The sequence below is a fragment of the Mucilaginibacter straminoryzae genome (assembly GCF_022953055.1).
Classification (GTDB): domain Bacteria; phylum Bacteroidota; class Bacteroidia; order Sphingobacteriales; family Sphingobacteriaceae; genus Mucilaginibacter; species Mucilaginibacter straminoryzae.
The window spans coordinates 172,143-229,813 of sequence record NZ_JALJEJ010000005.1 but is presented as its reverse complement, the minus strand read 5'-3'; the positions used below and the strand labels follow the sequence as shown (position 1 = coordinate 229,813).

The window sequence follows — 57,671 nt, the reverse complement described above, 5'->3', positions numbered from 1 at the left end:
TGCGTTCGATCAATCCATCACCTTATTTATTCTACTTCGATTATGGCGACTTCCGTATTTTCGGTTCTTCGCCAGAGGCGCAGATCACCATTAAAAATCGTGTAGCCAGTATTTATCCTATTGCCGGTACTTTTAAACGAACTGGTGATGATGAGAAAGACGCCGCATTGGCACGCAGCCTGGAGAACGACCCGAAAGAATCCGCAGAGCACGTGATGCTGGTGGACCTGGCCCGCAACGACCTGAGCCGACACTGCACCAATGTGGAAGTTAACGCATTTAAGCAGGTGCAATATTACTCGCACCTGATTCACCTGGTATCGCATGTGAGCGGCAAACTCCGGCCGGATGTTTCTTCGTTCAAAATCGTGGCAGATACATTCCCGGCGGGTACACTCAGTGGCGCACCAAAATACCGCGCCATGGAGATCATCGACGAAAATGAAAACCTGAAACGCAGCTTCTACAGCGGGGCCATTGGTTATTTAGGTTTTAACGGAGATTTTAACCATGCCATCATGATCCGTTCTTTTCTGAGCAAGAATAACACCCTGCATTACCAGGCAGGTGCAGGTATTGTAGCCGATTCTGTACCAGAAAGCGAATTAAATGAAGTGAATAACAAAATAGCTGCGCTAAGAAGAGCGTTGGAATTAGCAGAGGAGTTATAAACCTCTCCCTAACCCTCTCCTGAAGGAGAGGGGGCTTAAAGGATGTGCGATTCTTTCCCTTTTGGAAGGAGGGTTGGAATGGGTATTAATTTTGACCCTTCCCTAAGGAGGGAATTAAAAATTTATTAAAATGGAAACTACAGATATTAAAGCAGCAAGCAATCCCCCTTCAGGGGGCAAGGGGGTAAAGATTTTAATCATAGATAATTACGATTCTTTCACCTACAACCTGGTGCATTTGGTTAACGAGTTGGGCCTGGAATGCGAGGTTTGGCGTAACGACCAGTTTAAGCTGGAAGATGTCGCCGGGTTCGATAAGATCATCCTTTCGCCAGGGCCGGGCATCCCGTCTGAGGCAGGCCTGTTGCTGGATGTAATTAAACAATATGCGGCTGAAAAAAGTATTTTTGGCGTGTGCCTTGGTCAGCAGGCTATTGCAGAGGCTTTCGGCGGAAAACTGCATAATTTAAGTCGCCCGATGCACGGCATTGCGACGCCGGTAAAGGTAACAGATGGTAAAGAGCTGCTCTTTACAGATCTTCCTGAGCAGATTAACGTGGGCCGCTACCACTCGTGGGTGGTAAGTAATGAGGGCCTGCCCGAGGAACTGGTAGTAACGGCGATCGACGAAAAAGACCAATCGATCATGGCCTTGCGCCACCGCGAATACGATGTCCGTGGCGTGCAGTTTCACCCGGAATCTGTATTAACGGAATACGGCAAAGAGATGCTGAGCAACTGGCTGAAGAATTAAAACCTGTAATACGTCATTGCGATCCGCCCCTGGCGGAGAAGCAATCTCGTAGTATAAGCTTACGTACAGATTCTTCACTTCGTTCAGAATGACAAAAACAAGAGCACATGACCATACTTGATAAAATAGTTGAACAGAAAAAAACCGAGGTTGAGGCCGGCAAAGCGCGGTTCTCTTATACCTTTCTGGAAGAGTCGGAATATTTTACCCGGCAGCCGCATTCTTTAAAGGAATTTTTACTGAATCCGGAACGTACCGGTATTATCGCAGAATTTAAACGGAAATCACCTTCTAAAGGTATCATCAATGATCAGGTAAGTGTAGAAGAAGTAACCAAAGCGTACAATGCTTCCGGTGCATCGGCTATTTCTGTACTTACCGACCGTAATTTCTTTATGGGCCGCAAGCTGGACCTCACCCGTGCCCGTAATGCGAATACCGATGTTCCCTTGCTGAGGAAAGATTTTATTATTGACGAATACCAGATCATAGAAGCGAAAGCAGTAGGTGCAGATATCATCCTGCTCATCGCCGCCATCTTGACGCCGGAACAGATCAAGGCATTTTCCGCATTGGCAAAAAGCATTGGTTTAAGTGTTTTACTGGAAGTACACAACCTGGAAGAACTGCAGCGCAGTATGGACCCTAACGTGGAGGTGATCGGTGTAAATAACCGTAACCTGGCCGATTTTACAGTATCTGTAGAGACTTCGTTTGCGCTGGCAGAACATATCCCTTCTGATTTCTTAAAGATCTCTGAGAGCGCCATCAGCAATACCAACGTGATTAAAAAGCTGAGAAGTGCAGGCTTTAACGGCTTCCTGATCGGGGAGAACTTTATGCGGCAGGAAGACCCGGGCAAGGCAATGGCAGAATTTGTTGCCGAACTGCGCGGGAATTAAATTTCCTATAAAGGGAAACTGAACTTACCCATTAGCACGGCCGGATTACTGCTAATAGCAAGCGGTTCTCCGGCTATGGCTTCATTCCCCAATAGCGCAAAAAGAATGGCCTCTTTTGCATCTGGATTAATGCCGATGGCCTCGGTGTCTTGTATTTGAACAGTTGGCAGGTGTTCGCTCAGATGCTGCATCACCACCGGGTTTCGCGCGCCGCCACCGCTTACGAAAACTTGATCGACTTTATTTTGAAGACTTTCCCTTAGAAAATCCACTATGACTTTTGCTGTAAATGCAGTAAGGGTCGCCACAAGGTCTTCTGGTGCGATTGCTATAGTGGCCGAATTTCTTTGCGCTTCGGCTACATAGGCTAAGCTGAATAATTCAGGTCCGGTGGTTTTGGGTAAGGCTTCTTCAAAAAACGGGTGATCCATCAGCGCCTGCAACAGCTCGCTGTTTACCTTGCCACTGGATGCAATCAATGCATCTTCATCGTAGGGTTTATTGAAATACTTCCTGCAAGCAGCATCAATGAGCGTATTTCCCGGGCCAATGTCTGTACAGATCACCTGTCCACCGTCACCCGGTAGATAAGTAATGTTGGCAATGCCGCCAATGTTTAATAACAACCTGTTTTCACCCGTTTTACTTCCCAGGATTACATCGCCGTACAGGGCCAGCGGCGCGCCTTCGCCACCCGCAGCTATTTGTTTTTGCCTGAAATCGCTGATGGTTAAAATACCGGTCTTCACTGCAATATGGTCTCCATCGCCAATTTGCAAAGTTGCATCGGGGTAGCCGGGTAACTGATGTAACCTTCGCGGAGCGTGATAGATGGTCTGCCCGTGGCTGGCAATAAAATCTACCTTTTCAACTTGAACACGCCATTGCTTTAACGCGGATAGGATCATTTCTGCATGTAAACTGCCAATCTTCGCATTCAGCAAGCAGAGCTTCTGCAAATCTACTTGCTTCTGTGCAAATACGCTCAGTACGTCCTGTTTAAAATCCTGCTCGTATGCAATGGTGGTGAAATGGAGCAACTCGAAAGTGGTGTTCAACCCCGTCCCGTTAAAACGGCAAAGGGCGATATCCAAACCATCGAGCGAGGTGCCCGACATTAGTCCGATACCCAAGCGGCTTTCTTTTTCCGCCATATTAAACAGCTGTTGCAGGTTCCTGTTCATCGGGCCAAATTATCACTTATCGCTAAAGGCACAAACATTTTCGTTCGAATTAGTTTTGATAGCATCATTCTATTTGCCTAACTTCCGCTTCGAACAAAACACCATACCCTTCCTGATATGACATCTGCAATTCCAGCCAAACAACGGCTGTTATCCTTAGATTTTTTTCGAGGCTTTACCGTAGCCTCCATGATCCTGGTGAATGATCCCGGCGATTGGGGACATATTTACGAACCGCTTGAACATGCCAAGTGGAACGGCTGTACCTTTACCGATCTTATTTTTCCATCATTCCTGTTCATGGTGGGTATTTCCATTGTGTATGCAATGGAAAGTAAAAAGACAGATCCGGCTAATCATAGTAAAATTATCTGGCATGCCTTAAGGCGTATGGTTACCCTGATCCTGATCTCGTGGGGCATTCAGTTCTTCTACCATCCTTCGCTGGAACATATCCACACGCTGCGCTTTCCGGGCGTATTACAGCGCATAGCCGTGGTATATTTTATCTGTACCATTCTTTATCTTAAAACCAGCGCCAACACCCGTAAATGGATCTTCGCACTAGCCCTGATTGGCTATTGGGTACTGATGTGCTTTGTTCCCGTTCCGGATGGTCACCCAGCTAATTTAGAGCCTGAAACCAATTTTGGGGCATGGGTAGACCGCGCTGTTTTCGGTACCAACCACTTATGGAGCCAGTCTAAAACCTGGGATCCGGAAGGTTTACTTGGCACTATACCTGCTTTGGGCACCTGCCTGTTCGGTATTTTCATCGGCACTTTAATTAAAAAGACAGATACAGATAACCAGACCAAAACAGCCTGGCTATTTACTTATGGGGTAATTGCCATTATTTTAGGACTAGTTTGGGGACTGTTCTTCCCCATCAATAAATCACTTTGGACCAGCTCTTACGTGCTTTACGCGGGCGGTATTTCTACCCTCGGCCTTACGCTTTCTTACTGGTTTATGGATGTGCAGGGCTACAAAAAAGGGGTATGGCCTTTCCTGGTGTTTGGTATGAATGCCATTACCGGGTTTATCCTGGCAGGGCTGGTACCGGGTATCATTAACCTGTTTAAGGTAAACTACCAGGGTAAAGAAATGGGGGCTGCGGGATACTTTTATAAAACGGCGATACAACCTTTCTTTTCGCCCAATACGGCATCCGTAATAGATGCGTTTTTATGGGTATTGTTAATCTGGATACTGATGTATCCGCTATATGCTAAAAAGATTATTATCAAAGTATAACTAAAATCTTAAGACTGTTTTTTTAGCATATATTTGGGCATCAAAATCCTAAAGGATAAATCTTATATGATCCCCTACAAAAAACCTTTATTTGCCGCGTTAGCGCTTGTCGCAGCGGCTAATTTTGCCTTTGCACAAACCCCAAAAAAGCCGCAGGTATCGCCAAAAGAAAGGCCGATGCTTGCAGCTCAGATCAAAGGCGAAGCCATTCCTATTGATCCGGCTGTTAAAATTGGCAAACTGCCTAACGGCCTAACCTATTACATCCGCAAAAATGTGGAGCCGAAGAACCGCGCGGTACTTTACCTGGTTAACAAGGCAGGTTCGGTTTTAGAAAGCGACGACCAGCAGGGTCTGGCCCACTTTACCGAGCACATGGCTTTTAACGGTACGCGTGATTTCCCTAAGAACAAGCTGATTGATTATCTGCAGAAATCTGGTGTGAAATTCGGCGCCGACTTGAATGCATATACTTCATTTGATGAAACTGTTTACCAGCTTCCGCTACCTACAGATAGCGCTAAGGTGCTGGAAAAAGGTATTGCTATTTTAGCGAACTGGGCCGGCTACATCACTTTTGATACTGATGAGATTAACAGCGAGCGAGGCGTAATCCTGGAAGAGGACCGCCAGCGCGGGAAAAATGCCCAGCAGCGTTTACAGCAGCAATGGTTGCCCGTGGTGATGAACAATTCGCGCTATTCACAACGCCTGCCTATCGGTAAAACAGAGATCCTGAAAAATTTCAAGCCGGAAACCATTAAAAGTTTCTACCACGATTGGTACCGTCCGGATCTGCAGGCTGTAGTAGCGGTTGGTGATTTCGATCCGGCTAAGATAGAAGAACTGATCAAGCAAGATTTTTCTGCGCTGAAAAACCCGGCCAAAGAACGCCCGCGTACCAAATACAGCGTGCCTTATGCAGCAGGTACCAAAGTAAAAATTGCTACGGATAAGGAATTCCCTTACACCATGGCGCAAATTTTTATCAAACACCCGTCTGTTGATGATAACACCACCAGCGGTTACCTGCGCGATATGCGTACCCAGCTATTTAACCAGATGCTGAATGCGCGGATAAGCGAATTAACGCAAAAGGCAGATCCGCCCTTCCTTTTCGGGCAGGTAAATTATGGCAACTTCATCGGCAAGCAGGATGCACTGACCGAAGTGGCCGTGGCAAAAACTGCCGATCAGCTAAAGCTGGCCATCGATGCCGTATTGGCCGAAACAGAACGCGCCCGTAAATTCGGCTTTACCGAAAGCGAATTTGCCCGCGCTAAGCAAGCCACCATGACCGCCATGGAAAACAGCTACAAAGAGCGCGACAAAACCCGTTCTGATCGTTTTGTGGGCGAATACCAACGCAACTTCCTGGATAACGAACCTATCCCGGGTATTGAATGGGAATATAAATTCTACCAGGACAACCTGGATAAGATCAAGTTATCTGACATAAACGCATTAGCTGGCCAGTTCATCAGTGATCAGAACCGCGATGTGGTTATCCTTGCCCCGGAGAAAGAAAAAAGCAAACTGCCAAGCGAAAGCACCTTGCTGGGCTGGATCAATAGCGCCGGCAAAGGTGTAAGCGCTTATGTAGATAATGTAAGCAAAGAACCCCTGCTGGCCACGCCGCCTACAGGCAGTAAGATCACCGCAGAACAGAAGAATGCCAACCTTGGTACCACTACGCTTACCCTGGCCAACGGGGTGAAGGTAATTTTAAAGCCTACCGACTTTAAGAACGATCAGATCCTGATCCGCGGTTATAGCTTTGGCGGTACTTCCCTTGCACCGGATGCCGATTTCATTTCTGATAACATGGCCGATAACATCGTTTCCAGCAGCGGTATCGGTAAATTCACCCAGATACAGCTGGATAAAATGATGACTGGTAAAAACGTAAGCATCTCGCCGTATATCAACGAAACTACAGAAGGCATCGGCGGCAGTGCTTCGCCGAAGGATTTTGAAACCGCCTTACAGTTAATCTACCTGTACTTTACCCAACCGCGTAAAGATGCAGACATCTGGCAGTCGAACATTACCCAAACCAGGTCTATGCTGGCCAACCGCAGCCTTGATCCGCAGAGCGTTTTTGCAGATACCGTTGCCGCTACCCTGGGTAACCATAACCCACGCCGTATGCCGCTTACCTTAGCGCAGCTAAACAGCGCTAACCTGGATAAGGCTTATGCTTTCTACAAAGACCGTTTTGCTGATGCCAGCGACTTTACCTTTACACTGGTGGGTAGTTTTAGCGTAGACGAGGTTAAACCTTTGTTAGAGAAATACCTGGGCGGCTTGCCTTCAACCGGCCGTAAAGAAAGCTACAAAGACCTGGGTATCCGGGCGCCAAAAGGCCAGATCACCAAAACAGTTTACAAAGGTATCGGCGATAAAAGTATCGTGCAGCTGGTGTTCAGCGGCGATTACGATTATAACGAAGCCAACAACCTGCAGCTTGAAGGTTTGCAGGAAGTGCTGAACATTAAGATGATCGAACGTCTGCGCGAGAAAGAAGGCGGCGTTTACTCGCCATCCATCCGTTCGGCTTACAGCAAAATCCCGGTTGGCCGTTATAACATCACCATCAGCTTTAGCTGCGCACCGGCTAATGTGGATAAGCTGATCAACGCTGCTTTGGACGAGATCAACAAGATCAAACAAAACGGCGCCGAAAAGGACGACATAGAGAAATTTGTTGCCGAAGAAAAACGCCAGGTGGAAGTTCAGCTGAAAGAGAACGGCTTCTGGGCCTCTTATCTTTCAAGCTCTGACGAAACCAAGAGCGATCCGGAACGCATCCTGACCTATATCGACAAGCTGAACCAGGTGACCGTGCCTTCTACCAAAGAGGCTGCCAACAAGTACCTGAGCGGCACCAACCTGATCAAATTGATCCTTTACCCCGAAAAAAACAGCCAGGCTACTAAATAAACCCTGAACGTTTTGAAATAGTGGAAAGAGGCGCAGCAATGTGCCTCTTTTTTGTTTCGCTCAGTTGGTGCTATTGCTGCTGGTTGCGAACTCTCCCCAAACTGCCCAGGGGAGGGACTTTAAAGCCCTTCCGTCGGCTGACGGAGAAGTATCGTCTTCAACTTACTTAACGAAGAAGATTCCCTCGTTGCTATCTGAATGAAACTAAGGCGCCGCCTTGAAAGGTCTTGTCAATGCTGTTAAATAACAAAGGCCCCTGTCGGGGCCCCTATCTTGTTATTTAGTTAAAATATTAGCTCTTCCACTTTTCAGCCATTTTAAGCGCTTTCTGAAATTGCTTTTCCTTTTCTTCATCCCAATATTCATCATCCCTATCGTAATCGCCCATGTCTATATCTTCTTCATCCAAATCGTCCTCAGTTGCAACAGTTGGCGCGCGTTTGACCACTGTCTTTCTTGATCCGCCCGGTAAAGCAAGTTCTAACTCGCCCGAGTTAACAGCTTCTAATTCGCGCTCCCGTTGAACTTTTAATTTATTTATTTTTAACTCGCTAGCCTTGTCATATATAAAATGTGAAAGTATTTTAGGTAATACTCCCCATAATAGAATCACCCTTATAAACCACCAAAAACCTCCTATTCTACTGGTAAAAATATTGTTGTGTTGGAGGACATATTGCGGTGGGTTTGGGTAGAGAAAATAATGAAAATACCAGGCAATGCTAAGTAAACCACCAATTGCTACAGACCACTTATAAATTTTCTTTTTTGAGGGCTTTGCTGAGGAATCAATTATCTTTTCGCCGATGACATTGCCGCTTGCGCCATCCATGCAGACATTATATTCATAATCCTCTGCGTAATGGTTATTGATCATCCAAAAAGGTAAGTAGATTTTGCCGGCAGAAGTAATTTTGTAATCAGCATCTATCGCAATTTCCTTTTCGTCAGGTTTTTCCAATCCGCCTAAAAGCTTTGCCCGAATTCTTCTAATTACATTTCTTTCTCCAAAGGTTTCCCAAGACTGATCGCTTGTCATTAAGAATTCTTTGGCAGATGCCTGCTTTAAAACGGACTTATCTGCAGCAACAACTTCGGTTTCGTTAACAACATGGCCTTCAAGCATGTCTACTACCGGGTGATCAATGTCTCCGCTGGCATTGTAAACCTCGCCGAAGCGTTCGTAGTATTCGTTATAAAAACCTTGTGGTGGTAAGTATTGGGATACATAACTGTTATTGGCTAAACCAACTGTTGTAAAGGGTTCATTGATGGTTCCTTCTGCAATTTTTTTTCTGTCGGCGGGAAGAATTTTCCCAACAATGCTATCGGCTACTTTACTTTTTTGATACGCTGTGTATTTGCCTGTGCATGTGCCTTTAAAGTAATAAACCGGTACATAGCATTGCTCAAAATTACCAAATTCTGTACCGGACAGGATATTTCCAGGAACATAATCGCCTGATACTATCCATTTTAAAATTTCCTTTCTGGCCTTGTATCTATCTATTTTAAATGGGATTAAGCCAGTTTCCTGCTCAATTTCACCCTTTTTATTAAGCGGTTTGTACTCACTGCCGCAATACTCACATTTTTGATTATTGGTATTGGGGTTAAATGCTAGTTCTCCACCACAGTTCGTGCATCTGTTAGCTGTTGCCTTTGCCATACTACTGTTGTTTATATTTGTTCCAAAAGCTTTGCTTTCTTCTGCTCGAATTCAGCTTGTGTAAGTATACCTAAATCAAGCAACCCTTTGAGTTCCTTTAGTTTTTCAATAGCCGATTCGCCGGAAGGGACTGGCTGAGGCTGCACGGTCTGTCCAGACATTGAAGCCATAGCCTGCTGCACCATCTGAGGCATCATAAAACCCATACCGAGTCCCAATCCCGAACTCATGGCCTGCCCACCTGTACCATTAGGGTTTTGAGCAGAATCTTCTATAGACATCGCCATTTTATATTTCATGAACTCATCCATGTTGCCGACAGCCGACATGCGTGATCGCTCGTCAACCATTTTCTGAACTTCGTCTGGAACGGAAATGGAATTTACGTAGAAATCGTGCAATGAAACACCTATCTTTTCGAAATCATCCTTAATAGCTAGCTTTGTTGCTTCACCAATTTCCTGAAAGGATACAGGCATTTCCAGTACCGTTTTTATCGTAGCACCAATAATCGTAGTTAGTTTAGAAACAATAATGTTCTTGAGGTAATCCGCGATATTTTCGTCGCGGTACAAACCCATAGTTCCAACAATTTCATTGACAAACTTCCTGGAATCGGTGATTTGTATAGAACTGATGCCAAAAGAACGCAGCCTAACCATCTTTAATTCGCTATCTCTAAATAATATGGGTTCAGCCGTTCCCCATTTTAGGTTGGTAAAAAGCTTTTTATTAACAAAGTATACCTCTGCCCGGAAAGGTGAATTAGGTCCATATGCAAAGCTGGTTACCCATTTACCAATGCCCGGAATATTCTTTGTTTCCAGTAGATGACGGCCAGTAGTAAAAATATCCACAATTTGCCCATCCCTGAAGAACACTGCCTCCTGGGATTCTCGTACTGTAAGCTGCGCTCCCCATTTAATTTCAGCAGGTCCATTGTCAGGTAATCTTTTTACCATTACGCTGCCCGAGTCGTCCAAAAACTCCAGCACTTCCATTAATGCAGCCATATTGTGATAATTTATAGATGAATTTTAATTTTTTAAACTTACATAAATGTAAAACAAATTAACATACTAAAGAAAATTTTAGAATAGACAGGCATGGGGTTAGGCCTGCGCTTAAAAAAAGAGCATGTTATACAGAAGCCCTTGAAGTATGGTACGAGGGCCTTAAGCATCCATATTGTACCGGACAGAGAAACGGACGGACGGGTTTTTAGAAGCAAGAGCCAGGAACCAAGACTAAAAAAGGTTGTCATTGTGATCCGCGATCCCATTAACCTCCCTGGAGGGGGCGCGTAGATAGTGCGATAGCAGGGGTGGGTCTTTTTTCTCTGATTAACCCCTCCCTAACCCTCGCAAGGGTGGGAGCAGCGTCATTGCGATCCGCCGACAGGCGGAGAAGCAAACCCCAAGCGGCCCTTCTACAGTTTCAGATTGCTTCGGTCTTCCCAATAACTCCCGTACAGATGCTTCCCGAAACTGGTTCGGGACAGGTCACTGCGCTGTGAATAACAAAAGCTTGATCCTTGTCTCTTGATTCTCTACAGGTTCGTTAGAAAATAAATCCGAAATCGAACTGCCATCCTGAGCAAGTCGAAGGACGAAATCAAAAATCGATCAAGCTCTTGTATCATTCCCGTGGTAGATACTCAGGTAGCTTTCGTAGCGCGAAGGTTCTATTTCGCCATTCTCTAAGGCCTCTAATACGGCGCAGCCCGGCTCGTTGATGTGGCGGCAGTTATTAAAGCGGCAGTCGTTCATGCGTTCGCGGATCTCCGGGAAGAAGTGGCCCAGTTCCTGCTGGCCGATGTCGATGATACCCAGTTCACGGATTCCGGGGGTATCAATAATAAAACCGCCTTCTGGCAGCTCAAACATTTCGGCAAAGGTGGTGGTGTGCATCCCCTTATCGCTCCATTCAGAAATTTCATTGGTGCGTAGTTCCAGTTTAGGCAGGATGGCATTCATCAGGCTGGATTTGCCCACGCCGGAATGCCCGGAGAACAAGGTAGTCTTATCTTTCAGCTTGCTTTTAAGTTCGGCTATGTTAGTCCCGTTCAGGGCCGATACCAAATAACAAGGGTAGCCTATGCTTTCATAAATGGCGGTATACTCTTTTAATATCTCTAAGCCTTCGTCGCTAAACAGATCCAGCTTATTAAATACTAAAGCCGCCGGGATATCATAGGCTTCCGCAGTCACCAGGAAACGGTCTATAAAACCCAGCGAGGTACGGGGCGAAGCCAGCGTCACGACCAGAAAAGCCTGATCTAGGTTGGCGGCAATGATCTGTGCCTGTTTAGAAAGGTTGATAGATTTACGGATGATATAATTCTTCCGGTCTTGCAGTTTGGTGATCACGCCGGTCTCCTGGTCGGGTTCCAGTTCAAACTCCACCTGATCGCCAACGGCAATGGGGTTGGTGGTGGTGAGGCCCTTAATCCGGAACTTTCCTTTAATACGGCAATCTACCAGTTCGCCTTGCGGCGTACGTACCTGGTACCAGCTCCCTGTCGATTTTGTGACCAAACCCTGCATCTGTCAAAAGTACAAAAATGGGTTACAGGCGAAAAAATAAAAAGTTTGTGTTGCAGATATAAAAATTAAACCCCTATATTAGGGCCGTCTTAGATAAAGACACCGGCTTAGAAATGATTATTAACAACACCATTATGACAGCGATTATTATTACCACCTGCGATAGACAGGGAGGAAGATAACCGCATGGTGTAAAGACAAACATAAAAAACCAGCAAGCGCCTTCCTCCAGAAACGGGGAAGGCGTTTTTGCTTTTATCACGCTATGAAAGTTTTAAAATTCGGAGGAACCTCTGTCGGATCAGCAGCCAGCATCAGCACACTGGTAAAAATTATTAAGCAGGAAAGCCAGGCGAAAGAAAAGCCGGTGATTGTACTTTCGGCCATGAGCGGTGTAACCAACCTGTTGTCTGAAATGGCAGAGAAAGCCGCCGCAGGCGAAAGTTTTACCCCTCAGCTTGCCGAACTGGAGCTTAGGCACTTCAACACCGTTAAGGAATTACTGGACATCCAGCAGCAGAACCCGGTGTTTACCCGTCTGAAAATTTACTTTAACGAATTGGAAGACCTGCTGCAGGGCGTATTTACCCTGCGCGAACTGACGCCAAAAACCCGCGACCTGATCTTGAGCTACGGCGAACGCTGCTCTACGCTAATGGTAAGCCGTATTGCTATGCAGCACATGCCCGAAGTGCTTTTTACAGATACCACCGAATTAATTAAAACAGATAGCGATTTCGGACAGGCGAAAGTGAACATGAAGCTTTCTGAACTGCTGATCCGCACACTTTATAACGAGAAAAAAGACCACATACTGGTGGCTACCGGTTTTATCGCCAGCAACGACCTGAACCAGGTAACCACTTTGGGCCGCGGCGGAAGCGATTATACTGCTGCTATTTTCGGTTCTGCACTTAATGCGGAAGTAATTGAAATATGGACAGATGTGAATGGCATGATGACTGCCGATCCGCGGATTGTTAAAAAGGCATTCTCGCTGCCAGATCTTACCTATACAGAAGCCATGGAGCTTTCTTACTTCGGCGCAAAGGTGATCTACCCGCCGACGATGATCCCGGCTTTTTTGAAGAAAATCCCGATCGTGATCAAGAATACCTTCCAGCCGGATTTTGAAGGCACCGTGATCAGCGCGGAAACCAAACCATCCACCCAACCTATCAAGGGTATCTCATCCATCAATGAGGTAAGCGTAATCAACCTTATCGGCAGCGGCATGGTAGGAAAGGCAGGCTTCAGCGGCCGTTTGTTCTCGCTGCTGGCCCGCGAGCAGATCAACGTGATCCTGATCACGCAATCCTCGTCAGAGCATAGCATTACGTTTGCGGTGCATCCGGCAGAGGCAGAGAAAGCGAAGAGCCTCATTGAACAGGAATTTGAACTGGAACTTGGCGCACGCAAACTGGAAAAACCGGTAATTGAAAAGAACCTGGCTGTTATGGCCATTGTAGGCGAGAACATGAAGCAAACGCCGGGCATGTCTGGCAAGATATTCCATGCGTTGGGCCGTAATGGTATCAACGTCAGGGCTATCGCTCAAGGATCTTCAGAGTATAATATTTCGGTGATCATCTCGGCACCAGACCTGGCGAAAGCACTAAATGCCGTTCACGAATCGTTCTTTGTGCAGCTGAACAAAACACTGCATGCGTTCTGCCTGGGCACCGGTAACATTGGTAAAACACTGTTCAAGCAATTGAACGAACATAGCCAGTACCTGCGCGAGAACAACCGCATCCAGGTAAAAATTGTAGGCATCAGCAACTCTCGAAAAATGATCTTCGATCCGGAAGGGCTATCACTGGATAACTGGCAGGATAATTTGCTGGAGTATGGCGAAGAAGCTAACCTGGGTCGGTTTGTAGACATCATGAAAAGCATGAACCTGCCGAATTGTGTATTTGTGGATAATACAGCCAGTCCGCTGCCGATCAAATACTACGAAGAAGCCTTTAAGGCGAATATTTCGGTAGTCACCTGTAATAAGATTGGCAACTCTTCTGCTTACAGCCAGTACAAATCATTTAAAAATACGGCCGTACAGCACGGGGTAGATTTCTTCTACGAAACCAATGTGGGTGCAGGTTTACCCATCATCCGTACCCTGCGCGACCTGATCGTAAGCGGCGACCGTGTTCGCCGGATAGAGGCCATACTATCGGGCACTATTTCTTTCATCTTTAATAATTTCAAGGGAGATGCCAGTTTTTACGATGTGGTAAAAATGGCGCAGGAGAAGGGCTATACCGAACCAGACCCACGCGACGACCTTCGCGGTACCGATTTTATGCGCAAGATGCTGATCCTGGCCCGCGACGCCGGTTACCAGATGGAATCTACCGATATTGATATCGAACCGATCCTGCCGAAATCATGTATCGAAGCGCCTACTGTTGATGCGTTCTACGCAGCATTGAAGAAAGAAGAAGCTTATTTTACCAAGCTAAAAGACAAGGCAGAAAAAGAAAACAAGGTACTGCGCTACGTGGGCAAGCTGGATAATGGTAAGGCTTCTATCACCCTGGAAATGGTTGACGACAGCCATCCGTTCTACATGATGTCTGGTGCGGATAACATCATCGCTTTCATCACCGACAGGTACTACGAACGCCCTATGGTAGTAAAAGGCCCTGGCGCAGGTGCCGAAGTAACTGCTGCAGGTGTATTTGCAGATCTGATTAACGTTGGGGCTAACTAACCCCCCAGCCCCCTAAAGGGGGAGTAAAGAAAATTACAAATGGAAAAGCAAATGCAAATGAGCATGCCAGATATAAAAGAAAAAAACACCCCCTCCAGGGGGATGGAGGTTGATACCATCCGCGTATTTGCACCGGCTACAGTCGCAAACGTTGTTTGCGGGTTTGACGTACTGGGTTTTGCCGTGAATGAACCCGGCGACGAGGTGGTAATGCGCCTTAAAAATCGCCCGGGTATCACTATCAGCAAAATTACCGGCGACGATGGCAAACTGCCTTACAACCCGTTCAAAAATACGGTGAGCGTTAGCGTAAAGCACTACCTGGATCATATCGGTCGCAGCGATGTGGGCCTGGATATCGAACTGCATAAAAAAATGCCGATCGGCAGCGGGCTGGGTTCCAGCTCTGCCAGTACGGTTGCCGGTTTGTTCGCTATAAAAAATCTGCTTGGTGATACCAGCGATCCGTCTACCCTGCTGCCTTTTGTAATGAAGGGCGAGGAGATGGCCTGCGGGCATGGCCACGCAGATAACGTTGCCCCGGCATTGATGGGCGGCTTCGTGCTGATCCGCAGTTATCAACCGCTGGAGGTGATCCGCCTGCCGTATCCAAAAGATCTATTTTGTGCCATTGTATTCCCGCAGGTAGACGTACCTACCCGCGAAGCCCGGCAGATCATCCGCAATAAAATCCTGCTGAAAGACGCGGTAACCCAATGGGGAAATATCGCCGGGTTGATCAGCGGTTTATACACGAATGACATTGAGCTGATCGGCCGTAGTATGGAAGATGTGCTGATTGAACCCGTTCGCGCCATGCTAATCCCAGACTTTTATAAACTGCGCGATATCGCCATGAAAAGTGGAGCTGTCAGTTTTGGTATCTCTGGCTCTGGGCCTTCTGTATTTGCATTTGCGAAAGATCCTGAAACGGCTAAACAGATCAATCAGAAAATCCAGGCGCATTTAACCGGTATCGGCATCAACTCGTACCAATACGTATCATCTATCAACGGCGAAGGTCCGCGTGTGTTGGACTGAGTTGAAGATGTGCAGATGAGTAGGTGTGCGGATATGCAGATAAAAAGATAGTTTAAACAATTCGAAATTGAACATTCGAAATCCGAAATTATAATGAATTTTTATAGTACTAATAATCCGGCATTACGGGTAGGTTTTAAAGAAGCGGTGTTTAACAGTATGCCGCAGGATAAAGGCCTTTACATGCCTGAACATATTCCTCAATTAAGCGAGAAATTTTTAAATAACCTTGATCAATATACCCTGCCGGAAATTGCTTTCCATGTAGCAAACGCTTTATTGGGAAGCGATATCCCCGAACAGGATTTAAAAGCCATTATAGATGACGCCATCAACTTCGAGGCGCCGATAGTAAAGTTGGAAGAAGACGTTTATGTGCTGGAGCTTTTCCACGGACCTTCGCTGGCGTTTAAAGATTTTGGCGCGCGTTTCATGAGCCGGATTATGGCCTGGTACCTGCGCGAAGGCGAAAAGCAGTTAGACGTACTGGTAGCAACTTCCGGCGATACCGGCGGTGCCGTTGCATTAGGTTTTTTAGGTGTACCAGGTACAAGGGTGACCATCCTCTATCCTAAGGGAAAGGTAAGTCCGATACAGGAACAACAGCTGACCACCAACGGCCAGAACATCCGCGCATTGGAAGTAGACGGGACTTTCGACGACTGCCAGGCCCTGGTGAAGCAGGCGTTTGTGGATGATGAACTGAACGAAAAATTCAGGCTGACGTCTGCCAACTCTATCAATATTGCCCGGCTAATCCCGCAGACCTTTTATTACTTTAATGCTTACGCCCAATTGCTGAAGCAGGATAAAACCAAGGTGGCGTTCTGCGTGCCGAGCGGTAATTTCGGTAATATTGGCGCGGGTTTATTAGCCTGGAAAATGGGTTTGCCGGTAACGCAGTTTATTGCGGCTACCAACTTAAATGATACTGTTCCAGCTTATCTGAAAACCGGTGTTTACGAACCGAAGCCATCGGTAGCTACTCTTTCTAACGCTATGGACGTTGGCAACCCGAGCAACTGGGCGCGGATCGCTAACTTGTTTAAAGACGATCAGGAAGAACTGAAGAAATTAGTCGTAGGTTATAGCTATAACGACCAGCAAACAGAAGAAGCCATACAACAAGTGTTCGAAAAGTATCAGTATGTGGTTTGCCCACATACAGCTATCGCCTGGAAGGCGTTGAAAGAATGGCAGGCAGAAAACCATAGCGATGTAGCCGGTGTATTTTTATCTACGGCACACCCGTGCAAATTCCCTGATGTGTTTATCGATGAAGTTGCAAGTGCTATCCATGTACCAGAAGCGGTAAAAGACCTGGAAGGCAGGGCAAAACAAGCGGTACCGTTGAGTAAAGATTTTGAAGGCTTTAAAGCGTATATGCTGGAGAATTAATTAGTTATACCATACTGAACTTGATAGCCAGGCATTAGCTGTCGCCCTGAGCTTGTCGAAGGGTAAAGCTATTAAGATGATGCTTCCCGAAACAACTCTTCGACAAGTTCAGGGTGACACTGCTTGGCATGGCATACATTATACCTACCCTATGATCAATACCATCATTTTCGACCTGGGTGCTGTTCTAATCGATTGGAACCCGGAATACCTGTACCGGAAGATTTTTAGCGACGAGCAGGAAATGCGCGATTTTCTAAGCACCATCTGCACACCCGCATGGAACGAGGAACAGGACGCAGGCCGGACATTAGCAGAAGGGACAGAAATACTGATTGCGCAACACCCGGAACATGAAGAAAGCATCCGTGCTTACTATGGCCGCTGGGAGGAAATGCTGAACGGAACCATAGAAGGTACAGTTGATATCTTCAAAAAATTAAAGGCCAGCGGCAGGTATAAAATTTACGCACTCACCAACTGGTCGACCGAGACATTTGAGATCGCTAAGCAAAAGTTCGAGTTGCTGAACTGGTTCGATGGACTGGTGGTATCGGGCGAAGAAAAGATCCGAAAACCTTTCCCCAAATTCTACCAAATCCTGCTCGACAGGTACCATGTAAAACCCGAAGAAGCTTTATTCATTGATGATAACCTGCGAAACGTAGAGGCCGCCCGGAAGTTAGGGATACCGTCTATTCATTTCACGTCGCCCCGGCAATTAGCTGATGCCCTGCCAGAGTTCGGGGTGGAAGTTTAGATTGACTTTTAATCATTCTCACGATCAAGTCCTTCCATATCGTTATGCTTTCCAAATAGGCTTTGGTTTACTATATTCGGCAATATGAAGCGATTTATTGCATTAGTACTGTTGTGCGTGATTTGTTTAAGAACAACGGCGCAGCAAACACAAAAGCCCATGATCTACGGTACCAGTTGGATGGCCATTACCGGCAAGCCGATGGCGGCTACAGCAGGGTCTATGATCTTTCAGCAAGGGGGAAACGCGGTGGATGCAGCCTGCGCTATGCTGGCCGCTACCTGTACCATGTGGGATACCCTAAGCTGGGGTGGCGAAACGCAAGCCCTCATCTATAACCCTAAAACGGGTAAAGTGATCGCCATTAATGCAATGGGCGTAGCCCCTACAGGCGCTACACCCGAATTTTTTAAACGTCTGGGTTATGAATTTCCGCCAGAATATGGCGCACTGGCTGCCACTACACCGGGCACGCCCGGCGGTCTGATCTACATGCTGATGAACTACGGCACCATGACGCTGGAACAAGTACTGGCCCCGGCCATGCACATGGCGGCGGGCTACGCTATCGAAGCGCAATCTGCTAATACCATGGCCCGCCAGGCAGATATGCTGCGGCAATGGCCTTACAGTAAAAAGGTTTTCTTTACGCATCCCGGCGCCAAAGTAGAAACACCCGAAGCCGGAGAAGTCTTTGTTCAAAAAGATCTGTTAGCTACATTGACCAAAATGGTTGAAGCCGAGCGTACGGCCCGCAAAGACGGCAAAAGCCGCAAGGAAGCACTGATGGCTGCTTACGATCGTTTTTATAAAGGAGATATCGCGCGCGAGTTTGTACGTGGCTGCCGCGAACAGGGCGGGCTGATCTCTATGCGCGATCTGGCTAACTGGCGCCCGGTTGAAGAAGAACCGTTAAAGATCAATTACAAAGGGATAGACGTATACAAGCTGCAGCAATGGACACAAGGCCCTTCTATGCTGCAGGCGCTGAACATCCTGGAGAACTTTGACCTGAAAGGCATGGGCTTTAACAGTACCAAGTATATTCACACGGTTTACCAGGCCATGAGCCTTGCCTTTGCCGACCGGGATTTCTACTACGGCGACCCTCGTTTTGCCAAAGGTTTGCAACCGATGAAAGGCTTGCTGAGCAAGGAATACGCCAAACAACGTGCTGCCTTGATCAACTTTGATCAGAACGATCCGAAGATTGGCCCGGGCGACCCATACCCTTTCGAAGGCCGGACCAACCCTTACATCCAGTTACTGAAAGATCGTGGGTTTGAACTGGATACCACCAAACGCAACTTCGCCCCTAAGCACGACATGGGTAACGTTTCGCCAAAGGTAGACTATCAGGACAGGCTGTGGCGCGGTACCACCTCTATAGAAGCAGCCGATAAAGATGGCTGGGTGGTATCGGTAACGCCAAGCGGCGGGTGGCTGCCTGCTTGCATAGCCGGTAATACGGGTGTCGGCATGAGCCAGCGCATGCAAAGCTTCGTGTTAGATTCGGCCCTGAACCCTTTTAACGTGGTAGCGCCTGGTAAGCGCCCAAGGGTTACGCTAACGCCATCTATGTTTTTAAAGGATGGCAAACCTTATCTCTCTGCCGCTGTACAAGGCGGCGATACGCAGGATCAGAACCTGTTGCAATTCTTCCTGGATGTGTTTGAATTTGGTATGCCGGTACAAAAAGCTACCGAAGCGCCCAACATTAATACCAACCAGTTATGGTTGTCTTTAGGCGGATCAAAACGGAACGACCGCGAACCGAAACCCGGTCAGATCTTACTAAACAGCAACACCCCCGAAAAAGTACGCGAAGAATTGAAAAAGATGGGTTATGATATGAGCTTTCTGGAACGCACCAGCGGCCCGGTTAATGCCATTTATTTCGACTGGAAACACGGCAGTATGTGGGGCGGATCAAGCAACCACGGTGAAGACTATGGCATTGGCTGGTGACCTTAAAACGTGACAGCCATCACAAAATAGCAGCCTTACAGTTATTGTAAGGCTTTTTTTATGGGCGAAAATTGAAAAGCCGCGACGGAAATTAAGGCTGACGCCTCCCCCTGCTGATGATGAGGATCATCTATGCGGGTGCTTCTCATCAAGGTATGCCCCGACAGCCCGCAATACTTTTGAGCCGTTCACTTAATACATAACATTATGAAAATTCTTCGACTATCTATCCTCGGCGTGTTATTAACTGCCGGTTTGAATGGCTTTGCACAACAGAAAAATGAATTTGATATACGCGTTCGTGCCTTAGGTATATTCCCGCAGGAAAGTGCGACGATAGGAGTAATTGGCGGTAACATTAACATCAGCAACGCTTACATTCCGGAGTTAGACCTTACTTATTACTTCGCCAAAAACTTCTCTGCAGAACTTATTTTAGGAACATCAAAGCATAAGGTACACACCACCGGCTCAAACCTTTCTGCCATAGGCGGCCCGGCATCTGCCGACGTTAATTTAGGCAGTGTTTGGTTATTACCGCCTACCCTTAACCTGCAATACCACTTACCCACCGGGACAGCTTTTAAACCTTATTTAGGTGCAGGTGCCAACTATACCATTTTCTACAGTGCAGATAAAGGCAGCACCGTGCAAGGTATAGATTACAAAAACAAGTTTGCTTTTGCAGCACAACTGGGTACCGATATTGATCTGAGCAAAAAAGTGTTCCTGAATATCGATATCAAAAAGATCTTCCTGACTACAGATGTTACCGTTGATGCTTCTAACCTAACCCCTGCAGGCAGCCCTTCACTGGCGCCAGTATTGCGGAACATTGGGGCAGATGTAAAGATAAAACCATGGGTGGTAGGGTTTGGTATTGGCTACAGGTTTAATTAGTTCACTCATTGTTACACAAACCATTACCTGGTTTAGCCACCTGCAAGAGGTGGCTTTTTTATTGGCTTCAAATCTAATTCTGGTGTAACAATTTCAACATCAGTAAATACAAAAGGTAATTTGGGCGCGGGGCAATTGTTTTTAACATCCCATTAGCTATATTTGCAACGCTTAAAATTTTCATTTTACAGAACATAATGAGAGAACTACAGTTCAGAGAAGCGCTTCGCGAAGCTATGAGCGAAGAAATGCGCAAGGATGAGAAAATATACCTGATGGGCGAAGAAGTTGCCGAGTATAACGGTGCTTATAAAGTTAGTCAGGGTATGCTTGACGAATTTGGAGCCAAAAGGGTTATAGATACCCCGATCTCTGAATTGGGTTTTGCCGGTATTGGTATCGGTTCGGCCATGAATGGCCTTCGCCCGATCATCGAGTTCATGACCTTCAACTTCTCACTGGTAGCTATTGACCAGGTGATCAACGGCGCTGCCAAGATCATGAGCATGAGCGGTGGCCAGTTCTCGGTTCCGATTGTGTTCCGTGGCCCAACCGGTAACGCAGGTATGCTTAGCTCGCAGCACAGCCAGTGTTTCGAAAACTGGTATGCGAACTGCCCGGGCTTAAAGGTAGTAGTACCTTCTAACCCTGCAGATGCAAAAGGTTTGTTAAAATCAGCAATTATCGACCCGGATCCGGTGATCTTTATGGAATCTGAGCTGATGTACGGTGATAAAGGTTTAGTTCCGGATGGCGAATACTATACAGAAATTGGTAAAGCTGCCGTAACTAAAGAAGGTACAGACGTTACTTTAGTTGGTTTCGGTAAAATTATGAAAGTGGTTAACGCTGCTGCTGCCGAACTGGAAAAAGAAGGTATCAGTGCAGAAGTGATCGACTTACGTACTGTTCGTCCGATCGACTACGCTACCGTAATTAACTCTGTTAAGAAAACTAACCGCATGGTGTTCGTAGAAGAAAGCTGGCCTTTAGGTTCTATCGCTACAGAGGTTGCCTTTAAAGTACAGAAAGACGCGTTTGATTACCTTGATGCACCTATTCTGCGCATTATGGGTGGCGACGTTCCGCTTCCTTACGCTCCGACCCTGATCCAGGAGTACCTGCCAAATCCAGAGAAAGTGGTAAAAGCAGTTAAACAAGTAATGTACGTTAACAAATAAGATCCGGAATAAGATCTTATCGACGAAAGATAAAAGGGCGCCTTCCTGTTGTATACAGGAGGGCGTTTTTGTTTTGCGGGGCTATTTTCAGGGTGAGTTTGGTATTAATGATTGATTTGGCAACTATTTATTAACCATCAGACCTTTTACCTCAAATATCAACTTCTGTTTGGGGTTAGCATTTACCTGGTGCTGCTTTTTACCGTGGACGGTATCACCTGCAAAGTGCTGCATGTCATCCGCAATAAATTGCTTTTGGGCTGTACCATCTGCAATTACCTCGCGCCCTCTTAGGTTTAAAGGCAGGTTGATGGACGCATTAGCGAAATGAGCCGAAATAATCTTGCCCTTCCCGGCGTCAATGTCAAACCAGCCACCCTTTGATTTGGTAACCCGCAGTACCTTACCTACAATTACCGCTTGTGTTCGTGTGCGTTTTCCCATAAAAGCCTCCAGGCGTGAAGCAGGCATCTGTTCAACGTTAGAGGGCTTCGAGCCGAAAGTCATGCCGTGGGGCAGGGGTATAAATTTCTGACTGTAAGCGGGCTGGAAAAATAGGCCTACAATAGCAACAGCAATTATCCTAAGTGTTTTCATTTAATAATTTAACAAGAGCAGGGCAGATTGGTTTAATCAGTCGACTTAGAAAAGTAAATCAAGGGTCAATATGTGAAAAAGTGTTAAAATTTCGACCCGTAACTAAAATGTCACCTTATAAGTCGCGCTATTAATTAGTTTTGCGTAATAAATAGTAAATACGCCGTATTGTTCAGGCGTCTGGATTTTAAGTGAAACACCCCCGTGAAGAAAAATTTACTTGCCCGAATTGGTTTATCCGCATTTGCAGCAGCATCAATGATGATTGCCGGTTGCAGCAAAGATTCAAATAACAACACCGTAGCAACCGTTGGCACCAACGCCATTACCGCAGAGGTTACCGCTACCAGCGCGATCAGCGGTGGTGTCCTGTCAGACATCGGCAGCGCCAGCGTCACCACTGAAGGTGTTTGTTACAGCACCACCAACCAAAGTCCAACCATTTCTGATAGCCATACCAGCAGCACAACTATTACAGGGAGTTTCATTAGCACCCTTAGCAGCTTGACAGCAAGTACCACCTACTATGTACGTGCGTATGCTACCTCAAGCGCAGGAACAGGCTACGGACCTACGGTAAAGTTTACCACTGCAGCGGCTAACGCCACACCTGCAACGGTAAGTACTTTTGCCGGAAGCGGTTCTGAAGGCTTTACTAATGGCGTGGGTACCGCGGCGCAATTCTGGAACCCCCAGGCTATTGCCAGCGATGCACAGGGGAACTTATATGTAGCAGATTTGTTTAACCACGTGATTCGTAAAATTACTACCGCCGGTGTTGTCACTACTTTTTGTGGCAGCGGTGTAATGGGGCATCAGGATGGCGCAGCAAACGTGGCCCAATTTTACGCGCCTGCGGCACTTACTGTTGACGCACAAGGCAATGTATACGTAGCCGACCAGGGCACTAACCTGATTATAAAGATTACGCCTGCGGGTGTAGCCACTACTATTGCGGGGAATGGCTCGGCAAACTACATCAACTCAACTAATGCACTTAGTGCAGCGTTTAACGCACCACGGGGAATTGCTGTTGACGCACAGGGTAATATCTATGTGGGCGATACCGGCAACAATTTGATCCGTAAAATAACGGCTGCCGGGGTAGTTACCACTTTTGCAGGGGGTAATACGACGTCTGCTTCTACGATTACACTGATTGATGCAACAGGAACAGACGCACGGTTTAGGCAACCCCGTGGACTGGCATTTGATTCTAAAGGGAATCTGTTAGTGGCAGACTATGGCAACAACAGCATCCGTAAAATAGCCAGTGATGGTACTGTAAGTACTTATATCGGAAATTCAACCATCTCTACGCTTGTTGGTAACCCTACCGCTTTGGTACTTGACGGCAGCGACAATGTGTACATTGCCGATGAGGCGGGCAGGGTCTTAAAGATCAATAGTAGCCTGAGCGTGATGAATACCATTGCCGGTACTTCTGGCAGCAACGGTTACCAGGAAGGCGCAGGCAACACCGCGCAGTTTAACGTGCCTGCCGGTGTAGCGGTAGTGAGCGGTAATGTTTACGTAGCAGATTACGCCAATAGCCGGATCCGGAAAATCACCGGAATTCAATAAGCAGTAAAACTATTTCAACCATAAAATCCCGGTTGCCTACACAGCAGCCGGGATTTCTTTTTTAGCCGAATAGCAATCCGAATACCTCGTCGATGCCCGCTACCGGTACTATCTCTATCGTAAAGCGAGAAAGGTCGAGCCGTTGCTTATCCTGTCTGGCTGACGGCAGGTTATATTTCGAAATAAAGATCCGTTCGAAACCCAGTTTTTGTGCTTCGGCAATACGTTGTTCTACCCGGTTAACCGCGCGGATCTCGCCGGACAAGCCAATTTCGCCTGCAAAACAGGTTTTCACCGGGATGGGAATATCCTCGTGCGAGGAGATGATGGCAGCAGCCAAACCTAAATCTATAGCCGGGTCTTCTACCCGTATACCGCCGGTGATATTTAAAAACACGTCCTTCGCCCCCAGTTTAAAACCGCAGCGCTTTTCTAAAACGGCTAATAACATGTTCATGCGCTTGGTATCAAAACCAGTTGCCGAGCGTTGGGGCGTTCCGTATGGAGACGGGCTTACCAAAGCCTGCGTTTCTATCAGCATGGGGCGCATACCTTCCAGCGTAGCCGAAATGGTAACACCACTTAATGGTTCGTCGCGCTGGGAAAGGAGGATTTCTGATGGGTTGGACACCTCACGTAAACCTGCGCCAAGCATTTCATAGATCCCTAATTCGGCAGCAGAACCAAAGCGGTTTTTAATGGCCCGAAGGATCCGGTAGACATGGTGGCGGTCGCCTTCAAATTGCAATACGGTATCTACCATATGCTCCAGGATCTTTGGACCGGCGATCATCCCGTCTTTGGTGATATGGCCGATAAGGATCACCGGCGTGCTGCTTTCTTTGGCAAATCGCAGTAGTTCAGCGGTACACTCGCGCACCTGCGATACGCTGCCCGGTGTAGATTCAATATGCGCCGAATAAAGCGTCTGGATAGAATCTACTACTACCAAATCAGGCTCTAAATGTTCAATCTGTTTAAAAATATTCTGGGTAGAAGTTTCGGTAAGAATAAAAACCCCCCTACCCCCTGAAGGGGGAACAACAGCACCCCCTTTAGGGGGCTGGGGGGCTAACCGCTCTGCCCGCATCTTAATTTGCTTTTCGCTTTCCTCTCCGGATACATAAAGCACCCGTAACTGCGGCATGTTCAGCGCCAGTTGCAGCATTAAAGTCGACTTACCAATGCCCGGTTCGCCACCAATCAGGATCAGCGAACCATCTACAATACCGCCTCCAAGCACACGGTTAAACTCCTGGTCGGGCGTCACGTAACGGTGCTCTTCCTCTACCTTTATACTGCCTACTTCGACTGCCTTATTTGCCCGTTGAAGGGAAGTAGAAGCAGCTGGTTTCCAATCGGGTATACTGTTGTTCGGTTTCTCGATGATTTCTTCTACAAAAGTATTCCACTGGTTGCAAGAGGGACATTTACCCAGCCATTTGGGCGATTCGTAACCACAGCTCTGGCAGAAATAGGATGTTTTGGTCTTAGCCATTTTAAAATGTAAAGCGACAAAATGTAAAGATACTTATTTTGCTAATAAAATTAGCTTTCCTGGTTAAAAAAGGATGATTAGGATTTTCTTCGATCATCTTATATATTTGCGCGATAATAATTTTCTCAAAGGGGTGCCTTGCTTTGGTGATAAACAAACTGCAGGTTGTTTACCAAACTGAAAGACAGGCTGAGATCATACCCATTGATTTGAGTTGAAAGTTAAAGGTTGGAAGTTGAATGCCACTTGCAACTTGTAACACACAACATACAACTCCAATCATACACCTGATCCGGATAATGCCGGCGTAGGGAATGGTAAAAAGTTAAGTGTACTGCGCGTTTACACCCGGCGTGCAGATGGTTTAACTAAGTTTTAGTAATACTTATTTTGAAAAACTTCATCACGGCGACAATCGCCCTGCTGCTGCCTTTTCTGGCATCGGCACAAATCACGCTTTCCGGTAAAGTCACGGAAGGAAAAGCAAACAACAATCTTCCAGGCGCTACGGTCGCATTATTACAAGGTACAACCACCACAATAGGCGATGTTAGCAAAAGCGACGGATCTTATGAAATCCGGAACATCCGTCCGGGCAGCTACGTACTTAAAGTAACTTACGTAGGTTATCAAGCCTATACCAAGTCGCTGCAATTAAAAGGTAGTTCAACAATTAATATCACGCTTGAACCAGAAACCAATGATCGCAACTTATCAGAAGTTTTTGTAAGCGCTACGCGGGCTTCGTCAAAAACGCCGACCACCTTTACCAACCTTAACCGTAAGGATTTACAAAAGAACAACCTGGGGCAGGATCTGCCTTATCTGCTTGGGCAAACACCTTCGGCAGTTACCACTTCAGACGCAGGTGCGGGTGTAGGCTATACAGGTATCCGCATCCGCGGTTCTGACGGCACCCGTATTAACGTGACAATCAACGGCATTCCATACAACGATTCTGAAAGCCAGGGTTCTTACTTTGTCGATCTGCCGGATGTTGTTTCTTCAGTAGATAACATCCAGATCCAGCGCGGTGTGGGTACTTCTACCAACGGTGCAGGTGCTTTTGGTGCAAGTATCAATATACAAACCAGCCGCCGAAGAGATACAGGCTATGTGGAGCTGAACAACAGCGCAGGTTCATACGGTACGCTGAAAAATACCATCAATGCCGGAACCGGATTAATCGGCGGCCATTTCAGTGTAGATGGAAGGCTTTCCCGAATCCAAACAGATGGCTATATCGACAGGGCACATGCAAACCTTCGCTCTTATTTTGTAAGCGGTGCTTATTACGGCAAGGGAAGTACCTTAAGATTAAACGTCTTCTCTGGTCACGAGAAAACCTACCAGGCCTGGAATGGCGTGAATGCAGATTCCGTAGCCGCCGGTAACCGCACCTATAACGAACTGGGTTATATTGCAGCTAATGGTACATACTATAATAACCAGACAGATAACTATACCCAAACCCATTACCAGTTACTGTACGATCAGCGTATCAGCAACACACTTTCGTTTAACGGCGCCTTACACTATACCAAAGGTGCAGGCTATTACGAAGAATATAAGAACAAAGCTAACCTGGAAGATTACGGGGTTACGCCAACCAACCCGGCGAATAATATTACCGACCTGATCCGAAGATTATGGTTAGATAACGATTTTTACGGGCTTACCTATAACTTCAAGTACAACCCTAATAACGATTTCAACCTGATTTTTGGCGGTGCTTATAACCAATATAAAGGCGCGCACTTCAGCCGGATCATGTCAACCGTGCTGAATACTGGTGTGCCTAATAATTACGAGTATTCGCGCGATAACGCCAAGAAGAATGATTTCAACAGTTTCTTACGCGGCGAGTATCAATTAGGAAAGTTCCTGTTATATGCCGATGCGCAGTACCGTCATATCTATTACTCGTTCCTCGGGTTCGACCGTAACCTGAAAAACGTTCAGCAGGCTGTCGACTTAAACTTCTTTAATCCTAAAGCAGGCGTTACTTTTGATCTGACAGATCGAAGCAACCTGTATGCCTCATGGGCAGTTGGCCACCGTGAGCCTAACCGTGATGATTATATCAATTCTACCCCGGCCAGCCGCCCTAAAGCAGAAACCCTGCACGATTTTGAATTGGGTTACCGTACCAGGGGCAGCGTATTTACCGGCGGCATCAATGGTTTTTACATGCTGTACAAGAACCAACTGGTGTTAACCGGTTCGTTAAATGATGTAGGCGCGGCCATCCGTACAAACGTGCCTGATAGCTACCGCGCAGGCGTCGAACTTGATGGCCAGGTAAAGATTACCAATCAACTGACCTGGGCTGCCAACGCAGCGCTTAGCCGCAACCGGGTGAAAGATTTCCACCAGTTCCTGTTCAATTATGATAACAACAAACAGGTAGAAACCGTGTACAAAAATTCGAACATCGCATTTTCTCCAGACTTTGTTGGCAACAGCGAATTGAGCTTCCGTCCGATCAAAAATGGCGAGATTGCTTTCATCAGTAAATATGTAAGTAAGCAATACCTGGATAATACATCGAATATCAACCCGGCTGGTATCCCTGCGGCTGGTAACAATGCTTACGTTAGCGACCGTTTGTTAAAAGCCTATTTTGTCAATAACCTTCGCCTTGGCTATAATTTCAAAGCAGGTGTTTTTAAAAATGTAGGCATTACTTTGCTGGTTAATAACCTGTTTAATGTAGAATATATTGCCAACGGCGCAACCTACCCGGATATTGAAGGTGGACAGGTGGTTAACTATAATTACTTCTTCCCGCAAGCAAAAAGAAACTTTTTAGCTTCATTGAACCTTAAATTTTAATAACAGGTTGCAATGCACCATTGGATTGAATTGCTAAGCGAACAAATACGGCAAACCACTTTTTTAGAGTGGCTTGCCGTTGTTTTAGGCGTTACCGAAGTATTGCTCGCCAGAAAAAACAATATCCTGCTGTACCCGGCGGGTATTATCAGTTCGGGCATTACTATTATGCTGTTCTTTAAAGCGGGGCTGTTTGCCGATGCCGGGTTGAACCTTTATTATGTGATCATCAGTTTTTACGGCTGGATCATCTGGTCGAGGCGAAAAGCCGGTGAGAAGCCGGTGAAAATAGCTTACGCCTCTGGCAAGGAATGGTTAACCACCCTATTGATCGCATTTGGTGGGGGGATTGGCATCTGGTTAATATTAAAACATTTTACACCATCAACCGTGCCTTTATGGGATGCCTGGGTAACTTCATCCGCCTGGGCAGGTACGTACCTACTGGCGCGTCGACGCATAGAAAACTGGGTGGTACTTAATGTATCCAACCTGTTTGCTATTCCGCTGCTGTTTATCAAACAACTTCCGCTGTTTGCCCTGCTCACTATCTTTCTTTTCATCGCGGCAGTTTTTGGCTTCTTCGATTGGAAGAAGATTTATGAACGAAAGTAGTTTACTGCCTCAACAACTGGTATATGAGTCAACAAAACCATCCTTCCGAATTGTTAAAACCGGAATGGGTAAAGATCATTCGCGGCGAAGCGATGGCTGCTGAGCAAGCCGGTTTGTTACAGGCCGGGCAATTGGAACTGATCTATCAGCAGCAATGGTTTAAAATATTGGTGCCGAAGATTTACGGCGGGCTGGAACTGCCGTTACCCGAAGTGGTGCGGTTAGAGGAAGCATTTGCCTGGGCCGATGGCAGCCTGGGTTGGGTAATTACCCTATGCGCAGGTGCAGGATGGTTCGGTGGTTTTTTGCAGCCCAAAGTAGCCGAACAGATATTTGCAGACCCCAAAGCCTGCCTGGCCGGAAGTGGCGCTTCTACCGGGACTGCTTTAAAAACAGCGGATGGGTACCAATTGAGCGGCAGCTGGAAGTACGCCAGCGGGATTAAACATGCCACACATTTTACCGCGAACTGCATTATCCGGCAGGGGGAAGAAACTTTACCGGATGCTGATGGCAATCCGCTAATCATCCCCTTTGTGATAGACCGGGCAGATGCCGAACTGATACCCGCCTGGAAATATGTGGGCATGATGGGTACCGGCAGCCATGCTTTTAAAATGAATGAGGTAAAAGTACCCGCCAGCAGGAGTTTTAAAATAGAGGCGGAAAGCGCTGTTGTGAAAAATCCATTATACACTTACCCCTTCCTGCAACTGGCAGAAACTACGCTTGCAGCGAACCTGTCGGGTATGGCGCTGCATTTCATCGATCTATGCGAGCCGATATTTGAAGAGCGTATTCAAATCAAGAAGCTTACAGCATATCAGCATTCGGTATTAAAGGAAGCATTGCAGGAAGAAAAAGAAAACCTGCGAAATCTGCGCCGTTTCTTTTACGAGGCGCTCGATCAATCGTGGAACAGTTTTACCAGCGGAAAACATACGGAAGCAGAGCTGAAAACGGTAAGCCAGACCAGCAGGGTACTTGCCCTTGCTTCGCGCGAAAGCGTTGACAGGCTATACCCCTATTGCGGATTAATAGCAGCTTCGCCCGATACCGAAATTAACCAGGTATGGCGCGATATACATACCGCAAGCCAGCACACCCTGCTCACCTTTTTAGAATAAACAAGGGTTAAATTGTTTGATAACAAAAATATCACATGCTTTTTTAATTGCATTTGTGATATTTGCCCCTGATTTAAAAAGGCATCTACATGAAGATCAAGTACATTGTATGCGGGTTATTATTGCTTACCGTTGGCGCATCCGCCCAAACTAAAGGAAAGGTTAAAGCAGCTCCCGCACCTGCAGGCCTGCCCAGGCCGAAATTGGTAGTAGGTATTGTTATCGACCAAATGCGTTGGGACTACCTTTACCGTTATTACGACCGTTACCAGGCAGGCGGTTTTAAGCGTATGCTGAACGAGGGCTTTACCTGCGAAAACACCCAGATTGACTATCTGCCAACAGAAACTGCACCCGGCCATAGCTGTATTTATACCGGTTCTGTCCCGGCAATACATGGCATCGCGGCAAATGAATTTATTATACAGGCTACCGGAAAGCAGATTTACTGTACAGACGATTCTGCCATAAACGGTGTAGGTACCACATCTATTGCAGGTAAAATGTCGCCGCGTAATTTACAGGCCACTACCATTACTGATCAACTGCGCCTGGCTACTAATTTCCGTTCGAAAGTGATTGGTATTGCGTTGAAAGACCGAGCATCTATCCTTCCTGCGGGGCATACCCCTACCGGAGCCTATTGGTTTGATGATACCAGCGGAAACTGGATCACCAGCACGTATTATACCAATGACCTGCCAGCGTGGGTAAAAGGCTTTAACGAGGGCACGACCTTGAAAAACTACCTGAGCAAACAGTGGACGACCTTATACCCAGCTGAAACTTATGTGCAAAGCACGGCTGATAATTCACCTTACGAAGGAAAATACCGCGGAGAAACTGCACCCGTTTTCCCGCATGACCTGGCAGCCATCAGCAGAAATAACTTTTATGGCGCTATTCGCAGCTCGCCTTTCGGTATCAGCTTTACCCTTGATTTTGCCCGTACAGCTATCGAAAATGAGCAGTTAGGCAAACATCCCGAAACTGATTTCTTAGCCGTTAGCTTGTCATCTACAGATTATGTAGGTCACCAGTTTGGCCCGAATTCAATGGAAGTAGAGGATATTTACCTGCGCCTGGATAAAGACCTGGCCGCGTTTTTCAGCTACCTGGATGCTAAAGTTGGCAAGGGAAATTATACCGCCTTTTTAACTGCCGACCACGGCGCAGCGCATAACCCTAAGTTCTTGATGGACCATGAAATGCCTGCAGGCTATTTCAACCCTATTGCGGTAGCAAAAGAGCTGAATGCCATGCTGGAGAAAAAATACGATGCGAAAAACCTGGTATTAGAGATTGGTAGCTACGAAGTGAACCTGAATAATCCGTTGATCGAGGAAAAGAAACTGAACGCGGATGTGATCAAGTTCGATGTGATCAACTACCTGCAAAAATTGCCTGGCGTATTGTATGTGGTCGATTGCCAGAAAGCGCAGATGGCTGCTGTTCCAGAGTGGATCCGCACGCGCATTATCAACGGCTACAACCCCGAGCATAGCGGCAGCATTATTGTGATCCTGAAATCTGGCTTTTACGGTGGCGCGATGAACGCAACCGGCACCACGCACGGTACCTGGTCGCCTTATGATACTCACATTCCGCTGTTATTTATGGGATGGGGCGTACAACACGGCAGCCTTAACCGCGAAACACACATGACGGACATTTCCGCAACGTTAGCAGCCTTACTCCATATTCAGGTGCCGAGCGGCTGTATCGGTCAGCCGATACCCGAAGTGCTGAAGAAATAAAAAATGAAACCCTCTCCAAATCCGAGAGGGTTTTTTGTTGGTAATCTGTAAGTATATGAGAGCCGATCAAATTGTCGCTCTATTTAGGCAGATCTGGTGCAGCTAATAGGCCGTCTTCTTTGTCAAACAGGAAACTCATCGGATGGTCTGGGTCTTTGATGATCTCGAACAGCAGGAAGCCCCATTTCTTCCAGAAATTTTCCAGCACCTGCCCGTAAGTTTTTACATCCCATTCATCAAAAATAGGTTTGGCGCTATTTCCTCTTAGTGATTGCGGTTCTATATAAATGGTATCGCCAACAGGCATAATGTCATAATTGGGCAAACGGTTAAATAAATAAGCAGAATAAAACACGCGTGCGCAGAATTCTTCAAACTGTATGGGATGTAGCGTTTGGTCTTTGATCTGCTCGTAGGCTTTCTGCTGGTAGCGGCTAATGGTACCGTTATCCTGTAGGCAGATCACCAGCCCAAAGTCTGCAATACGGAGCGAGAACGTAAGCGTGCTCATCTCGTCGCGGTAGCTAAACTCATCAGCAGCGTTATCTACCTTGAAAATAAACAGACTGTAGGGCTTAAAGCCGTCCTCGAATTCGATTGGCAGATTAAGGCTTTGCAGCATAATGTGCAGGTTGGTAAACCGTTGCAGAATGGATTGCGACACGGTGAGTTCCAACCCTTCGGCTTGTTGCTGTAAGCGTGCAGCATGCAGTTCGTTAAAAACAATCCCATGCAGCCACTTACCTACCCATAAAAACAGGCGGTGCTCATCCAAACCCTTTAAGCCCTCATAACCTTTGTTGAAAGCGGCTTCTATTTCGCGTTCCAAAGGCTCGATATACTGCTCGTTGGTATCGGCGGCACAAGGCAGTTTCAGGTCTTTATAAGTGCTTAAGCTTTCATCAAGTAACTTAAACGGCTTGTCTTCAAGGCCAAACCTAGACATCAGCCACTGCGGAAAAACATAGATCTGCTCCTCGGGGCTGTTGATCGGTTTGCCGGTTAAAAAACAAAGCTTTTTACTGGTGTTAAATACTTTATACGGGTAATAGATTTGCTGCTGCATTGCTGCAAAGATAGGGATGATTTTAAGCTTAAATTTTTAGCTTTGATTTTTAACATGAAACTGACGTATCAACCTTTTCAGCTCGAACTGAAGCACCGCTTTACCATCGCCAAATTTTCGCGCACCGCCACCCCGCTGATGCTGCTGCAAATAGCACACGAAGGCCAGGTTGGTTATGGCGAGGCATCTATGGTGCCTTACATGGGCGAAACTGTAGAAACCGCTACGGCATTTCTGGAAAAAGTAGACGTAAGCCAGTTCCGTTATCCGTTTAACTTTGATGCGATAGTAGATTACCTGGATGCAATTGCGCCTGGCAATACAGCGATTAAAGCGGCGATAGACATCGCCTTGCACGATCTGGATGGCAAGCTGCAAAACAAACCATGCTGGGAAATGCTCGGCAGTGATTTAGCCAAAATGCCGGTTACCAGTTATACGCTGGGTATTGATACGCCGGAAGTGATCATCCAAAAGCTTAAAGAAGCGCCGGATTGCAAAGTAATTAAAGTAAAACTTGGCCGGGATAGCGATCGCGAACTGATCAATACCATCCGTTCTATAACAGACAAACCTTTATATGTCGATGCAAACCAGGGATGGACAGACCTGAGTGAAAGCCTGGAACTGACCTACTGGCTAAAAGAGCAGGGCGTAGAACTGATTGAGCAACCATTTTTAAAAACAGACCTGGAAAGCAACGCCTGGCTGACCGCCCGTAGCCCCATTCCGATCATCGCTGACGAAGCGGTGCAACGTTTTGCAGATATGGACCAGTTGAAGGGAGTGTACCATGGCATCAACATTAAGTTGATGAAATGCGCTGGTATGCACGAGGGGAAGAAAATGATTGACAAAGCCCGGCAAATGGGTTTCAGCATATTGATTGGGTGCATGACGGAGACCAGCTGCGCCACATTAGCTGCCGCTGCGCTCGCCCCGCAATGCGACTGGGCCGATCTGGACGGGCCGTTCCTATCGGGAAACAACCCTTACCCCGATCCGCATTTTAAAGAAGGGAAGTGGATATTAAATAACGAACCCGGACTGGGATTAAAAACCCTATAAACGGCAAAAGCCCCTATTACGGGGCTTTGCTGCTTGTTTAGTTAGTTAATAGATTTTTATTTGGGCAGTAACACACCGTTAATGCCGTTGATTACACCATTGGTTGCCATCAGGTCATACAACGATACCTCGGCAGAATTACCTGCTGCGTTAGTGATCTGAAGTGTTTTATTCGGGCTTACCGATAAGGTAAGTGTTTGCCCGTCTATAGTGGTTACGGTAGCTTTTCCTTTACCTGCCGTTAAGGCTTTAATAATTTCTGCCTTGGTATAATGCCCTACTACCACATGCCCTTTCAGCACAGAGGTAAGCTTTGCCGGATCTTTCATCAAGCTGTCCAGCTTCCCTTGCGGAATTTTGCTGAAAGCAGCATTATTAGGTGCAAATATGGTATATGGGCCTGCGGCCTGTAAAGCGGTTTCTAAACCTGCTGCCTTTACTGCACCTGCTGCCATCGAGAAATCAGAACTGGATGCCAGTAACACACTCAGATCCTGGGTCGCGTTAACCGCAGGTGTAGTAGTGGTTGTTGTGGTAGTAGTTGTTGTTTTTTTGGTGGTATCCTGCGCGGTTTGCGCACTTGCATTAAGTGCAGTGAAACACACAGAAACGGAAGCTGCTACTATTAAAAGGGATTTTTTCATGTTCTTCTCCATCTTAAAATTAAAAATTTGATTTTTTAGTTTAGTGGGTAGCGGTTTCTCTATAGTATGTATTTTTAATCTTTGGTTTATATTATAACTCCTAAAACTAAGAATTGTTGTAACCTTAGTTTTCTTAGGCTGATCAATCACCTCAATCGATGCTTGACAAGAAGATGCCCGCATGCTTAAAAACCGCCTACTAAAGGCGAATACGCACCGAGCTAAAGGCCTTCATCCCATGCTTTTTTTCTACATTTGCGGTTCAAGTATCATGATGTTATGAGCGAGGAAAGATCGTTAAACTTTATAGAAGAGATTGTTGAGGAAGATTTACGTACCGGCAAGCACAATCGCCGTGTACTTACCCGTTTTCCGCCAGAGCCTAACGGCTATTTACATATCGGCCACGCAAAATCTATTTGCCTTAACTTTGGTTTGGCGCAGAAATACGGCGGTGCAACCAATCTTCGTTTTGACGATACCAACCCCGTTACCGAAGATACCGAATACGTAGAAAGCATTAAAGAAGATGTGCGCTGGCTGGGCTTTAACTGGGCCAATGAGCTGTACGCCTCTGATTATTTCGATATTATCTACTCTTTCGCCTTAACGCTGATCCGTAAAGGTCTGGCTTATGTAGATGACAGCACCCCGGAAGAGATTGCCGCACAAAAAGGCACACCGACCGAACCGGGAACGCCAAGCCCATACCGCGACCGCAGCATTGAAGAAAACGTGCAGTTGTTTGAAGAAATGAAGGATGGCAAATATCCTGACGGGGCGAAGGTGCTTCGTGCGAAGATCGATCTGGCTTCGCCGAACATGCACATGCGCGACCCGATTATGTACCGCATCAAGCACGCGCATCACCACCGTACCGGCGATAAATGGTGCATCTACCCGATGTATGACTTTGCGCACGGGCAGTCTGATTCCATCGAAGAGATTACGCATTCGTTGTGTACGCTGGAATTTATTCCGCACCGCCCGCTTTATGAGTGGTTTATCGAGCAGTTGGAGATTTTCCCTTCACGCCAGTATGAATTTGCCCGTCTGAACCTGAATTACACCGTCATGAGCAAGCGCAAGCTACTGCAACTGGTGAATGAAGGCCACGTAGAAGGCTGGGACGATCCGCGTATGCCTACCATCAGCGGGTTACGTCGCCGTGGTTATACCCCTGCTGCCATCCGCGATTTTTGCGAGCGTATAGGTGTAGCCAAGCGCGAAAATATCATCGATGTAAGTTTGCTGGAGTTCTGTATCCGCGAAGATCTAAATAAAACAGCATGGAGAAGAATGGCCGTACTGGATCCGGTTAAACTGGTGATCACCAACTACCCCGAAGGCCAGACCGAAACACTGCATGGCGAAAACAATCCGGAGGTAGAAGGTGGCGAAGGTGGTCGTGATATCCCGTTCAGCCGCGAACTGTATATCGAGCGTGAAGACTTTATGGAAGTTCCGCCGAAGAAATTCTTCCGTTTAGGACCGGGCTTGATGGTACGCCTGAAACATGCTTACATTGTAAAATGCGAAGACTTTGTAAAAGACGAAGCAGGCAATGTTACCGAGATCCAATGTACCTACATCCCCGAGTCTAAATCCGGCCAGGATACCAGTGGCATTAACGTAAAAGGCACTATCCACTGGATCAGTGTACCGCATGCCAAAACTGCCGAAGTTCGTTTGTACGACCGTTTGTTCCGGGTAGAAGATCCGGCAAATGAAGATGGCGACTTTAAAGAATACCTGAATCCGGATAGCCTGCAGATCATCCAAAATGCCTACATCGAGGATGATCTAACCACTGCGGTACCCGGCAAAGGTTACCAGTTTATCCGTAAAGGTTACTTTACTTTAGACAAGCATTCCACACCAGAGAAACTAGTGTTCAACCGCACCGTAACGTTGAAAGACGGTTGGGTAAAAAAATAACAGCAGGTTAGTATAATCCGACAAAATAAAGAGAGGCGTTAAGCCTCTTTTTTGTTTTACAGCTTTCCATCGCAATAAAAACAAGTATCGTACATTTACGATAATAAGGTATATGAGCAAAGGACAGCAGGTAATACGCGATTGGTTTGAATATAAGAAGTGGCAGCAATTTCCTTTTCAGCGGGAAATGGAAGATGCCTACCTATCCGGTTGCTCAGGTTTGCTGAATGCACCTACGGGCAGCGGCAAAACCTTTGCGCTGTTCCTGCCGTTTCTGGCCGGTTATATTAACAAGTACCCGGAAACTTACCAAACCAGGGAAAACAATGGCCTGCTGATGCTGTGGATCACGCCACTGCGCGCCTTAACTAACGACATCCGAAAGGCAATGCAGGAGGTATGCGACGACCTGGACATCCCCTGGAAAATTGCTACCCGAACCGGGGATACACCTGCTGCGGAAAAGCAGGCATTGAAAAAGAAACTGCCCGAGGTGTTGCTCACCACCCCGGAAAGCCTGCACCTGATGCTGGCGCAGAAAGACTACCCCCGCCTGTTTCAAAGCATGGAGGTAGTAGTGATAGACGAGTGGCACGAACTGCTTGGAACTAAAAGAGGCGTACAGGTAGAGTTGGGCTTATCTAAGTTAAGGGCGTTAAGGAAGGGGGGCCTTTCTAATGGCGACCTCTCCCTAGCCCTCTCCAAAGGACAGGGGACAGAAAATAAGGATAGTTCAACCGTCAATGGCGACCTCTCCATAGCCCTCTCCAACGGAGATGGGTCTGAAAAGGATAAACCTGAATATTATACTACAGATGCGACGAGTTGGAAGGCGCTTATCGATCAAGCCAGGGAGATGCGGCATAAACCAACAGAGGCTGAAAATATATTGTGGCAGCAGTTAAGGGCCAAGAAATTGGGATGCAAATTCAGGCGACAGCAACCGGTGTTAGATTATATTCCCGATTTCGTCTGCATAGAGAAGAAGTTAATCATAGAAGTTGACGGAGGGTATCATCAGGGCGCTGATCAGGCGGATTATGATAAAGGACGGGAAAAATATCTTGAAGAACATGGCTATACCTTGTTGAGATTTGGTAACGATGCTGTTTTAAATGACATTGAAGGAGTTATAGCGCATATAAGAAAATCACTAAGTAACTCCCTCCCCTTTGGGGAGGGCCGGGGAGGGGTCGAGCTAAAGATTGAAGACGGCCGATCAGGGGTCCAATCCTCGCTTCCCGCCTCCCGCAACTCACTTTCCTCTCTCCGCATCTGGGGGATCAGCGCTACGATTGGCAATTTAGAACAGGCGTCAGAAGTGCTATTGGGTAATAATTTCCCGCAGGACAAGATCAAAATGGTACGCGCGCACCTGGATAAAAAGATTGTGATCAAATCTGTTATTCCTGAAAACGTTGAACAATACTCGTGGACGGGCCACATCGGGCTAAAGCTGCTGCCAGAGGTAATGCAGATTGTTGCGAAAAGCAATACCACACTTATTTTTACCAATACACGTGCTCAGTCAGAAATATGGTATCATGCCATTTTGGATAACTACCCGGAGTATGCGGGCATTATCGCCATGCACCATGGTTCGCTGGATAACGATCTGCGCAACTGGGTAGAGCAAGCTTTGCACAGCCAGGCATTAAAACTGGTGGTGTGTACATCAAGTCTGGATTTGGGTGTCGATTTCCGCCCGGTAGATACCGTTATACAAGTAGGCAGCCCGAAAGGGGTAGCGCGCTTTATGCAACGCGCCGGGCGTAGCGGGCATCATCCGGGTGCTACCTCCCGCATATGGTTTATTCCTACCCATTCAATGGAGCTACTGGAAGGCGCAGCACTAAAGCAGGCGATGATCAACGGGAATTTCGAAAGCCGCGACCCGATCCTGCTGGCTATGGACGTGCTGATCCAGTACATGGTAACGCTGGCTGTTTCTGATGGCTTCCGTGCAGATGAGTTATTTAATGAAATAAAATCTACTTATGCCTTTGCAGATCTCCGCCGGGACGAGTTTGGCCAGCTACTGGATTTTATTACTACCGGTGGTAACACGCTATCGCAATATGACGAGTTTTTAAAAGTGGAAGTAGAAAACGGCCTGTATAAAGTAAACAGCCGTAAAGTGGCCATGCGGCACCGTTTAAGTATCGGCACCATTACCAGCGAGGTAAGTTTGCGCGTAAAACTGATGCATGGCGGCTCCTTAGGAAATATCGAAGAGTATTTCATCTCGAAGCTAAAACCGGGCGATGTATTTTGGTTTGCAGGCCGCAGCCTTGAGTTTATAAAGGTGAAGGATATGACGGCATTTGTGAAAAAATCCAACGCCACAAAAGGAATGATCCCCAGCTGGCTGGGCGGTCGTATGCCATTATCTTCGCAACTGGCAGCCGTTTTTCGTGATAAACTGGATGAAGTTGCCAGGGGCCTCGAACGCGATGAAGAAGTGATTGCCCTGAAGCCCCTCTTCAACCTTCAATCGCAGCTATCACATTTACCAGAAAGCCACGAGTTCCTGATCGAATCTTTCCGCTCGCGCGACGGGCATCACCTGCTTTTTTACCCCTTTGAAGGACGGCTGGTTCACGAGGGTATGGCTTCATTGTTTGCCTACCGTTTGTCTAAACTAAAGAAAGCAACCTTTTCTATCGCCATGAACGATTATGGGTTCGAGCTGCTGACAGACGACGATGTATTGTTGAAAGAAGCCTTGGAAAACGATCTGTTCTCCATCCATCAGCTCTTAGATGATATCCAGCACAGCCTGAATGCAAACGAAATGGCCCGGCGACGGTTTCGGGATATTGCACACATCGGCGGGTTGATCTTTACCGGTTACCCTGGGCAGCCCATGAAGCACCGGCATTTGCAGGCCTCCACATCGCTGCTGTTTGATGTATTTAGTGAGTACGAACCCGATAACCTTTTAGTGCGGCAAGCTTATAACGAAGCTTTGGCTTTTCAGTTAGAAGAGTTTCGTTTGCGCCAGGCTTTGCAACGAATTGGCAAGCAGCAGGTAATTATTAAAGAAATTGAACGGCCCACCCCGTTTGCTTTCCCCATAATGGTGGATAGCCTGCGCGAAAAATTAACCACCGAAAGCCTTGAAGATCGCGTAGCTAAAATGGCTCGGGATTACGACGTGGATGTAAAAACAAAAAAAACTGTGGACGAAGCCAAGCCAGCAGAACCCAGGCGGAAAAGCTTCTTTACTAACGGTGCCTGGGGCAAAAAGAAGCGTTAAAACTTAGGCAGTCACCAGCTCCTGCTGGCCAACCTTCTTCAGCACAATCCGGAAGGTGGTTCCCTTGCCCAGTTCAGAGTCCTTTACAAAGATGTGGCCGTTATGGTAATTCTCTACCATGCGTTTAGTGAGCGATAAACCCAATCCCCAGCCACGTTTACGCGTGGTATATCCGGGACGGAAAACGGTTTCAAACTTCCTTTTGGGAATTCCTTTACCGGTGTCTTTAATATCAATATAAAGCTGGTTCTTTGTTTTACTGCCCGAAATTTCTACACTGATTTTTCCGGGCCCTTCTATCGCATTAACCGCATTTTTCATCAGGTTTTCCAACACCCAGTCAAACAGCGGGATGTTCAGGTCGGCTTTCAGTTGCGTATTACCAGTCACTTCAAAGCTGATCTTGTTACTCACGCGTACCTTAAAGTAATCTACAAAATCTGTTACCACATCGTATACATTGTGCGGGTCAAGCACCGGCCTCGAGCCAATTTTAGAAAAGCGGTCGGCTACGATTTCCAGACGCCGCACATCATTTTCCATCTCGGCGATCAGCGGGTCGTTTTCGGCATCAAACTTCTCTTTCATCAGCTCAATCCAGGCCATTAACGAAGAGATGGGCGTGCCTAACTGGTGGGCGGTTTCTTTAGCTAAACCCACCCAAACTTTATTCTGCTCAGACTTTCGCGATGAGCTGAACGCCGTGTAGGCCACCAATAAAAATATAGCGATAACCGATAGCTGGATGTACGGAAAAACCCGCAGCTGGCTAAGTAACTGGGAGTCTTTATAATAGACCAGCCAATAATTGTTGCCAAAAATATTGATCTTAATAGGCTCATGCTGCGCCTTCATAGATTCCAGTTGATCCCGAAAATATTGGATATCGTATTTGGGTAACTTCTCTTTTAGCCCTGCGGATGCCGTGATAGGGATGTAAGTTTTGGTAGAATCCAGCCCCCGTACAAACTTAAAATCACCGCGCTCGTCGGTTACAATGGCCGGTACAGAAAGGCTGTCACGGACAGAGAATACATAGTTCAGGTAGTCGTTATCGTCTGATGATAATACCTGTTTCATGCTCTGCGCCCAAACCTGCGCACGCGTACGTTCAGATCTGGCAATGTTTTTAACCAGGTAATTGGTATATAGCAACGAGCCGCTGGCAATCACTACGGCAAAGGCCAGCAGCAGGTATTTCCAGAGTCTTCGTTGTTCGTATGGGTTGGGAATCATTTAACAGTGCTCAAATTAAGTTATTTTTCTTTAAATGTTAGTCCGGCCGTTGGCAACATATCAACGTATTATCTCGTTTTTATTATCTGAAAAACTAATCGGCTGTCGCTCTTGCAAACTAACGGACTCAAGGTCTGATCAACTCACCGACTTTCGGGCGAATAGCCTATCTTTGCCCCCACTATGAGTAACCAGAAAGTAAGGGTGCGTTTTGCGCCCAGCCCAACCGGTGGATTGCACCTTGGCGGCGTACGTACGGTTTTATTTAATTATCTTTTTGCAAAGCAGCACAACGGCACTTTTGTTTTGCGGATAGAAGATACCGACCAAAACCGCTATGTAGAGGGTGCTGAAGCATACATTTTGGATTGTTTAAAATGGTGCGGACTGTTTCCGGACGAAAGCCCCGAAATTGGCGGCCCGTTTGCACCTTACCGCCAAAGCGAACGTAAAGCGTTATACCGAGAATATGCAGAGCGTTTAGTGGCGCAGGGACATGCGTATTACGCTTTTGATACGCCGGATGAGCTGGAGCAGAAGCGTAAAGACGTGCCTAACTTTCAATACGGGCATGCTTACCGCAATGAAATGCGTAACTCGCTTTCGCTGCCGGAGCATGAGGTAGACAAATTGCTGGACGAAAAAGTGCCGCATGTGATCCGCATCAAAATGCCAACGGATGAAACCGTCAGCTTTACAGATATGATCCGCGGGTTTGTAAGCTTCGATACCAATCTTTCTGATGATAAAGTACTGCTGAAAGCCGACGGTATGCCAACTTACCACCTGGCCGTAGTAGTTGACGATTACCTGATGCAGATCACCCACGCTTTCCGCGGCGAAGAATGGCTGCCATCGGCGCCTGTTCACTTACTACTTTGGGAATACCTGGGCTGGAAAGAACAGATGCCGCAATGGGCACACCTGCCATTGATCCTGAAGCCAGACGGTCACGGCAAGTTAAGCAAGCGCGACGGCGCGCGTTTAGGCTTCCCGGTATATGCCATGAACTGGACGGATCCGAAAACAGGCGAACTGACGCCGGGCTTCCGTGAGCTGGGCTTTCTTCCGGAAGCATTTAACAACCTGTTAGCGATGCTGGGATGGAATGCCGGAACAGACCAGGAGGTTTTCTCACTGGACGAGTTGATTCAGCAGTTTTCCATCGAGCGGGTAAATAAGTCGGGAGCGAAGTTTGATTTTGAAAAAGCGAAGTGGTTCAACGCGGAATGGATCAAACGCTTAAGCGCTGATGAATTGAAACCACGTGTAGTACCGATATTAAATGATAAGGGAATTACGGTATCGGATGAAGATTACCTGGTAAAGGTGATCGACCTGGTGAAAGACCGCTGTACCTTACTGACTGATTTTTACCAGCAAGGCGGCTACTTTTTTGAAGCGCCAAAGGAATATGATCTGAATGCCGTAAAACCTAAATGGACGGATGCCAAAACAGAATTCTTTAATACCCTGTCAGAATCTTTACAAGCAGCCAGCCAATGGGAGGCTACAGGTTTAGAAGCAGATTTTAAAGCCCTTGCCGAGCAAAAAGGCCTGAAGATAGGCGACGTGATGTTGCCATTCCGCGTGATGCTGGTTGGCGGCAAATTTGGCCCGCACGTATTTGATATCGTGGCATTGTTGGGCAAAGAAGAAACCATCCGGCGGATTGGTTTAGCCTTAAAAGAGTTTACGGCATAAGTCTTTCAGAATAATACTCGTAGAGAAGCGATATTCGCGTCTTATCAGGCTTAGGGAGACAGGATGTATCGGTAACTATATGACTGATACCGTAAATACTTACTATAAATTAGTTAAAGAAAATGTCAGAGGCTTTAATTATACCAATAGTATTGAAGGTTGCTTTTCTCTTTTTGACCCAATGGTGATTGGTATTTATCATTATGTATCTCCAAGACACTTGCAAAAGTATGCAGATGAATTTACCTTTAGATATAACAGTAGAAAAGATACGGATTGCAGCCGTTTCAACTCCTTGCTTTCAGATTGCACCGACCGGTTAACCTATAGCCAATTAACAAAATGAGTAAAATTAATGTGGAAGGCATAGAAATATCGTTATTCACCATAAATGAAAACGATTACATTTCATTAACGGACATGGCCAAAAGCCAACATGAGAATATAGTGATCACAAAGTGGTTAAGCACTAAAAACACTATTGAATATTTGGGTGAATGGGAAGCCATGAATAATCCGAATTTTAATTATACCGAATACGGTATAATTAAAAATACATCCGGCGGGAATAATTATGTATTGTCTGTAAAAGACTGGATAGAAAAAACAGGAGCAATCGGCATTAGTGCAAAAACAGGCAGATATGGGGGGACATATGCTCACAGAGATATAGCATTTCAATTTGGAATGTGGATAAGCCCTCGCTTTCAACTGTTGCTCGTAAAAGAATTTCAAAAACTAAAGGAAGAAGAGCAAAGACGGTTAAATTCCGAATGGGACTACAGACGTTTTTTAAGTAAAGCTAATTATGCAATACATACAAATGCAATTCAACAATATGTTATCCCCAAAATAACTGACGAAGAAAAAAAGAAATGGATATACGCCGAAGAAGCAGACATTTTAAATATTGCAATGTTCGGCTTTACTGCCAAACAATGGAGAGAGGCAAATCCTCAACTAGCATTGCAAAATTTTAATGTTAGAGATATAGCTGATGCGCATCAATTACTCGTATTATCTAATTTAGAGGGATTAAATGCGGTTTTTAATCAAAATGGTTTAGACAAAGCTCAAAAACTTAATTTGTTGAGGCAAGCAGCGCAACAACAATTAAAAGCCCTGAGAGCATCAAATTATACGGAAGAGCAAATTCGTAGCCCATACTTGCCTGAAAGGAAAAGAATTGAAACAATACCGAAAGAACCTCTTTCAGACGTCAATGATAAACTTAAAACAGCTTTGAATTACAATCCAAAAGACAAAGAAAAATAATCAACTATTATTCATAAAAAAAGAGGCTCAACCAAGCCTCTTTTTTTATGAATATGCTACCACCCCATTGAAAAATTAGATACCCTTTTGAGGTATTTTAAAGATAATATTAAAGACCATGAACTTTACTAATTAGTTTAAGATGGTGAAAAAAAGACTTTAGTGAAGATTTACACGGACTAAATAGAGCCTTGATAAAACTTGTGCGTGATGGTTATTAGACACAAGGAAAATAGTATATAGCGAAAGGCATAAAGAAACTATATACAGCCTTTCATTTGATGGATACTTATTTAATAAGTATAAATCTGAACTTGAAAGGCAAAAAATAATACTAAAATCGCAGAAAAAAACGCTTTCAAGCAAAGTCTCACGCAAATCGCTTACTTCTGGCAACTTGAAGCGCAGGGATAACAGTCTTTCTTCTTCTGATATGGAAAATATTTCTTTGGATTTATATAGTTACCAATGTATCGTGTCTCTACTTTATAGCCCCATCGTCGAAAGGTTGATTGCTGAAAGTTTATTGGAGCTGTAGAGACGCGATACCTCGCGTCTTATTGGCTTAGGTAGACATAATGTATCATGTCTCTACTTTATCGACCCATTGTGGAAGGGGTGATTGCCGAAATGTCATTCTGTTATCTCCTATGAATCAATTCAATAGCAGTGCTTATTTAGCCGCAGTTCTTTCGCCCTTCATTTTCGACGCAACCTGTAAAGCTTCATAAGCGTTCACAATACCGCCTGTTTTGCTCAGCGTGGTAAAATCTACTTTATCCTGCGTGCCGGGCTTATTCACCATTAAGCCATTAAGCGGTTTCGCCGACTGCAGGATTACCTGTTTCAGCTGCCTTGCACTCAGGTCCGGGTAGTATTCTGCCACCAGCGCAGCAACGCCTGCCGTAATGGGAGATGAAAAACTGGTACCGTCCTCTGTTTCGGTGTCGCCGTTTAAAGCAACCGATGTTACCTGCGTGCCGGGTGCAAAAACGTCCACGTTCTTTTTGCCATAGTTGGAAAACTCAGCGGCTAGGTTCTCACCCTTTTTAGGGCCCGATGCACCTACAAAGATCACGTTATCCGCATCAGTAGCAGAACCATCTAAGAAAGTATCGTTCGGGTATTCAGGCGTATTATCAATATCCAGGTTATCATTACCGGCGGCTAAAACCAGTAACACATCATGCTTGGCAGCATATTTAAAGGCGGCGTCCACCCAGGCTTTATGGGGTGAAAGTTTTTTGCCAAAACTCATGTTGATGATCCGCGCACCATTATCTACGGCGTAATAAATCGCATTGGCTACATCCTTATCGTATTCGTCACCATCGGGCGAAGCCACTACCGGTAAGATCTTCACATTATCGGCCACACCATTTATGCCATAGCCGTTATTTCTTACGGCGGCGATAAAACCCGAAACCATGGTGCCGTGGAAAGATTGTTCTGATTTAACCTGGTTGTTGCCATAAGGTTTATCTTTCAATACATCCGGGTTATCACCAACGGTACGTTTTCTTACTTCCAGGTCGGGGTTAACGTCATTATTCAGCTTGGCCATATAGTCCGAATAATCTTTCAGCATTTTAGTGCTGGTCGCGCTTGGGTCAGCCGCGCTTAGCATGGTTGTCCAGAGCAGCTTCACATCATTAAGTGTATCATTAGCGGCGTTTAGCTTCTTCAGGTCGGCAAGTTTGAAGCCCTGGTCGGCACGCAGTTTTAAAGCCCTTTTGATGATCGCACTGGTTTCTACCATGGCGCTCATAATCGGGGTTAGTTGTTTCAGCTCGGTTTCTGCCTTGTTAACGGTAGAGTCGCGCAGGCGCTTAACCAGTAGCCAGTATGCAAAAGCAGAATCTGGTGTAGCAGGCGGATTGGTAATGCTGGCGTATTTACCTTTCAGGCGCTCGTATTCGCGCACTTCTTCAGAAGTTTCTTTACAATCGCATTGGCCATTGGCACCACCGATAAAGTTCCAGCCATGTACATCATCTATAAAGCCATTGCCATCATCATCTTTACCATTACCGGGTTTCTCTTTGGTATTGGTCCACAATACCGGGCGCAAGTCTTTTTGTAAGGTATCAATACCACTATCAATCACGCCGACCACTACCGTTTTGCTTTTTTTGCCTTTCAGAAACTGATAGGCTTGTGCCAGGCTGATGCCGTAATAACCATCGGTTTTCTGATCGAGGGCAAACCAGTTTTGGGGAAGAACGGGTTTTGGAGCGGCTGGTTGTGCAAAAACAGCAAGTTCTGATAATAAGGATAAGCAGATACCTAATCCGGCAACGCGCCGCAAAAATTGTTTCATAAAAAGTATAAGTAGTTATAGGTCGAACTTAATGCCCTGCGCAAGCGGAAGCTGAGTTGAATAATTGATGGTGTTGGTTTGTCGCCGCATGTAAGCTTTCCACGCATCCGAACCAGACTCGCGTCCGCCACCGGTTTCCTTCTCACCTCCGAAAGCTCCGCCGATCTCGGCACCAGAGGTACCGATGTTAACGTTGGCTATTCCGCAGTCAGAACCTGCAAAAGACAGAAATTGTTCGGCTTCGCGCAAATTATTCGTCATAATAGCAGAAGACAGTCCCTGCGGAACGGCATTTTGCAGTTCGATCGCCTCGTCTAAAGTATGGTACCTGATCAGGTAAAGAATAGGCGCAAAGGTTTCGTGCTGAACAATTGCGAAATGGTTTTCAACCTCGGCAATACATGGTTTTACATAACAGCCAGATTCGAAGCCAGGCCCTTCTAAAACGCCGCCTTCAACTATAAATTTCCCACCCTGTGCTTTACACTGTTCAATTGAATTTAGATAAGCGTTTACTGCATATTTGTCAATCAGCGGCCCCATATGGTTATGTTCGTCCAATGGGTTGCCAATCTGGATCTGCCCGTAAGCGCTTACCAGTTTTTGCTTAAACTGTTCGTAAATACTTTCGTGGATAATTAGCCTGCGGGTAGTAGTACAGCGTTGTCCGGCCGTGCCTACCGCCCCGAATACCGCACCTACTAAAGCAATATCCAGGCTGGCATTCTCGGTAATGATGATGGCATTGTTGCCGCCCAGTTCCAGCAGGCATTTGCCCAAACGCTGCGCTACGGTAGCCGCAACAGCTTTACCCATCCGGGTAGAACCGGTAGCCGAAACCAAAGCAACGCGGTGGTCTGCTGCCATCAGCTCGCCGATGGCGCGATCGCCGATCACTAAGCAGGATACGCCTTCGTCTATATCATTTTCGGCAAAAACCTGTTGCACAATATGCTGGCAGGCCAAAGCCGTAAGCGGTGTTTTTTCAGAAGGCTTCCAGATGCAAACATTGCCGCACACCCATGCCAGCATAGCGTTCCAGCTCCATACCGCTACCGGGAAGTTGAAAGCCGAAATAATACCCACTACACCCAGCGGGTGGTACTGTTCATACATGCGGTGCCCCGGCCGTTCCGAATGCATCGTCAGCCCGTATAACTGCCGGCTGATGCCAACGGCAAAATCGCAGATATCAATCATCTCCTGCACTTCGCCCCAGCCTTCCTGCAGGCTTTTCCCCATTTCGTAAGAGACAAGTTTGCCCAGCATATCTTTATTTTCCCTTAGCGCCAGGCCAATCTGCCGGATGATATCGCCGCGTTTCGGGGCAGGCAAGCCTCGCCAGCTTTTGGCGGCAATAACAGCCTGTTCGGCAACGGCATGGTATTCGGCAGCAGTCGCCATTTGCACCGTAGCAATCTTCAGCCCGTCTACCGGCGAGGTGATCGCCCTTGCCTCCGCATCTGCACTGCTGCCCGCATTTTTGCCTGTACTAAAAGCAGGGTTTGTTTCGTTTATATTAAAGTGACTGAGCACTTCCCCGACATCGAATTTCATAGCGGTATATTTTTCCAAAAATAAGTATCTGCAAAGCGGTTAACGTAACCAAAGGTTGAAAAATTTAAGCCTTTTGCTTTTATTTAATTATCAAATACTTACAACGTTCACCTGTTGAAAATGTGTATTTGTGGAAAACTAATTTAGGGCAACCTGTCTTATTATTGTAATTTGATAACGAAAAAGAGGCAGCAAGTGTCACTTTTACTGATTTTCTCAGTCTAAACATTAAAACCTATCGAATGGAAGAAGAATTTGAATTCGGTTACTCCGAGGATCCTAAATTTTCCGTTGAAAGATACGAGGAAATGATCCGCAACCACGATCAGTATTTTTTTGATGCGCAAGCCTTTGAGAATATCATCGACTACTACATAGAAAAAAATGATCCTGCTAAAGCTTTGCAGGTTGTTGAATATGCACGAAACCAACATCCATTCGCGACTGTATTCCTGATCAAACAAGCACAACTGCTGGTAATTACCAACCGCCTTTCCGAGGCTTTTGCAGCGTTGGATAAGGCAGAGCTGTTAGAAGCTTCTGACGCCGATATTTACATTATCCGCGGTAACCTTTACGAGAACCTGGAGCGCTTTGACGAAGCGTTGGAGAACTACGAAAAGGCCCTGGATATGGCCGAAGAAAAGGATGATATTTTACTGCACATCGCCTACGTGCATCAGAACATGGGCGACTACGAGCAGGCTATTAAATACCTGAAACGCTGCCTGGAATATAATATGGAAAACCAGGATGCCCTTTACGAACTGGCTTTTTGCTATGATGTGATGGACAACCAGGAAGAAAGCGTACAGTTTTATCAGCAATATATCGATAACGAACCTTACAGCTATGCGGCCTGGTATAATTTAGGCAACGCGTATACCAAATTAGGTTTGTTTGAAAAGGCGATTGATGCCTATGATTACGCCATACTGATCAAGGACAGCTTTGCCTCTGCTTACTTTAACAAAGGCAACGCGCTGGTAAACCTGGAAAAATATGCTGAAGCCATTGAGGTATACCGCCAGACGTTTGAGTACGAGCAGCCTAATGCCGATACCTATTGTGCCATTGGCGAATGCTACGAAAAGCTGGAGCAGATGGACGAAGCGCGTTCTTTTTACAAAAAGGCCGTAAGGATGGATTCTAAACTGGGCGACGCCTGGTTTGGTATCGGCGTTACGCTTGATTTTGAAGAACGTTATTTCGAGGCGCTGCACTTTTACCGTAAAGCGCTGGATCTGGACAGCATCAACGCAGACTACTGGTTTGCCATTGCCGACGCCGAATACAAACTGGGCCACTTGCCCGAAGCTGAAAAAGCCTACGAAAAGGTGGTAGAGCTTAATCCGCTGGATGCAGATGCCTGGCTGGATTATTCATCTATCCTTTACGAACAGGAGCGCCTGGATGATGCCATTGATGTGGTATCTGACGCTATTAAAAACAACCCTGAAACGGCAGAACTATACTACCGCATGGTAGCTTACCTTTTTGCCCGGGGAGATTATAACGAAGCTTTAGCTTATCTGGAGATGGCGCTGAAAGCCGATCCGGAGAAGCATTACATCTTGTTTGATTACCTGCCGCAATTGCAGAAGAACAAGATCATTATCGATATTATCAGTAGATACATGCACTGATAAACACAGAGTCAATATGAAAGCCGGGCTACATCAGTCCGGCTTTTCTGTTATAATCAGTTCCTCTGCTTCCTCGTTCGGCTTTATATACAATTCGTTCACCAAGGTCATGGTAATTGCTAAAAGCGGCGTAGCGAGGATAATACCCAACGCACCGGAAAGCGCGCCCATCATCACCTGCCCGATGATCAGCAAGGCCGGTGGCAGATCAATCATACGCCGTTGAATAGTAGGGGTGATGATATTACTTTCCAGCGTCTGGATCAGGATATAAAGTGCGGCCACGATGATTGCGATTTGCGTGCTGTCCACCAACCCAAGCAGTACCGCCGGGGCCATCGCCATCAGCGGACCAAAGTTGGGAATGAAGTTCAGCAGGCCTGCAATTACCGCCAAAGCCAAAGCCATCGGTATGCCAATAATCGTAAGCCCGACGAACGTCAGCACACCGATCAGCACCATTGCTACCATCATTCCTTTCAGCCAGCCCTTTAATACAAAACTCAGCCTGTCCAGCACGTCACGTGCTTTCTGCTGCCCTCTTCTGGGGATCAGCCTAACGATTCCTTTTTTATAAAGATCTGGCTGAATGGTGAAAAATATACCCAGGAACATGATGATATACATATCGCCGATCACACCAAAACTGGTACGGAAAAACTTCTGCACGGTAGTGGTCACCTTCTGCATATTATCGCCAGAGAAATTGTTCAGCATGCGGTCGCCCAACGGGTAGCTGCGCACCTGTTGTTCCAATTTATCCAACAGCGTTGGGAAATCCTGGCTTAACGTGCTCACCTGCTGCTGGATCCTGCTGCCCATAAACCAGAAGAGCAAACCGGCGATTATAAAAGTCCCCAGTACGGAGATCAGCATACAGATGCCCCTGCGCCAATTGGTCCACCGGCAAATGGCATCTGCCAGGCCGTGAAAGTAAACGGCAATCAGGCTGCCAGCTACTACCATCAGCAGTACGTTAAATGCTACCCTGACAATCAAGATCAGGATGGCCAGCAGGGCGACACTTCCTGCCGCAATCCACACTTTTTCTACGTAGCTGTAATTATCTTCCTTATTTTCTCTCTTGTTCTGTCGTATGTTCATAAACAAAGGGAGGGGTATCACCTATTGAAGCGTTTAAGACCTATATTGTTTGAAATAATGCGCTGCAGGCAGTATAATTTTAATTGTCAAATTTCTATATCAAAGCATAACTCTATGAAAATATCCTCATATTTGACGCGTTAATACTTTTTGTTATAGGTTATAACTTTAATTTAACAATGAATTATCATTTAAACAATCTGCCAGAAAGAACTGCAAAGCCAAGAACAAGCGGCATGACCATGATGATGGATAAAGGGCTCAGCTTACGCCAGGTTGAAGACTTTATTGAGGTTTGCGGCGAGTATACAGACATTGTTAAATTAGGCTGGGCAACATCATATGTTACGCCTAACCTTAATGAAAAGCTAAAGCTTTACCGCGATGCCGGAATCCCGGTATACTTTGGCGGAACGCTTTTCGAAGCCTTTATCATCCGCGGACAATATGATGAGTACTGCCGAACGTTGGAACGCTATGGGATGCAGCACGCAGAAGTATCAGACGGTTCGATCACCATTCCGCAGGACCAGAAATGCGAATACATTTATAAGCTGAGCAAAATGGTGACGGTGATCTCTGAAGTAGGATCTAAAGATGTGCAGAAGATATTTGCACCTTATAAATGGATCCAGCTGATGGAAGCAGAATTACAGGCCGGATCTTGGAAGGTGATTGCTGAAGCGCGCGAAAGCGGCAACGTGGGCATCTATCGCGACTCGGGCGAGGTACGCCAGGGGCTGGTGGACGAAATCCTGACCAAAATCCCACAGGATAGTATTATCTGGGAAGCGCCGCAAAAAGCGCAGCAGGTTTGGTTTATTAAATTACTTGGCGCCAATGTCAACCTGGGCAACATTGCACCTGCCGACCTGATCCCGCTGGAAACGCTACGTCTGGGCATCCGCAGTGATACGTTCGATCATTTTTTGAATCAATAATAGCATAGCCGGAAATTTCCACCGGTAATAGCTTTTAAAAATAAAGCGCCAGAGCGATATTAATCATCCTCTGGCGCTATTTGTTTTCCGGGAAGCAATCAGTAACGCTTACTGATAATATTGTACCTGGTACAAGGCGTACAATTTACCCCAATGTACCTGCCCTTTGTTGAACAGATCGAGCGCTTTGCGGGCTTGTTTGTTTTTATACAAGGCGGGATCTGTAATCATCGGGTTTTTTCGCATCCACTCTTGTAGGGGGAAGGTGAATCCCATTTTTGGCCTGTCCCAAATCTCTCTGGGCAGTATGTCTTTAAAAGAATCTACCAGTAGCTTTTTCGGTAATTGATTCTGGAACCGGACGTCGGGCACGATATTTTGTACAGTTTCTACAAAATCTTCATCCAAAAACGGAACACGTATCTCCAGGGCATGTCTCATCCCCATCACGTCCGAATTTTTTAACAACTGGTTTTGCATGTACATGTTCATCTCATACCATGATGCGTCAGTTTTTTCAAACTGTTTAGACGAGTAGTTAGTATGCTCATCTAAAAGTACTTCGATAACGTGTACGGCCGTGGTATTTAAAATGCCTGCTATTTCCTCCGGAGAATAATTCCCCCTCAGGAAAAGGTAGTTTGCCACCGGGTGATCGTATTTTACATAGCTAAGTTTTCTGAACTTTTCATCAGCGAAATTAGCACCGGCCCTAAGTATCGCATTGGGAACCTTTTTCAAGCCCTTTAAAAACCCGATCCGCTCAAAAGACGGATAGCCGCCGAAAAGCTCGTCGGCGCCTAAACCCGAAAGAACGGCTTTCAGCCCTGCTTCACTTGCGTACTTGCTGATAAACCACGCATTGATGCCATCAGTTGTAGGCATGTCCATGTCTTCTAAGATCTGGGGCAGATAATCGTCCAGGTCTTTTTGGTTTATCAAATGGGTGTACTGTTCACATTTTACTTTCTGATTAATCAGGGCCTGGAAACTGTACTCGTCGTAGGTTTTTTCGCTAAAGTAAATGGATACAGTTTTTAATAAGCTGTTATTTACCTCGTTTGCCAACAGCGTTAATATGCTTGAATCAATACCGCCGCTTAAAAATACCCCAATAGGTGCATCCGCCATCAGCTGGCGTTTTACCGCTTTACCCAGCGCAGTTCTAACGGCCTCTTCAGCTATGCGTAGATCAGTAATTTTAGTATGCTGTTTAAACGATAGGTGATATCTTTCAATAGTGTACTTGCCTGTCTGGTTATCCCAGCACATATAACTTCCCTTAGGAATGTTATATACGCCTTTTAGCGTTGTAAAAGGTTCGGGAACGTACCCGTAAGCTAAGAAGCGAATTTTCCAGTTTGGGTCTGTTGGTATATCATTTACCTTCCCCAACGGCTTTACCTCAGAAGCAAAGCTCAGCTGGTTATTTTGTATGTGATAGTAGAGCGGTTTTACGCCATAGCTGTCTCTTACCAGCAGCGTGATGTTTTTGACCGAATCATAAAGCGCAAAAGCAAATATGCCGCGCAACTTTGAAAAAGCAGCAGTACCCCATTGTGCATAAGCGGCGATAATTACCTCGGTATCTGTCTGTGAATGGAAGGTAGCACCATACGCAACCAATTCTTCTTTAAGTTCCTGAAAATTATAGATCTCGCCGTTAAATACCATCCATATTTTTTGCTGCTGATCGGACATGGGCTGATGGCCGTTTGCGGATAGGTCCATAATGGAAAGCCGACGGTGTCCCAGGACTATTTTTTCATCCGGATCAGCGAACAGACCTTCATCGTCAGGTCCGCCATGCGCTAATAGGTCGCACATGGCTTTAACTTTCTTCGAATTAACGTTGGGTTGTTGTGAAGAAGAAATAATACCGGCAATTCTGCACATTGTAAAGTAAGTTGAGCGTTTATTTAATAAGTCAATTAATATTTCGTCGGCCTTGCTAATTCCCCCTTTAGCAAAGATTAAAACGTGCTTAATTGTAACATTTTGGTTACAAATTACGGATTGATTATGAAGTTTTTATTAAGATTTATAAGCTTAACACGAAGTATACATTCGCATAATATGCTTATTGAATGACGGGTAGATTACAGAAGTGGGAGTAAAAAAAGATCATGTTAAATAGGGGTATTAAAAGATGCTTGAATGATTTATATTGTTTAAATTATGTTTAAATTTTTATCTCCTCTGCGCAAATCGCTACTTAACTGATTAAATATTTATAATTTCAATGCATATATGTGCGTTTAATCACACCTAACTGCTAAAATAACGACTTTTAAACAAGCCATAAATTTTAATAATTAATAACTGTTTTCATAACACTTATTCACAACCTGTTTGCGTGAATTTTAGATAACACAAGCTTGGTAGAGCTTTATCCGAACATCTGTAGCATAAGCTGCCCAACTATGTAGATCGCATCCCGGCTTGAACCAGAAAATGCAGAGGAAGCTTATTTAGCTACCTTTGGGTAATTTATAAAGATGAAAGTATTGGTCACCGGCTCGGCGGGCAAGCTGGGTAAAGCGATTGTTCAAAAGTTATTATCAGCAGGTATCGGTGTTCTCGGTGCCGATGTGATTGAAAGCCCCACCACCCACGTACTTTTAGATATCCGGGATAAAAAGATGGTTTCGGAAATCTGCCTTGGCATTGACGCAATCATTCATACAGCCGCAGTTCACGGGAAGCACTTTGATTTGAATTATCCCCGTGAAGACTTTTTAGATACCAATGTTTATGGTACGCTCAATCTGTTAAATGCAGCTGTTGCTAACCGGGTTCAAAAATTTCTCTACATCAGCACCACTTCTATCTACGGCGATTCAATGGTGGACGATACCCAAGCTGTTTGGGTGGATGAACAATTACCTGCAAGGCCCCGCGATATTTACGACATCAGTAAGCAAACCGCTGAAGAACTATGCCGCGACTTTTTCTACAAAGAAGGTTTGCAAACCTCGGTATATCGGGTCGGGCGTTTTTTGCCTGAAAATCCGAATCTGGAAGCCAATCACCGCCTATACCGCGGCCTCGACGAACGCGACGGGGCAGAGGCCTTGTACTTAGCCTTAAATAAAACATTCGCAGATTTCGAGGTATTCAACATCGCCAGCAGCAGCCCATTTGGTAAGCAAGATCTGGTAAAGTTGAAGACTGATCCGCGCGAAGTGATCTTAACATATTATCCGCAGGCGGAAGCGATTTATGCCAAGCGAAACTGGACGTTTCCGGCAAGTATAGACCGGGTTTACAATTACGATAAAGCTAAAAAGCTGCTGGGTTATTCGCCAAAGTATACCTTCGAAAAACTTCTTGAAGATTAATCAACCATCTTTTTTCTCCCCGTTCGTTCGTTGATTAACTTGAGTTGAGATAAGAATTATTATCCATGCTGTCATTTCAAAACAGCAAAGGGTAGGAATGTGCGATTGTGCGAAAGAGTAATCTTCTGATATAAGCTGGATAAAGCTTCTAAAGGAATCTCTCCTCTGAATGCTTTTTCAAACGTCGTTTGTGAAAATGAGGTCGAATTTCTATCACAAACTCATATTAACCAACGAAGTTATTATCTTTTTAATTAAGATCGATTAATTTCAACCCCTCTTATTGCCTTTGTTTTACAAATTTTCATTGCCGCTATTTTAACCAAAAGTAAACTTTTGGAAAAGCTGTTGGTTAGCATTTTGAAGAATGCTATTTAACTATTAATCTAAATTTTAAAGCAGCTTAAAAATATGATCAGTTCGGGCGGAAAGCAAAGGGTGATAATTACTGATGTTAATCCCCGTGTTGAAGACGGTCTTTTTCCGGCGAAAGCCGTCCTGGGCGAACGGCTGAAAATATCTGCCAGCATCTTCGGCGACGGGCATGACGAGGTAGCCGCAAATGCCTATATCAAGCACGAATCCGAAACGGAGTGGGCCGAGCTGCCCATGCAATTTGTGATCAATGATTATTGGGAGGCTACTTTCCAGGCAGAGAAACTCGGCTTTTTCGAGTTTAGGATTGAAGCCTGGGAAGATCATTACACCACCTGGAAAAAAGGCTTGAAAAAGAAATTCGAGGCGGGGCAGGATGTGGCCGTCGAGATTCAAATTGGTATCGAATTATTGGAAGATGCGGCTGCCATCAGTCCGAAAGATAAAGAAGCTTTGCTGGATGTTACCTCAGCGTTTAAGAAAGATGTGACGCCATTGCAAACGGTAACGCTGGCCTTAAGTGACCAGGTAGCTGCATTGATGTATGCGTACCGTCATCCGGATATGATTACAGTTTATCCGGCTACCTACCGCATAGAAATCGAGCGTAAGAAGGCTGCTTATAGTACCTGGTACGAATTATTTCCACGTTCAACATCCGAGCAGGAGGGCCGACATGGTACCTTCAAAGATGTCACCCGCTTGTTGCCCCGTGTAGCACACATGGGTTTCGATGTATTGTATTTTCCACCCATCCATCCCATCGGCGAAAAGAACCGCAAGGGTAAAAATAACTCGCTCACTGCCGGTCCGGACGATCCCGGTTCGCCCTGGGCTATTGGCAACAGACTGGGCGGTCACAAAGCCATTCACCCCGAATTAGGCACACTGGATGATTTTAAGGCGCTGGTAGCAGAAGTGAAGAAGTACAACATCGAGATAGCGATGGACATTGCTTACCAATGTGCGCCGGACCATCCTTACGTAAAGGAGCACCCGCAATGGTTTAAATGGCGGCCCGATGGTACGGTACAATACGCAGAAAACCCACCCAAGAAATATGAGGATATTCTGCCCTTCAACTTCGAAACAGACGACTGGGAGAACCTGTGGCAGGAACTGAAGAGCGTGATCGAGTACTGGATAGCAGCGGGTATCACTATTTTCCGTATCGACAACCCACACACCAAGGCATTTGCTTTCTGGCAATGGATGATCGGCGAGGTACGGCAAAATCATCCCGAAGTGTTGTTCCTGGCTGAAGCGTTTACCCGTCCGCGGGTAATGGAGCGTTTGGGAAAGGCTGGCTTCAACCAGTCGTACACCTACTTTACCTGGCGAAATACCAAGTATGAGCTGCAGGAATACATGCACGAGCTTACCCGTACAGAAATGCGCTGGTATTACCGTCCGAACTTCTGGCCTAACACGCCGGACATCCTGCCGCCGATCCTAACCTACGGCGGGGAGAATGCCCACATTATGCGCCTCATCTTGGCGGCGACCCTATCTTCTAACTACGGCTTATACGGACCGGTTTACGAACTTGGGCTGAACACGCCTCACGGCAAAAAAGAAGAATACGTAGACAACGAGAAATACGAGATAAAGCATTGGGACTGGCATAAATACACCCGTACCGCCGAAGTGATGACCAGACTGAACCGCATCCGCAAGCAAAATCCAGCGCTGCAAAGTACCTGGAATATAGAATTTGCCGATACCACGAATTACCAGCTGATCTGCTACGGTAAACGCGACGAGGAGCGGGGCAATACCATGATTATGGCCGTAAACCTGGATGTTTTTAACACCCAGGGCGGGCACGTCAACCTGCCCTTAGATAAGCTTGGGATAGACCCTGACCGCCCGTACCAGGTACACGACCTGCTGAGCGGCGACCGTTATACTTGGCAAGGTGCCTGGAACTTCGTTCAGCTTAATCCTTATCAAATGCCCGCACACGTTTTTCGCGTTGAACAATAACCAATTTAACCAAAACACTACCTGAATTTATGGCTGAGCAAACCACCAACATAGACGATAACCTGCACTGGTATAAAGATGCCATTATATATGAGTTACATATCAAAGCCTTCCGCGACGGCAACGGTGATGGCATAGGCGATTTCCAGGGGCTGATGGAGAAGCTGGACTATCTGCAAGACCTGGGCGTAACCGCCATCTGGCTGTTGCCTTTTTACCCTTCGCCGTTACGTGACGACGGCTATGATATTGCCGATTATTATAACATTAACCCTTCATACGGGGACATCAAGCAGTTTAAGCAATTT

41 protein-coding genes (2 of these 41 cut by a window edge) are annotated in these 57,671 nt (G+C 46.2%); 28 read left to right on the top strand and 13 right to left on the bottom strand.

Annotated features, from left to right (window positions below):
* The 3 genes from MUY27_RS12915 to trpC form a co-directional block, all read left to right on the top strand.
* On the top strand, positions 1–671 hold the 3' portion of the coding sequence (locus MUY27_RS12915; protein ID WP_245130448.1) for an anthranilate synthase component I family protein. It extends 739 nt beyond the left edge of the window; the window shows 671 of its 1,410 coding nt (coding positions 740–1,410); its start codon lies off the left edge, out of view; it ends in the stop codon at positions 669–671.
* A 130-nt stretch (positions 672–801) separates the two neighbouring features.
* Complete coding sequence (locus MUY27_RS12910) at positions 802–1,425, top strand: anthranilate synthase component II (protein ID WP_245130447.1); 624 nt, start codon at positions 802–804, stop codon at positions 1,423–1,425.
* A 107-nt stretch (positions 1,426–1,532) separates the two neighbouring features.
* Positions 1,533–2,327, top strand: coding sequence for an indole-3-glycerol phosphate synthase TrpC (gene trpC, locus MUY27_RS12905; RefSeq protein WP_245130446.1), 795 nt, complete (start codon positions 1,533–1,535; stop codon positions 2,325–2,327).
* A 5-nt stretch (positions 2,328–2,332) separates the two neighbouring features.
* Here the strand turns inward: trpC and MUY27_RS12900 are convergent, their stop codons facing one another.
* The gene (locus tag MUY27_RS12900) at positions 2,333–3,511 is read right to left on the bottom strand and encodes an anhydro-N-acetylmuramic acid kinase (protein ID WP_245130445.1); all 1,179 of its coding nucleotides are present in this window, start codon (positions 3,509–3,511) and stop codon (positions 2,333–2,335) included.
* Positions 3,512–3,628: 117 nt separating this feature from the next.
* Here MUY27_RS12900 and MUY27_RS12895 point away from each other — a divergent pair, with 117 nt between their 5' ends.
* Both MUY27_RS12895 and MUY27_RS12890 read left to right on the top strand, forming a co-directional pair.
* Positions 3,629–4,768 (top strand): acyltransferase family protein, encoded by a 1,140-nt coding sequence (locus MUY27_RS12895; protein ID WP_245130444.1) that lies wholly within the window; start codon positions 3,629–3,631, stop codon positions 4,766–4,768.
* Positions 4,769–4,834: 66 nt separating this feature from the next.
* A complete protein-coding gene (locus MUY27_RS12890; protein WP_245130443.1) occupies positions 4,835–7,711 on the top strand; it encodes a M16 family metallopeptidase in 2,877 nt (958 codons plus the stop codon).
* A gap of 292 nt (positions 7,712–8,003) precedes the next feature.
* Here the strand turns inward: MUY27_RS12890 and MUY27_RS12885 are convergent, their stop codons facing one another.
* From MUY27_RS12885 to rsgA, 3 genes are all read right to left on the bottom strand, one after another.
* Positions 8,004–9,380 (bottom strand): TFIIB-type zinc ribbon-containing protein, encoded by a 1,377-nt coding sequence (locus MUY27_RS12885; protein WP_245130442.1) that lies wholly within the window; start codon positions 9,378–9,380, stop codon positions 8,004–8,006.
* Between the two features lie 11 nt (positions 9,381–9,391).
* Positions 9,392–10,393: an SPFH domain-containing protein gene (locus MUY27_RS12880; protein ID WP_245130441.1), complete on the bottom strand. Its 1,002-nt coding sequence runs from the start codon at positions 10,391–10,393 to the stop codon at positions 9,392–9,394.
* A gap of 612 nt (positions 10,394–11,005) precedes the next feature.
* A complete protein-coding gene (gene rsgA, locus MUY27_RS12875) occupies positions 11,006–11,926 on the bottom strand; it encodes a ribosome small subunit-dependent GTPase A (RefSeq protein WP_245130440.1) in 921 nt (306 codons plus the stop codon).
* Between the two features lie 265 nt (positions 11,927–12,191).
* On the opposite strand from rsgA, the gene thrA reads away from it, so the two are divergent.
* From thrA to MUY27_RS12840, 7 genes are all read left to right on the top strand, one after another.
* Positions 12,192–14,642, top strand: coding sequence for a bifunctional aspartate kinase/homoserine dehydrogenase I (gene thrA, locus MUY27_RS12870; protein WP_245130439.1), 2,451 nt, complete (start codon positions 12,192–12,194; stop codon positions 14,640–14,642).
* 102 nt (positions 14,643–14,744) lie between these two features.
* A complete protein-coding gene (locus tag MUY27_RS12865) occupies positions 14,745–15,683 on the top strand; it encodes a homoserine kinase (RefSeq protein ID WP_245130501.1) in 939 nt (312 codons plus the stop codon).
* 93 nt (positions 15,684–15,776) lie between these two features.
* Complete coding sequence (thrC, locus tag MUY27_RS12860) at positions 15,777–17,081, top strand: threonine synthase (RefSeq protein WP_245130438.1); 1,305 nt, start codon at positions 15,777–15,779, stop codon at positions 17,079–17,081.
* A gap of 151 nt (positions 17,082–17,232) precedes the next feature.
* Positions 17,233–17,841: an HAD family hydrolase gene (locus MUY27_RS12855; RefSeq protein WP_245130437.1), complete on the top strand. Its 609-nt coding sequence runs from the start codon at positions 17,233–17,235 to the stop codon at positions 17,839–17,841.
* 84 nt (positions 17,842–17,925) lie between these two features.
* Positions 17,926–19,809 carry a gamma-glutamyltransferase family protein gene (locus tag MUY27_RS12850; RefSeq protein WP_245130436.1) on the top strand — a complete coding sequence of 628 codons (1,884 nt, stop codon included), beginning with the start codon at positions 17,926–17,928 and terminating at the stop codon, positions 19,807–19,809.
* Between the two features lie 207 nt (positions 19,810–20,016).
* On the top strand, positions 20,017–20,709 hold the full coding sequence (locus MUY27_RS12845; RefSeq protein ID WP_245130435.1) for an OmpW/AlkL family protein: 693 nt from the start codon (positions 20,017–20,019) through the stop codon (positions 20,707–20,709).
* A gap of 197 nt (positions 20,710–20,906) precedes the next feature.
* The gene (locus MUY27_RS12840) at positions 20,907–21,890 is read left to right on the top strand and encodes a pyruvate dehydrogenase complex E1 component subunit beta (RefSeq protein WP_245130434.1); all 984 of its coding nucleotides are present in this window, start codon (positions 20,907–20,909) and stop codon (positions 21,888–21,890) included.
* A 123-nt stretch (positions 21,891–22,013) separates the two neighbouring features.
* Here the strand turns inward: MUY27_RS12840 and MUY27_RS12835 are convergent, their stop codons facing one another.
* Positions 22,014–22,487, bottom strand: coding sequence for a DUF4920 domain-containing protein (locus tag MUY27_RS12835; RefSeq protein WP_245130433.1), 474 nt, complete (start codon positions 22,485–22,487; stop codon positions 22,014–22,016).
* A gap of 204 nt (positions 22,488–22,691) precedes the next feature.
* Here MUY27_RS12835 and MUY27_RS20670 point away from each other — a divergent pair, with 204 nt between their 5' ends.
* On the top strand, positions 22,692–24,071 hold the full coding sequence (locus tag MUY27_RS20670) for an NHL repeat-containing protein (protein WP_245130432.1): 1,380 nt from the start codon (positions 22,692–22,694) through the stop codon (positions 24,069–24,071).
* A gap of 61 nt (positions 24,072–24,132) precedes the next feature.
* On the opposite strand, the gene radA is transcribed toward MUY27_RS20670, so the two are convergent.
* On the bottom strand, positions 24,133–25,569 hold the full coding sequence (radA, locus tag MUY27_RS12825; RefSeq protein WP_245130431.1) for a DNA repair protein RadA: 1,437 nt from the start codon (positions 25,567–25,569) through the stop codon (positions 24,133–24,135).
* A 390-nt stretch (positions 25,570–25,959) separates the two neighbouring features.
* On the opposite strand from radA, the gene MUY27_RS12820 reads away from it, so the two are divergent.
* From MUY27_RS12820 to pafA, 4 genes are all read left to right on the top strand, one after another.
* Positions 25,960–28,404 carry a TonB-dependent receptor gene (locus MUY27_RS12820; RefSeq protein ID WP_245130430.1) on the top strand — a complete coding sequence of 815 codons (2,445 nt, stop codon included), beginning with the start codon at positions 25,960–25,962 and terminating at the stop codon, positions 28,402–28,404.
* Between the two features lie 12 nt (positions 28,405–28,416).
* Positions 28,417–29,019 carry a nicotinamide riboside transporter PnuC gene (pnuC, locus tag MUY27_RS12815; protein ID WP_245130429.1) on the top strand — a complete coding sequence of 201 codons (603 nt, stop codon included), beginning with the start codon at positions 28,417–28,419 and terminating at the stop codon, positions 29,017–29,019.
* Between the two features lie 23 nt (positions 29,020–29,042).
* Entirely contained in the window at positions 29,043–30,146 is a 1,104-nt protein-coding gene (locus tag MUY27_RS12810) for an acyl-CoA dehydrogenase family protein (protein ID WP_245130428.1), read from the top strand.
* A gap of 89 nt (positions 30,147–30,235) precedes the next feature.
* Positions 30,236–31,903: an alkaline phosphatase PafA gene (gene pafA / locus MUY27_RS12805; protein WP_245130427.1), complete on the top strand. Its 1,668-nt coding sequence runs from the start codon at positions 30,236–30,238 to the stop codon at positions 31,901–31,903.
* Positions 31,904–31,982: 79 nt separating this feature from the next.
* On the opposite strand, the gene MUY27_RS12800 is transcribed toward pafA, so the two are convergent.
* Entirely contained in the window at positions 31,983–32,969 is a 987-nt protein-coding gene (locus MUY27_RS12800) for a hypothetical protein (protein WP_245130426.1), read from the bottom strand.
* A 54-nt stretch (positions 32,970–33,023) separates the two neighbouring features.
* On the opposite strand from MUY27_RS12800, the gene MUY27_RS12795 reads away from it, so the two are divergent.
* The gene (locus tag MUY27_RS12795; RefSeq protein ID WP_245130425.1) at positions 33,024–34,037 is read left to right on the top strand and encodes a dipeptide epimerase; all 1,014 of its coding nucleotides are present in this window, start codon (positions 33,024–33,026) and stop codon (positions 34,035–34,037) included.
* A gap of 56 nt (positions 34,038–34,093) precedes the next feature.
* Here MUY27_RS12795 and MUY27_RS12790 read toward each other — a convergent pair whose 3' ends face one another.
* Entirely contained in the window at positions 34,094–34,681 is a 588-nt protein-coding gene (locus MUY27_RS12790; RefSeq protein WP_245130424.1) for a fasciclin domain-containing protein, read from the bottom strand.
* Between the two features lie 279 nt (positions 34,682–34,960).
* Here MUY27_RS12790 and MUY27_RS12785 point away from each other — a divergent pair, with 279 nt between their 5' ends.
* On the top strand, positions 34,961–36,619 hold the full coding sequence (locus MUY27_RS12785) for a glutamine--tRNA ligase/YqeY domain fusion protein (protein ID WP_245130423.1): 1,659 nt from the start codon (positions 34,961–34,963) through the stop codon (positions 36,617–36,619).
* Between the two features lie 112 nt (positions 36,620–36,731).
* Entirely contained in the window at positions 36,732–39,878 is a 3,147-nt protein-coding gene (locus MUY27_RS12780; protein WP_245130422.1) for a ligase-associated DNA damage response DEXH box helicase, read from the top strand.
* Positions 39,879–39,881: 3 nt separating this feature from the next.
* Here MUY27_RS12780 and MUY27_RS12775 read toward each other — a convergent pair whose 3' ends face one another.
* Positions 39,882–41,114 (bottom strand): sensor histidine kinase, encoded by a 1,233-nt coding sequence (locus MUY27_RS12775; RefSeq protein ID WP_245130421.1) that lies wholly within the window; start codon positions 41,112–41,114, stop codon positions 39,882–39,884.
* Positions 41,115–41,297: 183 nt separating this feature from the next.
* Here MUY27_RS12775 and gltX point away from each other — a divergent pair, with 183 nt between their 5' ends.
* The 3 genes from gltX (at position 41,298) to MUY27_RS12760 (ending at position 44,093) form a co-directional block, all read left to right on the top strand.
* Complete coding sequence (gene gltX, locus MUY27_RS12770; protein WP_245130420.1) at positions 41,298–42,818, top strand: glutamate--tRNA ligase; 1,521 nt, start codon at positions 41,298–41,300, stop codon at positions 42,816–42,818.
* A 79-nt stretch (positions 42,819–42,897) separates the two neighbouring features.
* Positions 42,898–43,164 carry a transposase gene (locus MUY27_RS12765; RefSeq protein WP_420846907.1) on the top strand — a complete coding sequence of 89 codons (267 nt, stop codon included), beginning with the start codon at positions 42,898–42,900 and terminating at the stop codon, positions 43,162–43,164.
* The gene (locus tag MUY27_RS12760) at positions 43,161–44,093 is read left to right on the top strand and encodes a KilA-N domain-containing protein (RefSeq protein ID WP_245130419.1); all 933 of its coding nucleotides are present in this window, start codon (positions 43,161–43,163) and stop codon (positions 44,091–44,093) included. The genes MUY27_RS12765 and MUY27_RS12760 overlap by 4 nt, the downstream gene beginning before the upstream one ends.
* A gap of 673 nt (positions 44,094–44,766) precedes the next feature.
* Here MUY27_RS12760 and MUY27_RS12755 read toward each other — a convergent pair.
* Both MUY27_RS12755 and amaB read right to left on the bottom strand, forming a co-directional pair.
* A complete protein-coding gene (locus MUY27_RS12755; RefSeq protein WP_245130418.1) occupies positions 44,767–46,413 on the bottom strand; it encodes a S8 family serine peptidase in 1,647 nt (548 codons plus the stop codon).
* Between the two features lie 15 nt (positions 46,414–46,428).
* Positions 46,429–47,970: an L-piperidine-6-carboxylate dehydrogenase gene (gene amaB / locus MUY27_RS12750; RefSeq protein ID WP_245130417.1), complete on the bottom strand. Its 1,542-nt coding sequence runs from the start codon at positions 47,968–47,970 to the stop codon at positions 46,429–46,431.
* 242 nt (positions 47,971–48,212) lie between these two features.
* Here amaB and MUY27_RS12745 point away from each other — a divergent pair, with 242 nt between their 5' ends.
* Positions 48,213–49,616 (top strand): tetratricopeptide repeat protein, encoded by a 1,404-nt coding sequence (locus MUY27_RS12745; RefSeq protein WP_245130416.1) that lies wholly within the window; start codon positions 48,213–48,215, stop codon positions 49,614–49,616.
* A gap of 33 nt (positions 49,617–49,649) precedes the next feature.
* Here the strand turns inward: MUY27_RS12745 and MUY27_RS12740 are convergent, their stop codons facing one another.
* Positions 49,650–50,720 carry an AI-2E family transporter gene (locus MUY27_RS12740; RefSeq protein WP_245130415.1) on the bottom strand — a complete coding sequence of 357 codons (1,071 nt, stop codon included), beginning with the start codon at positions 50,718–50,720 and terminating at the stop codon, positions 49,650–49,652.
* A 179-nt stretch (positions 50,721–50,899) separates the two neighbouring features.
* Between MUY27_RS12740 and MUY27_RS12735 the strand changes: the two genes are divergently transcribed.
* Positions 50,900–51,661, top strand: coding sequence for a phosphosulfolactate synthase (locus tag MUY27_RS12735; RefSeq protein WP_245130414.1), 762 nt, complete (start codon positions 50,900–50,902; stop codon positions 51,659–51,661).
* Positions 51,662–51,769: 108 nt separating this feature from the next.
* On the opposite strand, the gene asnB is transcribed toward MUY27_RS12735, so the two are convergent.
* Positions 51,770–53,557 (bottom strand): asparagine synthase (glutamine-hydrolyzing), encoded by a 1,788-nt coding sequence (gene asnB, locus MUY27_RS12730; RefSeq protein ID WP_245130413.1) that lies wholly within the window; start codon positions 53,555–53,557, stop codon positions 51,770–51,772.
* A 602-nt stretch (positions 53,558–54,159) separates the two neighbouring features.
* On the opposite strand from asnB, the gene MUY27_RS12725 reads away from it, so the two are divergent.
* From MUY27_RS12725 to treS, 3 genes are all read left to right on the top strand, one after another.
* Entirely contained in the window at positions 54,160–55,002 is an 843-nt protein-coding gene (locus MUY27_RS12725) for an NAD-dependent epimerase/dehydratase family protein (protein ID WP_245130412.1), read from the top strand.
* A 411-nt stretch (positions 55,003–55,413) separates the two neighbouring features.
* The gene (locus MUY27_RS12720) at positions 55,414–57,363 is read left to right on the top strand and encodes an alpha-1,4-glucan--maltose-1-phosphate maltosyltransferase (protein ID WP_245130411.1); all 1,950 of its coding nucleotides are present in this window, start codon (positions 55,414–55,416) and stop codon (positions 57,361–57,363) included.
* A gap of 29 nt (positions 57,364–57,392) precedes the next feature.
* On the top strand, positions 57,393–57,671 hold the start of the coding sequence (treS, locus tag MUY27_RS12715; protein ID WP_245130410.1) for a maltose alpha-D-glucosyltransferase. 3,063 nt of this gene lie beyond the right edge of the window; 279 of the gene's 3,342 nt are visible here — the first part of the coding sequence; the start codon lies at positions 57,393–57,395; its stop codon lies off the right edge, out of view.

What these genes read in the sequence shown, in the direction of transcription:
- MUY27_RS12790 (WP_245130424.1), bottom strand. Translation starts at nt 34,681, where the DNA reads ATGAAAAAATCCCTTTTAATAGTAGCAGCTTCCGTTTCTGTGTGTTTC.
- MUY27_RS12840 (WP_245130434.1), top strand. Translation starts at nt 20,907, where the DNA reads ATGAGAGAACTACAGTTCAGAGAAGCGCTTCGCGAAGCTATGAGCGAA.
- MUY27_RS12780 (WP_245130422.1), top strand. Translation starts at nt 36,732, where the DNA reads ATGAGCAAAGGACAGCAGGTAATACGCGATTGGTTTGAATATAAGAAG.
- MUY27_RS12735 (WP_245130414.1), top strand. Translation starts at nt 50,900, where the DNA reads ATGAATTATCATTTAAACAATCTGCCAGAAAGAACTGCAAAGCCAAGA.
- MUY27_RS12725 (WP_245130412.1), top strand. Translation starts at nt 54,160, where the DNA reads ATGAAAGTATTGGTCACCGGCTCGGCGGGCAAGCTGGGTAAAGCGATT.
- MUY27_RS12740 (WP_245130415.1), bottom strand. Translation starts at nt 50,720, where the DNA reads ATGAACATACGACAGAACAAGAGAGAAAATAAGGAAGATAATTACAGC.
- MUY27_RS12835 (WP_245130433.1), bottom strand. Translation starts at nt 22,487, where the DNA reads ATGAAAACACTTAGGATAATTGCTGTTGCTATTGTAGGCCTATTTTTC.
- MUY27_RS12755 (WP_245130418.1), bottom strand. Translation starts at nt 46,413, where the DNA reads ATGAAACAATTTTTGCGGCGCGTTGCCGGATTAGGTATCTGCTTATCC.
- thrA (WP_245130439.1), top strand. Translation starts at nt 12,192, where the DNA reads ATGAAAGTTTTAAAATTCGGAGGAACCTCTGTCGGATCAGCAGCCAGC.
- MUY27_RS12855 (WP_245130437.1), top strand. Translation starts at nt 17,233, where the DNA reads ATGATCAATACCATCATTTTCGACCTGGGTGCTGTTCTAATCGATTGG.
- radA (WP_245130431.1), bottom strand. Translation starts at nt 25,569, where the DNA reads ATGGCTAAGACCAAAACATCCTATTTCTGCCAGAGCTGTGGTTACGAA.
- MUY27_RS12850 (WP_245130436.1), top strand. Translation starts at nt 17,926, where the DNA reads ATGAAGCGATTTATTGCATTAGTACTGTTGTGCGTGATTTGTTTAAGA.
- MUY27_RS12765 (WP_420846907.1), top strand. Translation starts at nt 42,898, where the DNA reads ATGACTGATACCGTAAATACTTACTATAAATTAGTTAAAGAAAATGTC.
- amaB (WP_245130417.1), bottom strand. Translation starts at nt 47,970, where the DNA reads ATGAAATTCGATGTCGGGGAAGTGCTCAGTCACTTTAATATAAACGAA.
- rsgA (WP_245130440.1), bottom strand. Translation starts at nt 11,926, where the DNA reads ATGCAGGGTTTGGTCACAAAATCGACAGGGAGCTGGTACCAGGTACGT.
- gltX (WP_245130420.1), top strand. Translation starts at nt 41,298, where the DNA reads ATGAGTAACCAGAAAGTAAGGGTGCGTTTTGCGCCCAGCCCAACCGGT.
- MUY27_RS12785 (WP_245130423.1), top strand. Translation starts at nt 34,961, where the DNA reads ATGAGCGAGGAAAGATCGTTAAACTTTATAGAAGAGATTGTTGAGGAA.
- pafA (WP_245130427.1), top strand. Translation starts at nt 30,236, where the DNA reads ATGAAGATCAAGTACATTGTATGCGGGTTATTATTGCTTACCGTTGGC.
- asnB (WP_245130413.1), bottom strand. Translation starts at nt 53,557, where the DNA reads ATGTGCAGAATTGCCGGTATTATTTCTTCTTCACAACAACCCAACGTT.
- MUY27_RS12900 (WP_245130445.1), bottom strand. Translation starts at nt 3,511, where the DNA reads ATGAACAGGAACCTGCAACAGCTGTTTAATATGGCGGAAAAAGAAAGC.
- MUY27_RS12745 (WP_245130416.1), top strand. Translation starts at nt 48,213, where the DNA reads ATGGAAGAAGAATTTGAATTCGGTTACTCCGAGGATCCTAAATTTTCC.
- MUY27_RS12845 (WP_245130435.1), top strand. Translation starts at nt 20,017, where the DNA reads ATGAAAATTCTTCGACTATCTATCCTCGGCGTGTTATTAACTGCCGGT.
- MUY27_RS12810 (WP_245130428.1), top strand. Translation starts at nt 29,043, where the DNA reads ATGAGTCAACAAAACCATCCTTCCGAATTGTTAAAACCGGAATGGGTA.
- MUY27_RS12795 (WP_245130425.1), top strand. Translation starts at nt 33,024, where the DNA reads ATGAAACTGACGTATCAACCTTTTCAGCTCGAACTGAAGCACCGCTTT.
- MUY27_RS12890 (WP_245130443.1), top strand. Translation starts at nt 4,835, where the DNA reads ATGATCCCCTACAAAAAACCTTTATTTGCCGCGTTAGCGCTTGTCGCA.
- MUY27_RS12800 (WP_245130426.1), bottom strand. Translation starts at nt 32,969, where the DNA reads ATGCAGCAGCAAATCTATTACCCGTATAAAGTATTTAACACCAGTAAA.
- MUY27_RS12720 (WP_245130411.1), top strand. Translation starts at nt 55,414, where the DNA reads ATGATCAGTTCGGGCGGAAAGCAAAGGGTGATAATTACTGATGTTAAT.
- thrC (WP_245130438.1), top strand. Translation starts at nt 15,777, where the DNA reads ATGAATTTTTATAGTACTAATAATCCGGCATTACGGGTAGGTTTTAAA.
- MUY27_RS12775 (WP_245130421.1), bottom strand. Translation starts at nt 41,114, where the DNA reads ATGATTCCCAACCCATACGAACAACGAAGACTCTGGAAATACCTGCTG.
- MUY27_RS12880 (WP_245130441.1), bottom strand. Translation starts at nt 10,393, where the DNA reads ATGGCTGCATTAATGGAAGTGCTGGAGTTTTTGGACGACTCGGGCAGC.
- MUY27_RS12865 (WP_245130501.1), top strand. Translation starts at nt 14,745, where the DNA reads ATGGAGGTTGATACCATCCGCGTATTTGCACCGGCTACAGTCGCAAAC.
- trpC (WP_245130446.1), top strand. Translation starts at nt 1,533, where the DNA reads ATGACCATACTTGATAAAATAGTTGAACAGAAAAAAACCGAGGTTGAG.
- MUY27_RS12885 (WP_245130442.1), bottom strand. Translation starts at nt 9,380, where the DNA reads ATGGCAAAGGCAACAGCTAACAGATGCACGAACTGTGGTGGAGAACTA.
- MUY27_RS12910 (WP_245130447.1), top strand. Translation starts at nt 802, where the DNA reads ATGGAAACTACAGATATTAAAGCAGCAAGCAATCCCCCTTCAGGGGGC.
- MUY27_RS12895 (WP_245130444.1), top strand. Translation starts at nt 3,629, where the DNA reads ATGACATCTGCAATTCCAGCCAAACAACGGCTGTTATCCTTAGATTTT.
- pnuC (WP_245130429.1), top strand. Translation starts at nt 28,417, where the DNA reads ATGCACCATTGGATTGAATTGCTAAGCGAACAAATACGGCAAACCACT.
- MUY27_RS12760 (WP_245130419.1), top strand. Translation starts at nt 43,161, where the DNA reads ATGAGTAAAATTAATGTGGAAGGCATAGAAATATCGTTATTCACCATA.